At 72.0% G+C, this 40,427-nt stretch carries 30 protein-coding genes, 1 tRNA gene and 1 other RNA gene (1 of these 32 only partly in view); 11 read left to right on the forward strand and 21 right to left on the reverse strand.

Annotation, left to right across the window (positions count from 1 at the left end; genetic code table 11):
- A protein-coding gene (locus BIU95_RS12910) for a choice-of-anchor G family protein (protein ID WP_139179792.1) crosses the window boundary here: on the reverse strand, positions 1 to 5,856 show its 5' portion. It extends 1,740 nt beyond the left edge of the window; 5,856 of the gene's 7,596 nt are visible here — the first part of the coding sequence; the start codon lies at positions 5,854 to 5,856; its stop codon lies beyond the left edge, outside the window.
- 313 nt (positions 5,857 to 6,169) lie between these two features.
- Positions 6,170 to 6,266, reverse strand: an RNA gene (ffs, locus tag BIU95_RS12915) — signal recognition particle sRNA small type.
- 37 nt (positions 6,267 to 6,303) lie between these two features.
- Here ffs and BIU95_RS12920 point away from each other — a divergent pair.
- Positions 6,304 to 6,978, forward strand: coding sequence for an SDR family oxidoreductase (locus BIU95_RS12920; RefSeq protein ID WP_071251861.1), 675 nt, complete (start codon positions 6,304 to 6,306; stop codon positions 6,976 to 6,978).
- 556 nt (positions 6,979 to 7,534) lie between these two features.
- On the opposite strand, the gene BIU95_RS12925 is transcribed toward BIU95_RS12920, so the two are convergent.
- Both BIU95_RS12925 and pta read right to left on the reverse strand, forming a co-directional pair.
- Positions 7,535 to 8,731 carry an acetate/propionate family kinase gene (locus tag BIU95_RS12925; protein WP_071251862.1) on the reverse strand — a complete coding sequence of 399 codons (1,197 nt, stop codon included), beginning with the start codon at positions 8,729 to 8,731 and terminating at the stop codon, positions 7,535 to 7,537.
- 49 nt (positions 8,732 to 8,780) lie between these two features.
- Entirely contained in the window at positions 8,781 to 10,889 is a 2,109-nt protein-coding gene (gene pta, locus BIU95_RS12930; RefSeq protein WP_071251863.1) for a phosphate acetyltransferase, read from the reverse strand.
- 121 nt (positions 10,890 to 11,010) lie between these two features.
- On the opposite strand from pta, the gene BIU95_RS12935 reads away from it, so the two are divergent.
- Positions 11,011 to 11,095, forward strand: a tRNA-Ser gene (locus BIU95_RS12935).
- A gap of 299 nt (positions 11,096 to 11,394) precedes the next feature.
- On the forward strand, positions 11,395 to 12,039 hold the full coding sequence (locus BIU95_RS12940) for a hypothetical protein (RefSeq protein ID WP_017888675.1): 645 nt from the start codon (positions 11,395 to 11,397) through the stop codon (positions 12,037 to 12,039).
- A gap of 19 nt (positions 12,040 to 12,058) precedes the next feature.
- On the opposite strand, the gene BIU95_RS12945 is transcribed toward BIU95_RS12940, so the two are convergent.
- Both BIU95_RS12945 and BIU95_RS12950 read right to left on the reverse strand, forming a co-directional pair.
- Positions 12,059 to 14,044 (reverse strand): helicase HerA-like domain-containing protein, encoded by a 1,986-nt coding sequence (locus tag BIU95_RS12945; RefSeq protein ID WP_071251864.1) that lies wholly within the window; start codon positions 14,042 to 14,044, stop codon positions 12,059 to 12,061.
- Between the two features lie 39 nt (positions 14,045 to 14,083).
- Positions 14,084 to 15,340, reverse strand: a complete 1,257-nt coding sequence (locus tag BIU95_RS12950) for a multidrug effflux MFS transporter (RefSeq protein ID WP_017888673.1) — start codon at positions 15,338 to 15,340, stop codon at positions 14,084 to 14,086.
- Between the two features lie 226 nt (positions 15,341 to 15,566).
- Between BIU95_RS12950 and BIU95_RS12955 the strand changes: the two genes are divergently transcribed.
- Positions 15,567 to 16,148, forward strand: coding sequence for a TetR/AcrR family transcriptional regulator (locus BIU95_RS12955; RefSeq protein WP_139179793.1), 582 nt, complete (start codon positions 15,567 to 15,569; stop codon positions 16,146 to 16,148).
- An 11-nt stretch (positions 16,149 to 16,159) separates the two neighbouring features.
- Here BIU95_RS12955 and BIU95_RS12960 read toward each other — a convergent pair whose 3' ends face one another.
- The 5 genes from BIU95_RS12960 to BIU95_RS12980 form a co-directional block, all read right to left on the reverse strand.
- A complete protein-coding gene (locus tag BIU95_RS12960) occupies positions 16,160 to 16,732 on the reverse strand; it encodes a substrate-binding domain-containing protein (protein WP_042541130.1) in 573 nt (190 codons plus the stop codon).
- Between the two features lie 30 nt (positions 16,733 to 16,762).
- Entirely contained in the window at positions 16,763 to 18,193 is a 1,431-nt protein-coding gene (locus tag BIU95_RS12965; RefSeq protein WP_071251866.1) for an MFS transporter, read from the reverse strand.
- Positions 18,194 to 18,334: 141 nt separating this feature from the next.
- Positions 18,335 to 19,480, reverse strand: a complete 1,146-nt coding sequence (locus BIU95_RS12970) for a cystathionine gamma-synthase (RefSeq protein ID WP_071251867.1) — start codon at positions 19,478 to 19,480, stop codon at positions 18,335 to 18,337.
- Between the two features lie 13 nt (positions 19,481 to 19,493).
- Positions 19,494 to 20,858 carry a cystathionine beta-synthase gene (locus BIU95_RS12975; RefSeq protein ID WP_071251868.1) on the reverse strand — a complete coding sequence of 455 codons (1,365 nt, stop codon included), beginning with the start codon at positions 20,856 to 20,858 and terminating at the stop codon, positions 19,494 to 19,496.
- Between the two features lie 206 nt (positions 20,859 to 21,064).
- On the reverse strand, positions 21,065 to 22,939 hold the full coding sequence (locus BIU95_RS12980) for an ABC transporter ATP-binding protein (RefSeq protein WP_071251869.1): 1,875 nt from the start codon (positions 22,937 to 22,939) through the stop codon (positions 21,065 to 21,067).
- 126 nt (positions 22,940 to 23,065) lie between these two features.
- Between BIU95_RS12980 and BIU95_RS12985 the strand changes: the two genes are divergently transcribed.
- Together BIU95_RS12985 and BIU95_RS12990 are read left to right on the forward strand one after the other, a co-directional pair.
- On the forward strand, positions 23,066 to 24,490 hold the full coding sequence (locus BIU95_RS12985; protein WP_071251870.1) for an amino acid permease: 1,425 nt from the start codon (positions 23,066 to 23,068) through the stop codon (positions 24,488 to 24,490).
- A gap of 397 nt (positions 24,491 to 24,887) precedes the next feature.
- Entirely contained in the window at positions 24,888 to 25,646 is a 759-nt protein-coding gene (locus BIU95_RS12990; RefSeq protein ID WP_139179794.1) for a hypothetical protein, read from the forward strand.
- Between the two features lie 192 nt (positions 25,647 to 25,838).
- Here the strand turns inward: BIU95_RS12990 and rplL are convergent, their stop codons facing one another.
- The 4 genes from rplL to BIU95_RS13010 all read right to left on the reverse strand — a co-directional run bounded on the left by rplL (position 25,839) and on the right by BIU95_RS13010 (position 29,326).
- Positions 25,839 to 26,219, reverse strand: coding sequence for a 50S ribosomal protein L7/L12 (gene rplL / locus BIU95_RS12995; protein ID WP_017888664.1), 381 nt, complete (start codon positions 26,217 to 26,219; stop codon positions 25,839 to 25,841).
- 51 nt (positions 26,220 to 26,270) lie between these two features.
- Positions 26,271 to 26,786 (reverse strand): 50S ribosomal protein L10, encoded by a 516-nt coding sequence (rplJ, locus tag BIU95_RS13000; RefSeq protein WP_017888663.1) that lies wholly within the window; start codon positions 26,784 to 26,786, stop codon positions 26,271 to 26,273.
- 279 nt (positions 26,787 to 27,065) lie between these two features.
- Entirely contained in the window at positions 27,066 to 28,595 is a 1,530-nt protein-coding gene (locus BIU95_RS13005) for a cell wall metabolism sensor histidine kinase WalK (protein WP_071251872.1), read from the reverse strand.
- Positions 28,592 to 29,326: a response regulator transcription factor gene (locus BIU95_RS13010; RefSeq protein ID WP_197068690.1), complete on the reverse strand. Its 735-nt coding sequence runs from the start codon at positions 29,324 to 29,326 to the stop codon at positions 28,592 to 28,594. The genes BIU95_RS13005 and BIU95_RS13010 overlap by 4 nt, the downstream gene beginning before the upstream one ends.
- 110 nt (positions 29,327 to 29,436) lie before the next feature.
- Between BIU95_RS13010 and BIU95_RS18350 the strand changes: the two genes are divergently transcribed.
- Genes BIU95_RS18350 through BIU95_RS17815 form a run of 3 tightly spaced genes read left to right on the forward strand, consistent with a single transcriptional unit; the run spans position 29,437 to position 32,530 of the window.
- Positions 29,437 to 30,471 carry an acyl-CoA dehydrogenase family protein gene (locus BIU95_RS18350; protein WP_056070689.1) on the forward strand — a complete coding sequence of 345 codons (1,035 nt, stop codon included), beginning with the start codon at positions 29,437 to 29,439 and terminating at the stop codon, positions 30,469 to 30,471.
- Entirely contained in the window at positions 30,465 to 31,823 is a 1,359-nt protein-coding gene (locus BIU95_RS13020; protein WP_071251873.1) for a PIG-L family deacetylase, read from the forward strand. Before BIU95_RS18350 ends, BIU95_RS13020 begins: the two co-directional genes overlap by 7 nt.
- Entirely contained in the window at positions 31,820 to 32,530 is a 711-nt protein-coding gene (locus BIU95_RS17815; RefSeq protein WP_042541096.1) for a glycosyltransferase family 2 protein, read from the forward strand. Before BIU95_RS13020 ends, BIU95_RS17815 begins: the two co-directional genes overlap by 4 nt.
- Before the next feature lie 5 nt (positions 32,531 to 32,535).
- On the opposite strand, the gene BIU95_RS13030 is transcribed toward BIU95_RS17815, so the two are convergent.
- Genes BIU95_RS13030 through BIU95_RS13055 form a run of 6 tightly spaced genes read right to left on the reverse strand, consistent with a single transcriptional unit; the run spans position 32,536 to position 37,872 of the window.
- Entirely contained in the window at positions 32,536 to 33,414 is an 879-nt protein-coding gene (locus BIU95_RS13030; protein ID WP_071251874.1) for a glycosyltransferase family 2 protein, read from the reverse strand.
- Positions 33,411 to 34,004, reverse strand: a complete 594-nt coding sequence (locus BIU95_RS13035) for an HAD-IIIA family hydrolase (RefSeq protein ID WP_071251875.1) — start codon at positions 34,002 to 34,004, stop codon at positions 33,411 to 33,413. Before BIU95_RS13035 ends, BIU95_RS13030 begins: the two co-directional genes overlap by 4 nt.
- Positions 33,988 to 34,962 carry a hypothetical protein gene (locus BIU95_RS13040; protein WP_017888654.1) on the reverse strand — a complete coding sequence of 325 codons (975 nt, stop codon included), beginning with the start codon at positions 34,960 to 34,962 and terminating at the stop codon, positions 33,988 to 33,990. The genes BIU95_RS13035 and BIU95_RS13040 overlap by 17 nt, the downstream gene beginning before the upstream one ends.
- Complete coding sequence (locus BIU95_RS13045; protein ID WP_017888653.1) at positions 34,959 to 35,594, reverse strand: SIS domain-containing protein; 636 nt, start codon at positions 35,592 to 35,594, stop codon at positions 34,959 to 34,961. The genes BIU95_RS13040 and BIU95_RS13045 overlap by 4 nt, the downstream gene beginning before the upstream one ends.
- Before the next feature lie 54 nt (positions 35,595 to 35,648).
- Positions 35,649 to 36,395 (reverse strand): sugar phosphate nucleotidyltransferase, encoded by a 747-nt coding sequence (locus BIU95_RS18755; protein WP_071251876.1) that lies wholly within the window; start codon positions 36,393 to 36,395, stop codon positions 35,649 to 35,651.
- Positions 36,396 to 36,417: 22 nt separating this feature from the next.
- On the reverse strand, positions 36,418 to 37,872 hold the full coding sequence (locus BIU95_RS13055) for an oligosaccharide flippase family protein (protein ID WP_071251877.1): 1,455 nt from the start codon (positions 37,870 to 37,872) through the stop codon (positions 36,418 to 36,420).
- 161 nt (positions 37,873 to 38,033) lie between these two features.
- Here BIU95_RS13055 and BIU95_RS13060 point away from each other — a divergent pair, with 161 nt between their 5' ends.
- Positions 38,034 to 39,581, forward strand: coding sequence for an ABC transporter permease (locus BIU95_RS13060; RefSeq protein ID WP_071251878.1), 1,548 nt, complete (start codon positions 38,034 to 38,036; stop codon positions 39,579 to 39,581).
- 101 nt (positions 39,582 to 39,682) lie between these two features.
- Positions 39,683 to 40,360: an ABC transporter ATP-binding protein gene (locus tag BIU95_RS13065; RefSeq protein ID WP_071251893.1), complete on the forward strand. Its 678-nt coding sequence runs from the start codon at positions 39,683 to 39,685 to the stop codon at positions 40,358 to 40,360.
- The last annotated feature ends 67 nt before the right edge of the window (positions 40,361 to 40,427 follow it).

A 40,427-nucleotide genomic window follows, 5' to 3' on the forward strand; every position in this document is an offset into this window, starting at 1 on the left:
GAAGGTGCTGCGGACCGGCGCGGACGTCGAGCCGTCCACCGTCTGGGTCGCACGGATCGTGTGCGCACCGACGGCGGTGTCCGGCAGCCCGACACTCCACGTTCCGGCGTCGGTCGCCGTCACGGTCACGGCGTCGCCGCCGTCGATCGTGACACGGACCTCGGCACCGGCCTCCGCCGCACCCGCGGCGGTGAGGGTCGCGAGCGAGTCGCGCTGGGCGACCCGGATCGTGGTCCCGTCCGCCGGGGTGGCGATCGTGATCGGGTCGGCGACGAGGACGCGGACGTCCACGGTCACCGGCGCGGACTCGGTGTCGTCGATGCGCTGCGTGACGCTGACGGTCGTGGTGCCGGCCGGCACGCCGGGGACCGAGACGCTCCAGGCGCCGTCGTCGTCCGCGGTGGTCGACTCGCTGCGACCGTCGCCCAGGTCGACCACGACGGTCGCACCCGGCTCGGCGGTTCCCGCCACGTCGACCGTCGTCGTGCCGTCCCCGTCGGCGACCGTGTACTCCTGGTCGGCCGTCGGCTCGGTGATGACGACGGGTGCGCCCGCCTCGATCTCGAAGGTCGTCTCGGCCGGGGTGGTCGAGGTCGAGCCGTCCACGGTCTGCGTCACCTCGACGGTGTGCTCGCCGACGCCCAGGTCCGGCACGTCGACGCTCCACGAGCCGTCGTCACCGGCCGTGACCTCGACGGGGTCGCGGTCGTCGACGGTGATCGTCACGGTGGCGCCCGGCTGTGCGTCACCGGCGACCGTCACGGTCGTCGTCGCGTCGCCGTCGGCCACCGTGATCGGGTCGTCGCCGGGCTCACGGATGACCAGGTCGGCAGCGGCGACCACGGACACCGGTCGGTCGACCGCCGCACTCGTGGTGCCGTTCACGGTCTGCGTGACCGAGGCCGTGAACGAGCCGGTCCGCACGTCCTCGACCGTGGTCGACCAGCGGCCGTCCTCGTCCACGGTCGCCGTGGCGGTCCCACCGTCGCCGAGGTCGACCGTGACGGTGGCACCCGGCTCACCGGTGCCCGCGAAGTCGACCCCGGTGGTGGCGTCGTCGTCCGCCACCGTGACGGTGGTGGCACCCCGCGGGGTGGACACGACGAGCGGGGCTCCGGCGCGGACCGACACGGCGGCGGTCACCGGCGTCGACGTCTGCCCGCCGACGATCTGCGTCGCGGTGACGCGGTGGTCGCCGACCGGGACGTCCCGGAAGGTGGTCTCCCACCGGCCGTCCTCGTCCGCGGTCACCGTCTCGGTCTCGCCGGTCGAGAGCCGGACCGTCACCTCGGCGTCGGGCTGCGCCCGACCGGTCACCTCGACGTCGGCGGTGCCGGACGTGTCGGCGACCGTCAGGACGTCGCCGTCCTCCGGGGTCACGATGGCGAGCGCCGTTCCGGCCCGCACCGTGACCGTCTGGTCCGGACTGGAGGCGGTGGTGCCGCCGACCGTCTGGCTGGCGGTCAGCGTCGGGGTGCCGACACCGACCCCACCGAACGTGACCGTCCAGTCGCCGTCGGTGTCCGCGGTGGTGGTCGCCTCGGCGTCGCCGAGTCGCACCGTGACGGGCGCGCCCGGCTCGGCCGAGCCGGTGACCACGACGTCGCGCGTCGCGTCCGCATCCGGCACGAACAGGACGACGTCCGTGGCCGGTGCGGTGATGGCGACCGCTGCGGCGGCCTCGATGGTCACCGTGCGCTCGACCGGGTCGGAGGTGCGCGGGTCGGAGACACTGCCGGCCAGGGTCTGGGTGACCGCGACCTGGTGCACGTCGACCCCGAGGTCGGGGAACGTGACCGACCACGTGCCGTCGGCGCCGACCGTCGTCCGCTGGTCCTCGGCCCCGGCGAGGGTCGCCGTGACCGCGGCACCGGGCTGGCCGGTACCGGTGACCGTGACGTCGCGCTCGACGTCGGGGCCGGCGACCGTGATCGGGTCGGTGTCCGGGCCGGTGATCGTGAGCGCGTTGGCCGTGACGACCTCGAAGGTGATCGGGACGGCGCTCGTCACGAAGTCCTCGACCTCCTGGCTGGCCGACACCGTGTACAGGCCCTTCGGGGCGAGACCGGTCGCGTCGACCGCCCACTGCCCGTCGTCGTCCGCCGTGGTGGTGAACCGGGTGCCGGGTCCGACCGAGACGGTGACCGCGGCGCCGGGCTCGGCCGTGCCGGTGATCCGGACGGTCGCGGTGGCGTCGGTGTCGATCACGACGAATCGTGCGCCGCTCGCCGGGGTGTCGATGACGATGGCGTTGCCGGGGACCACGGTGAAGTCACGCGTGACCACCGGGCCCTCGGTGCCGTTCACGGTCTGCACGGCCTCGACGGTGTGCTCGCCGATGCCGAGCTGCGTGGTCGGGAGCTCCCAGTTCCCGGCCGTGTCCGTGACGACCTCGACGGGGTCGCCCTCGTCGATCGTGACGGTGACGGTCGCGCCGGGCTCCGCGGTGCCGCGGACGACCACGTTGGCCTGCCCGCCGGTGCCGGCGGGGACCTGCTGGGCGTCACCCGGTGCCACGATGACGAGTTCGTCGCCGGCCTCGACCGCGAAGTCACGGCCGACCGGTTCCGAGGTCGCGCCGTCGACGGTCTGGGTGACCGTCGCGGTGTGGTCGCCGGTGCCGACGTCGGCGAGGACCACCGACCAGGCACCCTGCGGGTTCGCGGTGGTGGACACCGCATCGCCGTCGTCGAGGACGACCTCGATGCGGGCGCCGGGCTGCGCGGTGCCCCGCACGGTGACGTCGACGACGGAGTCGTCGGTGGCGACCGTGACGGTGGCATCCTGCGTCGGGGCGGTGACGGCGAGCGGGGCGCCCGCCTGCACCGTGACGACCTGGCGGACGGCCGGCGAGGTGGTCCCGCCGACGGTCTGCGTCGCCGAGATCGTGTACCGACCGACCGGGACGTCGGCAACGGTGAGCGTCCAGGTGCCGTCGTCGTCGGCCGTCGTGGTCGCGGTCAGCCCGTCGCCGAGCGAGACCCGCACCCGGGCGCCGGCCTCGGCCGTGCCGGCCAGGTCGAGATCAGTGGTCGTGTCGGCGTCGAGCACGGTGACCACGTCGCCGTCCTCGGGCGCTGTGATCGCCAGCGGGTCCCCGGCCTCGACGGTGAAGGTGGACTCCACCGGACCCGAGGTGGTGCCGTCCACGGTCTGCAGTGCGGTGACGGTCCGCTCGCCGACCGGGACGTCCGCGAAGGTCGTCGTCCAGGCACCGTCCTCGTCGGCGGTGACCGCGGCGGTGAAGGACCCGCCGATCCCGACGGTGACCCGCGCGTCGGGCGCGGCCGAGCCGGACACCCGCACCGGGGTGGTCGAGGTCGCGTCCGCGACGGTGATGGTGCTGCCGTCGGTCGGTTCGTCGATGGTGAGCGCGGGCGCTGCCGTGACGGTGAAGTCGCGGGTGACAGCAGCGCTCGTCGTGCCGCCGAGGGTCTGCGTGACCTCGGCCGAGTACTCCCCGGCCGGGACGTCCGTCACGCTGGTCGACCAGGTGCCGTCGGCGTTCGCGCGGGTGGTGGCGGTCAGGCCGTCACCGAGGTCGACGTCCACGCGGGCTCCGGCCTGTGCGCTGCCGGAGAACGGGACGGACCGGGTGTCACCGGCGAGCGGGAAGTCCTGGTCCGGCGTGGGGGTGTCGACGGTCAGGCCGGCCGCGGCAGCGACCCGGAAGGACCGCGTCACGGGTGCCGAGGTCGTGTCGCCGACGGTCTGCGTCACGCTCGCCGTCTGGTCGCCGACGGGGACCTCGGGGACGGTGACGCTCCAGGCGCCGGCGTCGTCCGCGGTCCCGGTCGCGGTCATGCCGCCGCCCAGGTCGATGCTGATGGTCGCGTTCGGCGTCGCGGTGCCCGTCAGGGTGACCGGGGCGCTCTCCCCCGTTGTGGTGAAGGTCTGACCGGTCGTCGGGGTGGTGATCGTGAGGGCGCGCTGTGCGACGACGGAGAAGTCCTGCGTCGCGGTGCCCGCCGTGATGCCGCCGACCGTCTGGGTCGCGGTCGCGGTGAAGGAACCGGTGGGGACGGCGGTGATGGTGGTCGTCCAGGTCCCGTCGGCAGCGACGGTCGCCGTGCCGGTCCGGTCCCCGCCGAGGCTGACGGCCACGGTCGCACCGGGCTCGCCGGCACCGCTCACGACGACGCTGCGGGTCGAGGTCGCCGACGGCACGGTGAACTGCTGTCCGGCCGTGGGTGCCGTGATGGTCGGAGCCGCGAACGCCGTGGCGCGCACGGTCGAGGTGGCGAGGTCCACGGTGGCGACGTTCACCCCGGGGAGCACGGAGAGCCGCAGGGCGTGCACGCTCCGCGATCCGGTGTCGTACCCGCGGGGGTCGCGGAAGCCGGTGGTGTCCTGCGCGTTCACGGTGAGGTCGACGACCTGACGGAGCAGCAGCACCACGGGGCGCAGCAGGGTGGAGACGGCCGAGGTCGTCGCCGTGAGCGTCGTGCCGAGGTTCGTCAGGGCGGCGCCCGTGACGAGCGGACGCACGATGGTCTGCACCGCCGGGACCACGATCGTGTTCACCGCCGGGGTGAGCAGCGTGCCGAGGGCGTTCAGCCCGAGCGGCCCACCGGTCGCGGTCACGGTGGCGGTGGCTGGCGCCGTGCCGGCCAGGGCGCCGAGCGTGGTGTCCGCGCGCAGCGCGAGTCCGGCGAGCGGGAGGCCGGCAGCGGTGATGTTCGCGGTGATGTTCACCCGGACCGCCGTCGAGTTGATCGTGTTCACGACCGCGGTCTGCAGCGCCGTCGGCAGCTGGGTACCGAGGATCGTCGTGATGCTCCGGTTGATCGAGTCCACTGCGGCCTCGGTCAGCACCGACGTGTTCGCCGGCTGGCCGTTCAACGTGGTCAGCTGGTCGAGGTCGACGGTGATCGCGCCCGTCGCCGGCGTGATCGTCACGGCACCGTCGGTCAGGGGTTCCTGCAGGACCCGGGTCAGGGTGTCGTCGAGGTTGAGATCGACCGTCGCGGTGACGTTCGTGCCGTTGACGTTCACCAGGCCGAGGGCCGTGCCACGGAGCAGCCGCTGGATGTCGGCGGTCAGGGCGGTGGTGGTGCCGGAGAGGGCGCCGTTCGCGCCGACGGCCGAGTTCACCGAGGACGACAGTGTCCGCAGGTCGGCCCGCAGCGCGGTGCTGAGCCCGGCGACCGCCGGGCTCGTCAGGTCGAGGTCCGCGCCGGCGATCCGGTAGTCCGTCGTCGTCTCGACGGTGGTGCCGCGCGTCGCCTGGATCCGGGACGCCAGGGCGCCGACCCGCAGCTGCGCGTTCGACAGCACCGTGGTGTCGGCACCGACGCGCGAGAACAGCGGGTTGAGGTCGAGCGTCGCGGCGCCGGTGCCGGCCCCGGTGCCGACGCCAATGCCGCCGTCGTTCGTGAGCAGGCCGGACGACGCGTTCGCACCCGTCGCCGAGGTCGTGGCGTACTGACCGTCGACGCCGAGGGTCAGGATGCCGTTCTGACCGAGCAGGTCGATGTCGTTGCCGAGGTCGACCCCGACGGCCTCGAGCGCCGTCAGGTTGAGCGGCTGGTTCGTGGTGCCGCCGCCCGAGGTGGCACCCCGAGCCGAGTACGCGCCGCCGAGTTCGGCGACCGCATCGGCGTCGACGATGCCGGAGCCGCTGAGCAGCAGCCCCTCAGCCTCGACGACGTCGGTCTGGGCGGCCGCAGCGGGTTGGATCGCCACGGTGGCGGCGATGAGCGCCGTCACCGTGGCGACGACGCCGCTGCGCAGGAGGAGCCGCCGGTGGTCCGTCGCTCGTCCTCGAGCTGGGCCGCCGGCGCGGGTGATCCGTCGTGTCCGTTCGTCCGCTGCGGTGGGTACAGGGGTACCGGGCAGCGACGCGTGCCTGCGCATGCGTGTCTCTTTTCCTGGCGGGCGCGCCCGCCACCTGATCCTCGGAATCCACCGCTGGTGAGGCGGTGGTGGCTCCTCCGCTGGTGAGGCGGTGGAGGGTCGGAATCCTGGTTGGGGATTCCTGAGCGGAATCTTTACACACGATCAGGTTGGTGTCCGCACGTGACGCCGAAAAAGTGGGCTGGCCCTCCCGAACGGGGGGGGTGTCGGCCCGGGCCGGGCCGGGCCGGAGCGGAGCTCAGGCCGGCAACGAAGAAGACTCCTCACGCACCCGCACACGAGATCAGCGCAGCCCTGGTTACCCTCCGGGAACGAAGAAGACTCCTCACGCACCCGCCAGAGCCTGGTTACCCTTGCTGCGTTTCCGCCCTGGGGGAGTTGGCCTGGATGGCGTCACGTGAGGAGCCGCCGAGAAGTCTACCGGACGCGACGGGCAGACTCGAACACATGAAGATCGCCATCGCCGGAGGACACGGCCAGATCGCCCTGCTCCTCGCCCGCCAGATCACCGACGCCGGCCACGACGCCGTCGCCATCGTCCGCAACCCCGCGCACGTGGCCGATGTCGAGCAACAGGGGGCCCGTGCGATCGTCGCGGACCTGGAGCAGCTGAGCGACGACGACCTGGCGCTGCGCCTGCGCGGGGTGGACGCCGTGGTCTTCGCCGCCGGTGCCGGACCGAACAGCGGCGCCGAACGGAAGCTCACGGTCGACCGCGACGGCGCGATCCTGCTCGCCGACGCCGCCGAGCGTGCCGGCATCGAGCGCTACGTGATGATCTCGGCGATGGCGGCCGACACCTACGACCCCCAGCTCGCGGTCGTGCCCGCCCAGGATGACGCCGCGGTGTTCCAGGTCTACCTGCGGGCGAAGGCCGAGGCCGACGCGAACCTGCGGGCTCGACGCCTCCGCTGGACGATCGTGCGTCCCGGCGGGCTGCTGGACACTCCCCCGCAGGGAACCGTCGACGTCGGCCGGACGGTGCCACGGGGCTCGATCCCCCGTGCGGACGTCGCGACCGTCGTCCTGCACGCACTGCTCGACGATGCCGCGGTCGGCGTGCAGTTCGAGGTCACCAGTGGCGACACCCCGATCCCGGCGGCGCTGAACGCCCTCACCTGACCCGTCGGTGCAGCCGGCACCGTGCGCGCTTCGTCACCCCGTGCGAGCTCCTCGCCGAAGGTGATGGGCCACGCACCGTGCGCGCCTGCTCACCCCGTGCGGACTTGCGCGCCCCGTGCCGCGCTGCAAGCGCGCACCCAGCAGCCAACCCCGCACCAGCCGACGAACACCGCACCGTGCCGCCGCGACGCAACCCACCGGCGGACGGGAGGCACGCAGCCAACCCGCCCCGCGCCTCCCGTCCGCACCGTGCGCGCCTGCTCACCCCGTGCGGACTTCCGCGCCCCGTGCCGCGCCGCAAACGCGCACCCAGCAGCCAACACCGCACCCACCCACGAACACCGCACCGTGCCGCCGCGACGCAACCCACCGACGGACGGGAGGCACGCAGCCAACCCACCCCGCGCCTCCCGTCCGCACCGTGCGCACCTACTCAACCCGTGCGGACTTGCGCGCCCCGTGCCGCGCTACAAGCGCGCACCCAGCAGCCAACCCCGCACCAGCCCACGAACACCGCACCGTGCCGCCGCGACGCGCGACGCCGCGACGCCACGCCTCAGAGCGCGACCGCAGCCGACTGCCGAGCGATCTCGAGTTCCTCGTTCGTCGGGATCACGAGCACCGCGACCCGCGAGCCGTCCGTCGAGATGCGGCGGGCGTCCCGCGACGCCAGCTCGTTCCGGTCCGGGTCGACCTCGATGCCCAGGTGCTCGAGCCCCGCGAGCACGCGGCGCCGCAGCAGCGCGTTGTTCTCGCCGACCCCTGCGGTGAACACGACCGCGTCGAGCCCGCCGAGCTGTGCCGTGTAGGCGCCCACGTAGCGACGGATGCGGTGGCGGTACACGGCGAGCGCCGCCTCCGCCTGCTCGTCGCCCTTGGTGGCGGCGTCCTGCACGTCGCGCATGTCGCCGCTGCCCGTCAGGCCGAGCAGGCCGGACCGCTTGTTGAGCATGGTGTCGAGCTCGTCGAAGGTCATCCCGGCCTCGCGGTGCAGGTGGATGAGGACCGCGGGGTCCAGGTCGCCGGAGCGGGTGCCCATGACGAGCCCCTCGAGCGGGGTGAGCCCCATCGAGGTCTCGATGGACTTCCCGCCGTCGATCGCTGCGACCGAGGCGCCGTTGCCCAGGTGCAGCACGATCGTCTTGAGCTCGGCGAGCGGCCGGTCGAGGACCTCCGCGGCCTGCTCGGAGACGTACTTGTGGCTGGTGCCGTGCATGCCGTAGCGGCGGATCCCGTACTCGGCGGCCAGGTCGGCGGGGATCGCGTACGTGTAGGCGTGCGGCGGCATCGTCTGGTGAAACGCGGTGTCGAACACGGCGACGTGCGGGACGTCCGAGAACACCTGCTTCGCGGCCCGGATCCCCTCGAGGTTGGCGGGGTTGTGCAGCGGCGCGAGGCTGTTGAGGTCCTCGATCTGCTGCTCGACCTGGTCGGTGACGACCGTCGCGCGGTCGAAGGTGGTGCCGCCGTGGACGACGCGGTGGCCGACGACGGCGGGCGGGTGCTCGTCGAACGACGGGCCGACCTTCGCGAACGCGTCGATCATCGCCTGGAACCCGGCCGCGTGGTCGGGCACCGACGCGGCGTCGTTCGACGACGACTCCCCTGTCAGCGCGTTGGTGTGCTTCCAGGCCCCGGCGGATTCGCCGATGCGCTCGACGAGGCCGGAGGCGAGCGTGCGCTCGTCCTCGAGCTCGATGAGCTGGTACTTGAACGAACTCGAGCCGGAGTTGACGACGAGGGCTGCGGTCACGGGGTGGTCACTTTCTGTCGGGCCTGGAGGCGCGGTGCGGGTCGGGCGGTCAGGCCGCGTCGGTCGCGGTGCCGGCCTGGATCGCGGTGATCGCGACGGTGTTCACGATGTCGCCCACCAGGGCGCCGCGCGACAGGTCGTTGATCGGCTTGCGCAGACCCTGCAGGACCGGGCCGATCGCCACGGCACCGGCCGAACGCTGCACGGCCTTGTACGTGTTGTTGCCGGTGTTGAGGTCCGGGAAGATGAACACCGTCGCCCGGCCGGCCACCGGGGAGTCCGGCATCTTGGTCGACGCGACCGTGGGGTCGGCCGCGGCGTCGTACTGGATCGGGCCCTCCACGAGCAGGTCGGGCCGGCGTTCCCGCACGAACGCGGTGCCGGCGCGCACCTTGTCGACGTCGGCGCCGGAGCCGCTGTCACCGGTGGAGTAGCTGAGCATGGCGACGCGCGGGTCGATGCCGAACTGGGTCGCGGTCTCGGCGGAGGAGATCGCGATGTCGGCGAGCTGCTCGCTCGTCGGGTCCGGGATCACCGCGCAGTCGCCGTAGACCAGCACGCGGTCGGCGAGCGCCATCAGGAACACGCTCGACACGATCGAGGTGTCCGGACGGGTCTTGATGATCTCGAACGACGGTCGGATGGTGTGCGCCGTGGTGTGCTTCGCGCCGGAGACCATGCCGTCGGCGAGCCCGAGCTGCACCATCATCGTGCCGAAGTACGAGACGTCGGTGACGGTGTCGCGGGCAAGCTCGATCGACATCCCCTTGTGGGCGCGGAGCCGGGTGTACTCCTCGGCGAAGCGTTCGCGCAGCTCGGGGTCGAACGGCGAGACGAGCTGCGCGGCCTCGAGGTCGAGGCCGAGCTCGGTCGCCCGGGTGCGGATGGCGGCGGGGTCGCCGAGGATCGTGAGGTCGCAGACCTGGCGCTGCAGCAGGGTGGAGGCGGCGCGGAGGATGCGGTCGTCCTCGCCCTCGGGCAGGACGATGCGCTTGCCGTAGCTGCGGGCCCGGTCGAGCAGGCCGTGCTCGAACATCAGCGGGGTGACGACGCCGGAGGGGGCGAGCTGCAGGCGGTCGCGCAGGGCCTCAGCGTCGACGTGCTGCTCGAACAGCGCGAGCGCCAGGTCGGCCTTCCGGGGCGAGTCCGCGGCCAGACGGCCACGGGTCTGGGTGATGCGCAGGGCGGTGTCGTACGTCCCGAGGTCGTTCCGCGCGATCGGCAGCGAGCTCGACAGGCCCTCGAGCAGCCGGGACACCTGCGGGGCGATCTCGAACCCGCCGTTCAGGATGACGCCGGCGAGGCTCGGGAAGGTCTCGGACTGGTTGGCGAGCAGCGTGGCGATGAGGACGTCGCTCCGGTCACCGGGGACCACGACGATGCCGCCCTCGATCAGCCGGGGCAGGACGTTCTCCATGCTCATGCCCGCGACCACGGTGCCGAGTGCCTCGCGGTCGAGCAGGGCGTCGTCACCGCGCACCAGGGTGGCGCCGGTGGCCTGCAGCAGAGCGCGGACGGTCGGGGCGACGAGCACGCGGTCCTCGGGGATCGCCCACACCGGGACGTCGGGGTGGTCGTCGTGCACGGCCTGCTCGACGCTCGTCACGATGGCGGCGAGGGCGTCCGGGTCGGCGCGGTTCACCACGACGCCGAACAGCTGCGCGTGTGCCGCCCGCAGCTCGCTGGTCGTGACGTCCGCGACCTGCGCCATGCCCTCGGGGCTGCGGGCCGCACGCTCGGCGGCGTCGCGGCCACCCAGCACGAGGAGCACCGGGGCGCCGAGGTTCGCGGCGACCTTCGCGTTGAAGGACAGCTCGGTGGGGCTGCCGACGTCGGTGTAGTCGGACCCGAGCACCACGACGGCGTCGCACTGCCGCTCCACCTGGGCGAACCGGGTGACGATGGTGCCGAGCGCCGCCTCGGGGTCGGCGTGCACGTCGTCGTAGGTGACCCCGACGGCGTCGTCGTAGGAGATGCCGACGGCCGTGTGCTGCAGCAGCAGTTCGAGGACGTAGTCGGGCTCGACCACCGAGCGGGCGACGGGCCGGAACACGCCGACGCGGCCGACGGACCGGGCGAGGGTCTCGAGGACACCGAGGGCGACGGTGCTCTTGCCCGTGTGCCCTTCTGCTGACGTGATGTAGATGCGGGTCGACACGACGCCCAGGGTAGTCGCCGGACGTGTCACGACATCTGGGAGCACCGGCGCCGACGACACGCGGTCGTGAGCACCGCGCAGAACCTGTACCATTGGGTGTCGCCGTCGCGAGACGGTGTCAGGAGAATTCGCCTAGTGGCCTATGGCGCACGCTTGGAAAGCGTGTTGGGTGCAAGCCCTCGGGGGTTCGAATCCCCCATTCTCCGCAGCGAACGAACAGCACGAACGAAGGACCCGCACCGGCTCGGTGTGGGTCCTTCGTCGTTCCGCAGGCGCAGTGGTCCCCCACCCGGCGGACCAGCACGTGCCCTGGTGCCCCTGCGTTGGCCGGGAAACGCTGATCAGGGGTGGAACGGGCTGTCCCCGATACCCGTCGGTCGCCTATGCTGGCCGAGCGAACGGCTCCGGGACGAGCCGACCGCGGTGCATCGAGCGGCAGGGGCGTCGCTCGGAAGGCGTGCTGGTCAGCGTGCCCGGAACACCCGAGGGGACGAGGAGACGCGCCATGGGGGAAACCACCGTGCCGGCGGCCGTGCCCGTTCGCCTGTCCGTCTTCGACACGGTCCTCCGCCCGCGCCGCTCGCTCGTCCGCTCCACGGCGCTGAGCATCGCCTTCTCGGCCGTGCCGCTCGCCGTCGCCCTGGTCTGGGTCTCGTTCCCGTTCCGCACCTGGGCTGTCTTCGCCGGCATCGTCGTCGCGATGGCCGCGGCCGTCGGCGTCGTGTTCGTCCGGCTGCACACCGCGTTCATCGGGATCGACGACGACGGCGTGACGATCCGCGGGGTGCTCACCGCGCACCGCCGGATCCCCCGTGACCGCGTGCACAGCCTGGTCCTCGCCACGACGTTCGGCTCGTCGGTGGACCGGACCGTGCGAGAACTCGTCGCGTTCGACCGGATCGGCACTCACCTGTTCCGGCTCCGGGCCGACGTCTGGGGCGACGACGGACTCGACCGGGTGGTCGACGCGCTCGGCGTGCAGGTCGTCGAGGACGCTCGGCCGGTCTCGGTCCGCACCTTCGCGAAGCGGTACCCGACGAGCCGCGCCTGGTACGAGCAGCGTGCGGTGTTCCTGCTCGTCGGCGGCCTCGTCGTGCTGGTCGTCGGCGGGCTGCTCGCCGTCGAGTTCGCCGGCCTCGACGCCCGCTGAACCGGCCGCACGGCAACGGTCAGCGTCGCCGCCGCAGCGTCGAGAAGATCCCCCGGACCACTTCCTTCGCGATGGTCCCGCCGAGCCCTGCGCCGAGCAGATCGGTCAGCGGGTCGTCCGCGGAGCGCCGCGTCCCGGGCCGGGTCGTCCGACCGGAACCACCGGTCCGACCGGAACGCCGCGACTCCGACGCCCGCTCGGCACGCTCGAACTCCCGCTGTTGCCGTTCGAACTCCCGCTGGGCCTCGACCGCCGACGCGTCCGCGGCGGTGTCGGCAGCGGCGGCTTCGGCAGCAGCAGCGGCCTCGGCGGCCGCGGCCTCCATGCGACGCGCGAGCACCTCGTGGGCCGAGTCCGGGTCGACGCGGGTGCCGTAGGTCGCCAGGAGCGGTGAGGCCTGCACCCGGGTGGCCATCTCGTCGGCCGGCATCGGGTCCATCGACCCCTGCGGTGCGCGCAGCCGGGTCCACGCGACCGGGGTCGGAGCACCACGTTCGTTCATCACCGTGACGATCGCCTCACCGGTCGCGAGCGACGTGAGCACCTCCCCCAGATCGTAGTCGCTCGTCGGGTACGTCGACACCGTCGCCCGGAGCGCCTTCGCGTCGTCCGGCGTGTGCGCGCGGAGCTGGTGCTGGATGCGCGATCCGAGCTGCGCGAGCACGTCGTTCGGCACGTCCTTCGGGGTCTGCGTCACGAAGAAGACCCCGACGCCCTTCGACCGGATGAGCCGAACGGTCCGCACGATCTGCTCGGTGAAGTCCTTCGACGCACCGCTGAACAACAGGTGCGCCTCGTCCAGGAAGAACACGAGCTTCGGCTTCTCCTGGTCGCCGACCTCGGGCAGCTCGTTGAACAGGTCGGCCAGCAACCACATCAGGAACGTCGAGAAGACCTCCGGCCGGTCCTGCACACCGGGCACCTCGAGCAGGCTGACGATCCCCCGCCCGTCCGCCGCCGTCCGCAGGAACACCTGTGTGTCGATCTCGGGCTCGCCGAAGAACTGGTCGGCACCCTGGTCGGCGAAGGTGACGAGCTCGCGCAGGATCACCCCGGCGGTCTGCTTCGACAGGCCCCCGAGCTCGGCGAGTTCCCCCTTGCCCTGGTCGCTCACCAGGAACGTCAGCACGCTCCGCAGGTCGTCGAGGTCCACCAGCGCGAGGCCCTGCTGCGCGGCGTAGTGGAACACCAGGCCGAGCGAGGACTCCTGCGTGTCGTTCAGCCCGAGCACCTTCGACAGCAGCAGCGGTCCGAAGCCCGACACGGTGGCACGGATCGGCACGCCGGTGCCCTGCCCGCCCAGCGAGAACAGTTCGGCCTGGCTCGCGACGCCCTGCCACTGCTGACCGATGCCCGCGGTGCGGTCGAGGAGCTTGTCGTTCGCCTGCCCCGCGACGGCCAGACCCGACAGGTCGCCCTTGACGTCGGCGGCGAACACGGGCACCCCGTTCGCCGCGATCTGCTCGGCGAGCACCTGCAGCGTCCGGGTCTTGCCGGTGCCGGTCGCCCCCGCCACCAGCCCGTGCCGGTTCAGCATCGCGAGCGGGATCCGGACCTGCACGTCGGGCACCGCTGCGCCGTTGACCAGGGCGCCGAGTTCGATCGCGCCGCCGTCGACGGCGTAGCCGTCGCGGATCGCGGCGACCGCGTCCGGTCCGAGCGGGCCGGCTTCGGCACGGACGGGAGGCACGGTGCCGGTCGCCGTCGTCGCCACCGGATCCGGGGCGGTCGCGTCGACCCGCGCGCCAGGGGTGGTGGGAACCGGTGCGACCGGAGCGGTGGGCTCCGCGTCGGGCGCGAGCCGCGCCTCCTGGCCGGTGGGTGGCGGGGACCCGACGACCGCGGGTTCCGCGTCGGCGGTCAGGCTCGCCTGCTCCTCCGCCGTCAGGGCGGCGGCGAGCTCCTCGGCGCGCAGCACCGCTTCGTCGGCGAGCCGACGTGCCTCGTCGGCAGCCTGCCTCGCTGCCTCGGCAGCCGCCCGTGCCCGCTCCGTCGCGTCGCTCATGGGCACAGCCTAGGGAGTCTGACCCGCGGCGGTTCGGGGTCAGTGTGTGAGCGCGGGGACCGTCCTGGGGCGGACCACGAACCAGAGCACGAGGATCGCGACGGCGGCGGTCGACGCCATCACGATCGCCATCGGGCTGGCCGTCGTGATGCCGAGCCAGCCGACCACCGGCGAGATGAGCCCGGCGACGCCGAAGTTCAGGGCGCCGAGTACCGAGGCGGCGGTCCCCGCCTCTTTCCCGTGGGCGGCGAGACCGATGACCTGGACGAGCGGGAACGAGAACCCGCACGCGGCGATGAAGAACCAGAGCGGCACGAGCACGCCGACCAGACCGGCACCGAGCTGGTCGAGGACGATGATCGCGAGCGACGCCAGCAGCAGGGTCGCGGTCGAGCATGCCAGGATCCACTGCGGACCGACACGCTGGGCGAGCCGCGACGAGATCTGCACACCGAGGACGACCCCGACCGAGTTGACTGCGAAGAGCAGTCCGTACTGTTGCGCGTCGAGACCGTAGACCTGCTGGAACAGGAACGGCGACGCGCTGAGGTACGAGAACAGGCCGCTGAACACCATCGCGCCGATGAGCGCGACGCCGACGAAGATCCGGTCGGAGAACAGCGCCTTGTAGCGCTGGCCGATGGTGGAGTGCCCGGCCTCGTGCCGGCGGGCCGGCGGCAGGGTCTCGACGATGAGCAGGACCGAGGCGATCACCACGGCGAGGCCGTAGCAGGCGAGGAAGACGAAGATGCCGCGCCAGCTGGTGAACTGCAGCATCTGCGAACCGATGAGCGGCGCGAGGATCGGCGCGAGGCCGTTCACCATCGCCAGCCGGGACAACATGCGCACCAGCGGCTTGCCGCCGAACAGGTCGCGCACCGTCGCCATCGCCACCACACCACCGGCCGCGGCACCCATGCCCTGCAGCACGCGGAACACCGCGAGCAGTTCGATGTCCGGTGCGGTCGCCGCACCGATCGAGGCGGCGATGTGCACCGTCGTCGCGATGATCAGCGGCAGGCGGCGGCCCACCTTGTCGCTCCACGGGCCGACCAGGAGCTGCCCGATGGCGAAGCCGAGCGTCGTCGCGGTGAGCGTCAGCTGGACCGCGCCGTCGGTGACGCCGAACTGGTCCTTGATCGCCGGGAACGCCGGCAGGTAGAGGTCGATCGTGAACGGACCGAGCGCCGTCAGGGCGCCCAGGACGAAGACGTAGACGAGTCGCTGCCTGCGGGAGAGCGAGTCTCCCGGGTGCAGGACGACCCGGAGCGAACCGGTGGTGGCGGGCGCGGTCACGAGACAGGAGTCCTTCGACGATGAGGGGCGGAGGGTGATCGCGGGCCGATCGAATCGATTCGTCCGCGGAACCATCCTACGGTCGCCCGTGTGTGCTCGGCGCCGCCGGTGTCGGCGGCCTGCGTGAAGCGGCTCGTGCTGTCCCGCTGCCGCGCGCGGACCATGCGGTAGCGTCGGACTGCTCGGGGGCCTTCCGGGTGAAGCGGATCAGAAGGGGGTGGGCGTCATGGTGGATGCCCGGATCCTGCACACCACAGCAGCACTGCGCGAGGCGATCCTGCGTCTCGCCGCAGACCGACCGGTCTCGGAGATCACCGTCGCCGACGTCACACGTGCCGCAGGGATCAACCGCGCCACGTTCTACTCGCACGCGGTCTCCCCCGGGTCGTTGCTCGCCGACGTCCTGACGCCGGAGCTCGACCGCATCCGGCAGGAGGACGCCGACGACCGCCGGGCCGCCGCCGACCGGGGCGCCGGAGCCGACGAACTCGCGACCATCACCCGGCGCGGCATCAACGCCGTCGTCGAGCACGTGATGACGCACCGCGACATCTACGGCAAGGCGCTCCCCGACCCGAACGACGCCTCGCTGCACCGGCTGCTCGTCGAGCACTTCACGGTGTCGAGCGCCCTGCACATCCGCGAGCTCGACCCCGACCGTCGGCCCGACCTGCTCGACGACGTCGCCGCGGGGTTCGTGGCGCAGGGGTTCGTCGGGGCGATCGAGGCCTGGCTCGCCGGGCCCCGACGGTCGCGGAAGGCGCTGGTGGAGACGATCACGCTGTCGTTCCCGGCGTGGTGGAGCTGAGCGGACTGCTCCTACTCGGCGTCGGCCGTCTCGCCGTCGGTGGGCTCGCTCTCCGGCTTCTCACCACGCTGCAGGGACTGCACGACCTGGACCGCCGCCGCCGCGGTGGCCGCGTCGTCGCCCTCTGACGGCACGCGGTAGTCGGCGGACACCCCGTCGCCACCGGTGCCGGTCGCGGGCAGCGGATCCCCCAGGGACACCACCACGACCCCGGCGTCGTGGGCGGTCTGGACCACGCCGGTCAGTGCAGAGGCCCGGGCGGGGTGCACGAGCAGGGCCTTGGCGCCCTTGCGGACGAGCTGGGCGACCGCGGTCCGCTGGGATGCAGCGGCACCCGATGCCGGAGCGACTCGGACGTCGGGCCGGAACCCGGCGTCGGCCAGGTCGGTGCGGAGCCGGTCGGCCAGGGCCGCGTCGTCGTGGACCAGGACGACACCGATCACTGCCTGCTGGTCGAAGCCCCCGTCGGAGCTCGTCAGGTCGGTGCTCTGCACCGGCGTGGGGGCAGCCGACGTCGTCCCCTGGCACCCGGCCAGGGTCAGGGCCGCCGCCAGGGCGACGGTCACGGCGACGATGCGCAGCACGGTGTCTCCTCTTCGGTCCGGTCTGCCACGCTACCCGGCGGCCGGGCCCTGCGACGACGACACGGCTCCGCCCGGGCCCGCCGAGGCCGTCGTCGCCGGTGCCGGCACCGGGCCGAGCCGTCGGACGGCCGCGATCGCGACGCCAGCGAAGCCGATCATCGCCGCGAACACCAGCGGGAACGACACCGTCCCGTCGGCTCCGCCGGTCGCGGTGAAGAGCAGGCCGGTCACCGCGAGCCCGATCACGCTGCCCGCGGCGTCCGCGATCGTCAGGGCCGAGCTCGCGAACCCGTCGTCGCCCTCGCCCGAGAAGCGCAGGGTCAGCATCGACGCGCGGGGGTAGATCGCCCCCATGCCCGCGCCGCCGACGAACCAGCCGGCGACCAGCACCCACCACGACAGGTCGAACGTGGCCACCGCGAGCGCGCCGACCAGGCTCACGAGCACGAGTGCGAGTCCGACCCCGAAGGTCCGACGAGCGGTGAGCCGCTGCTCCCCCAGGCGGCCGTGCGCCCAGCTCGACGCGGCCCAGCTGATCGCCGCCACCGTCAGGGCGAGTCCGGCAGCCGACGGTGACAGCCCGTGTTCGGCCTGCAGCAGGAACGGCACGTACGCCTCGCTCCCGAAGAAGGACGCGGCGACGAGCCCGCGCAGCAGCACGACCGACGGCAGCCCGGCCGCGGCCCGGAACGTGCCGGTCGGCAGCAGCGGCCGCAGGGCGAACCAGGTGCCGACCAGCCCGACGACGACGGCCGCGACCATGCCCCACGGGGTCAGGTCGGGCGCGACGTTGAGCAGCAGGATCGACACGGCCGCGGCCACCGACCAGCCGATCCGGACCCGCTGCCACGGTGGGCGGAGCGCCGCCGCCGGAGGGTGCAGCCGGCCGAGCGTCGGCACGAGCAGGACGAACGCGGCGAGCGCGATCACCAGGGCCCCGGCGAACACCCAGTGCCAGTTCCAGGTGTCGGTGACGATGCCGGCCAGGGCAGGGCCGATCAGTGCCGGCACCACCCAGGCGGCGGCGAACCCGGCGAACACCGGTCCGTGCAGCTCCGCGGGGAAGATCCGGGCGACCAGCACGTACAGCACCACGTCGATGGCCCCGGCGCCGAAGCCCTCGATGAGCCGCCCGGCCAGGAACACCTCCATGGTCGGCGCGAGCATCACCACGGCGGTCCCCACCGCGAAGAACACCGCCGACACCCAGGCCACGATCCGGCCGCCCGCGCGGTCGCTCCAGTTGCCGGCGAGCACCATGCCGGGCACCCCGGCGGCGAGCGGGGCGGCGAAGGCGAGCGCGTACAGGGTCTCGCCGTCCAGGTCGCGGCTGATCACCGGCATGATCGTCGTCATCGCCAGGTTCTGGAACGCCGCGACGCCGACGATCGCGACCATGCCGATCGTCGCCAGGGCGTACGGCCCGCTCAACAGGCTGGTCCGCGACGCCGTCGTGCTCACCCGATCATCGTAGGGGCGGCCGCCGACGACGCGTCAGCTTGTCCCGCGGGCGCGCGTCAGCCCGGCAGCAGGTCCCGCGGGCGCGCGTCAGCCCGGCAGCAGGTCCCGCGGGCGCGCGTAGGCGCGGCAGCAGGTCCCGCGTCAGCGCGTCAGCGCCTGCTCCAGGTCCGCCACCAGGTCGCCGGCGTCCTCGATGCCCACCGACAGCCGCACGACGTTCTCCGGCACGGCCAGTTCGGTGCCCTTCACCGACGCGTGGGTCATCTCGCTCGGGTACCCGATGAGCGACTCCACACCGCCGAGCGACTCGGCCAGGGCGAACAGCTCCGTCGACTCGGCGAACCGCTTTGCGCCCTCGGCGCCACCGGACAGGGCGACCGAGAGCATGCCGCCGAACCCGCGCATCTGACGGGCGGCGACGTCGTGCCCCGGGTGGTCGGGCAGGCCCGGGTAGTAGACGCGCTCGACACCCGGCGCGACGACGAGGGCCTCGGCGACGGCCTGCGCGTTCCGCGAGTGCCGCTCCATCCGCACGGCGAGCGTCTTGATGCCACGGGTGGTCAGGTAGGCGTCGAACGGCGACGAGATCGCACCGGCACCGAACTGCAGGAACTGCACCTTCGCCGCGAGCTCCTCGTCCGCCAGCACGACGGCGCCGCCGACGACGTCGGAGTGTCCGCCGAGGTACTTCGTGGTCGAGTACACGACGACGTCGGCGCCGAGCGACAGCGGCTGCTGCAGGTACGGCGACGCGAAGGTGTTGTCGACGACCACCAGCGCGCCCGACTCGTGCCCGAGGGTCGCGAGCGCGGCGATGTCGGCGATCTTCATGAGCGGGTTCGTCGGCGTCTCGACCCAGAGCACGGTGGTGGCCGGTGCGCCCTGCAGCGCTGCCCGGACCTGGTCGAGGTCGCTCATGTCGACGACGACGAGTTCGACGCCCCACGGCACGTGCAGCCGGCTCACCAGGCGGTGGGTGCCGCCGTACACGTCGTTGCCCATCACGACGCGGCCACCGGGGACCAGCGCGGCGCGGAGCAGGGCGTCCTCGGCGGCGAGTCCGGACGCGAACGACGACGCCGCGACGCCACCGTCCAGATCGGCCAGGAGCACCTGCAGCGAGTCACGCGTCGGGTTGCCGGCGCGGGAGTACTCGTAGCCGTTGCGCATGCCACCGACGCCGTCCTGCACGTAGGTCGACGTCAGGTGGATCGGCGGGATGACGGCGCCGGTGGTCTCGTCGGGCTCCTGGCCGGCGTGGACGGCCCGGGTGCTGAACTCGGTCATGCTCGGTGGTTCCTTACTCGGAGAGGTAGGTGAGGAGGTCGTGCCGGGTCAGCACGGTGACGGGTTTGCCGTCCGCGACGACGAGGAGCGCGTCGGCCGACTCGAGCGCACGACGAGCCGCTGACACCGACTCGCCGACGCCGATGAGCGGCAGCGGGTCGCCGACGAAGTCCGACAGGGCGTCCGACATCTTCGCGGTACCGGTGAAGACCTGCTCGAGCAGTGCCTTCTCCTCGACGGCGCCGACGACCTCGCCGATGACGACGGGCGGCTCCGCGTTGAGCACGGGCATCTGCGAGACGCCGTACGTGGTCATGATGTCGACGACGTCGCGCACGGTGTCCGTCGGGTGCGCGTGCACCAGGTCGGGCAGGCGGCCGTCCTTGCCGGCGATGAGCGAGCCGACGGTGCGCTCGTCGTCGGTCTCGGCGAACCCGTACGAGCGCATCCACCGGTCGTTGAAGATCTTGCCGAGGTACCCACGTCCGCCGTCCGGCAGCAGCACCACCACGACGTCGTCCTCGGTCAGGTCACGGGCCGCGCGGAGTGCCGCGACGACGGCCATGCCGCTCGACCCGCCGACGAGCAGTCCTTCTTCACGCGCCAGACGACGGGTCATCGCGAAGGAGTCGGCGTCCGACACGGCGATGATCTCGTCCGGCACGCCGGCGTCGTAGGCGCTCGGCCAGAAGTCCTCGCCGACGCCCTCGACCAGGTACGGACGACCGGTACCGCCGGAGTACACGGAGCCCTCGGGGTCGGCCCCGACGATGCGGACGCCGCCGCCGGACGCCTCCTTCAAGTACCGTCCGGTGCCCGAGATCGTGCCGCCGGTACCGACGCCCGCGACGAAGTGGGTGATCTGCCCCTCGGTGTCGCGCCAGATCTCCGGACCGGTGGTCTCGTAGTGGCTGCGGGGACCGTTCGGGTTGGCGTACTGGTTCGGCTTGTAGGCGCCCGGGATCTCCTGCACGAGCCGGTCCGACACCGAGTAGTAGGACTCGGGGTCCTCGGGCGCGACCGCGGTCGGGGTGACGACGATCTCGGCGCCGTACGCCGTCAGGACGTTGCGCTTGTCCTCGCCGACCTTGTCGGGCAGCACGAACACGCACCGGTAGCCGCGCTGCTGTGCGACCAGGGCCAGGCCGACGCCGGTGTTGCCGGAGGTCGGTTCGACGATGGTGCCGCCGGGACGCAGGTCGCCGGAGGCCTCGGCCGCGTCGATGATCCGGGTGGCGATGCGGTCCTTCGACGACCCACCGGGGTTCAGGTACTCGACCTTCACCAGGATGGTTGCCCGCACCCCCTCGGTCACCCGGTTGAGCTTGACGAGCGGGGTGTCGCCGACCAGGTCGACGACGGAGTTCGCGTAACGCACGGCATGGAGTCTAGGACGCGGTCCCCGCGTCGCGCTGGGATGTGTCGTGCGCGGACAACGCATCCTGATCGCCCCGCCTGTTGCCCCGCCCTGGTCGCGCTGCGCGGCGGACGGGAGGCCCGTGCGTCGCGCTGCGCGGCGGACGGGAGGCCCGTGCGGACGCCGCCACGGGCCTCCTGTCCGGCACCCGGTCCGGACCACCGCCGTCAGGGGCGGACGACGTCCGCCGTCGTGTTCTGCTGCCGGTGCAGCTGCGCGTACGTGCCGTCGAGGGCCAGGAGTTCGTCGTGTGTGCCCTGCTCGACGATCCGGCCGTGGTCGAGGACGAAGATGACGTCGGCGTCGCGGATCGTGGAGAGCCGGTGCGCGATCGAGATGGTGGTCCGACCGGCCGCCGCGGTGTCGAGGGCCGTCTGCACGACGTGTTCAGAGATGGAGTCGAGCGCACTGGTGGCCTCGTCGAGGACGAGCACCGGCGGGTCCTTGAGCATGACCCGGGCGATGGCGATGCGCTGCTTCTCGCCACCGGACAGCCGGTAGCCGCGCTCCCCCACGACGGTGTCGTAGCCGTCCGGGAACGACGCGATCGTGTCGTGGATGTTCGCCGCGCGGGCCGCTCGCTCGAGCTCGTCGTCGGTGGCGTCGGGCTTGGCGTACCGCAGGTTCTCGCCGATCGTGGCGTGGAACAGGTACGTCTCCTGGCTGACGATGCCGACGTGCCGCATGAGGTCCTCGTGCACCAGGTCGCGGACGTCCTGGCCGGCGAACCGCACGGACCCCTCGGTGGCCTCGTACAGCCGGGGCACCAGGTAGGACACCGTCGTCTTGCCGGCGCCGGAGGGCCCGACGAAGGCGGCGAACTGCCCGGGGTGGAGCTCGAACGACACCCCGCGCAGGGTCGGCTTGTCGGCTTCACCGTCGGGGTAGGTGAAGACGACGTCCTCGAAGGCGACGTGGCCGACCTTCGACTCGTCCACGGGCTGCGCGGTCGGCGAGTCCGTGATGGCCGGCTCGAGGTCGAAGTACTCGAAGATGCGGGCGAAGAGCGCACCGGAGGTCTGCAGGTCGAGGACCACGCGCAACAGCCCGACCGTCGGGAACAGCAGGCGGGACTGCACCGTCGTGAACGCGACGATCGTGCCGGCCGTGATCGGGACGTCGCCGAGGATCAGGTACGCGGCGACGACGTAGATGATCGCCGGGATGATCGACAGGAAGATCTGCACGATGGCGAAGAACCACTGCCCCGACATCTGCTGCCGAACCTGCAGGGTGATCTGGTTGCGGTTCTCGTCCCCGTAGCGGCGGGTCTCGCTGGCCTGCTGGTTGAAGCTCTTCCCGAGCAGGATGCCGGAGACGCTCAGTGCTTCCTGCGTGATGGCCGTCATGTCGGACAGCGATTCCTGCGTCTGCCCGGCGATCCGCGCTCGCACCTGCCCGACCCGGCGCTGCGCGATGACGAGCAGCGGGAGCAGGACGACCGCGACGAGCGTCATCTGCCAGCTCAGCAGCAGCATCGCGACCACGGCGGCGATCACGGTCACGGTGTTGCCGAGCACCGACGAGATCGTGTTGTTCAGCACGCTCGCCACACCACCGACGTCGTTCTGCAGGCGCGACTGGATGACGCCGGTCTTGGTTCGGGTGAAGAACGCGAGTTCCATCCGCTGCAGGTGCGCGAACAGGCGCATCCGCATCGCACCCATGACCTTGTTGCCGACGGTCGCGGTCAGGTACGTCTGCCACACGCCGACCCCGGCGCTCGCGATCCAGAGCAGGACCATGGCGGACACGAGCTCGACCAGCACCGGGACGTCGGGGCGGCCGGACGGCGGGAACAGCCCGCGGTCGAACGCCTGCTGGGTGAGCAGCGGTGGCACGACCGAGATGGCCGCGCCGACCAGCACGAGGACGATCGTGAGCCCGATCGCCCGGCGGTGCGGCTCGAAGAGCGCGGCGATGCGACGGACCAGGTGCGGGATCTTCGGCGCCTCGGCGTTGGCGGCCTTCTGCGCGCGGAAGTCACCGCTCGAGATGCGTCCGCTCCCGCGCGGACCACCACCCCGCCCGCTGTGTCCCATGCTCATGGAGCCACCGTAGCCCCGCGCTCGGACATCGACCGTCCTCTCCACAGCACCGCAGTATTTGACCCCGTTCAGGGGGCGTGCGAGCATGTGCCGTCCCCGTCCCCGCACCACCGAGGTCCCATGTCGTCCGCGCCGTCACGTCCCACGTCCCTGGGGGCGCAGCTCGCCCGCCGCAAGCCGATCGAGCAGCTGCAGGCCGAAGCCTCCCGCGGGGTGAACGGTGAACCGCTCCGTCAGTCGCTCGGGGTCTGGCAGCTGACGATGATCAGCGTCGGGGCCACGCTCGGCACCGGCATCCTGGTCGTCCTCGGTACCGCGGTCCCGCTCGCCGGTCCCGCGGTCTGGATCTCGTTCGTCGTCGCGGGGATCGCCGCGCTGCTCTCGGCGCTGTCGTACGCCGAGATGGCCGGTGCCGTCCCGACCTCGGGGTCCAGCTACTCGTACACCTACGCCACGATGGGCGAGGGCATCGCCTGGATCTGCGGCTGGTGCCTGGTCCTCGAGTACGCCGTCTCGGTGGCCGCGGTCGCCGTGGGTGCCAGCGAGTACGTCGACGAGACCCTCCGCGTGTTCGGGCTGCACCTGCCCACCGCGCTCGCCGCTCCCCCGGTCGACGGCGGCGTGGTCAACCTGCCCGCCGCGGTCCTGGTCCTGCTCGCCACCGTTGTGCTGCTGCCAGGAGCCCGCGAGAGCGCCTGGGTGAACACGGTGATGGTGGTCGTGAAGATCGCCCTGCTGGTCTTCTTCGTCGTCGTGGCGTTCACGGCGTTCCGGGCGCAGAACTTCGAGCCGCTCGCACCGATGGGCGCCGCCGGGGTCACCGCAGCGGCGTCACGGCTGTTCTTCTCGTACATCGGCTTCGACGCGGCCTCGACCGCAGGTGAAGAGGCGAAGAACCCCCGCCGTGACCTGCCACGGGCGATCATCGGCTCCATCGCGCTCATCACGGCGCTGTACATCCTGGTCGCGATCGCCGCCATCGGGGCCCGCTCGTGGACGGCGTTCTCGTCGTCCGAGGCGTCGCTCGTCCGCATCGTGGTCGACGTCACGGGGCAGCCGCTCGTCGCCCTCGTGTTCTCGATCGGGGCGGTCGTCGCCATCGCCAGTGTCGTGCTCACCGTCCTGTACGGCCAGACCCGCATCCTGCTCACGATGTCCCGCGACGGCCTGGTGCCGAAGGTCTTCGGCCGGGTCTCCCGCCGCACCGGCACCCCGATCGCGAACACGCTGATCATCGGCATCGCCGTGACGATCGTCGCCGCGCTCGTGCCCCTCGGGGAGCTCGCCGACGCCACGAGCATCGGGACCCTGGTCGCCTTCGCCCTGGTGAACGTCTCCGTCATCGTGCTCCGTCGCTCGCAGCCCGACCTGGAGCGCTCGTACCGGGTGCCGCTGTTCCCCGTCGTCCCGATCCTCGGCGCCCTGAGCTGCGTGCTGCTCGCGGTGTTCCTCGGCGCCACCACCTGGATCGCGTTCGGCATCTGGATGGTCGCCGGCGCCCTGCTCTACCTGGCCTACGGCCGCCGCCACAGCACGCTGCGCTGACGCGCCCCGCTGCCCCGCCGCGGCCGCGCCGCGGCCGCACCCCGCCCCGCCCGCCCGCCCGCCCGCGAGTCTCGGCCAAGCGGACTCTCTACGGCTCACGAAAGCGCGAGAGTGTCTGCCCAGACGAGACTCGGCACATCCCTCGGGACAGTCGTGCACCTGCGCTCTCCACAGATCCCGCCGGAGGGCACACAGCGCACATCCGAGTCCGCACACTCGCATCATGCAGCTTCACCGGACACGCCCCGATCTCCTCCGCGCCGAGCGGTCGGATCCATCGCGAGCACGACAACTCCGACGGCTCCATGCCGCTGGGCGAGTCATCCGGCTCCGTGCGGGTGTCTACCTCGACAAGCGGGTGTGGGATGCACTCGACACGTCGGACAAGCACCTCGCCATGGCTTGGGCTCTCGCTCCTGACCTGAGTCCGACCAGCGCGTTCTCGCACGTCACGGCTGCACTCATCCATGGCTGGCCGTTGATCGGACCGGCTCCGGCGCGGATCCACGTCGTCGACTGGAAGCTGGTCGGTGTCGAACACCGGGTCGGGCTCATTCGACACGGCATCGACCCCGCTGGCCTGTGCCTCGGCCCCAGTCGATTCGACGGCGTCCCTGTGGTCGATGCGCTCGGAACGGCGGTGGCCGTCGCGCGAACGTGCGACCCGGCGGTCGCCGCCGTGGCCATCGACCATGCAGTGCGCATGAAGGCGATCGACAGGAAAGTGTTCGAGGAGCACCTGCCGCCGCCCGCATCGCGCGGTGGCCGGAGGGCTCGGCTCGTCGCCACCGCGCTCGATCCGGCACACGAGTCACCCGGTGAGTCCTACTTTTCGATCCGACTCGTGCAACTGGGAGTGACCAACATCCACCCGCAGCATGAGTTCATCACGAACGGGTTCCGTGACCGAGTCGACTTCTGGTTGCCCGACGCCGGAGTCGTCGTCGAGTTCGATGGCAAGCAGAAGTACGTCGACCGCGAGATGCTCGCAGGTCGCGATCCCAGCGAGGTCCTCTGGCAGGAGAAGCGCCGGGAGGACCGCATCCGTACCCACCGAGAAGTTCGGTCCGTCATCCGAGTGACCTGGTGGCACCTCGAGAGCCTCGACCGGTTCCGTGCGCTGCTCCGTTCGCACGGGGTGTTGATCACTCCGTGAGCAGCATCGGCGACAATCGAGTCTCGGCTCAACGGACAACTTCCCGCTCCAGCGGCCGGCAAAGTGTCCGCTCAGCCGAGTCTCGGCGAAGGTGCCGCACACAGCCCCCACCCCGCACACAGCCCCCACCCCGCACACGACGAAGGCCGCCACCCCGAGGGGCAGCGGCCTTCGTGACCGGAACGGTCGAGACTACGCGAGCTCGATCGTGGCGCCAGCGGCCTCGAGGGTCGCCTTCGCCTTGTCGGCGGTCTCCTTGTTCGCACCCTCGAGGATCTTGGCGTCGGCGGTCTCGACGAGCGCCTTGGCCTCACCGAGGCCGAGCGACGTCAGGCCACGGACCTCCTTGATGACCTGGATCTTCTTGTCACCAGCGGACTTGAGGATGACGTCGAACTCGGTCTTCTCCTCAGCGGCCTCGGCCGGGGCAGCGGCGGCCGGAGCGGCAGCAGCGGCCGGGGCAGCAGCGGTGACCTCGAAGACCTCTTCGAACTTCTTCACGAAGTCCGAGAGCTCGATGAGCGTGAGCTCCTTGAAGGCCTCGATGAGCTCGTCCTGCGAAAGCTTCGCCATGATTTTCTCCTACTACTAGCTAGTACGTGTGGTTGATGAACGCGAGCCTGATCAGGCCGCGGACTCCTGCTTCTCGCGAAGGGCGTCCACGGTGCGGACGGCCTGCGAGAGGGGTGCCTGGAACAGGTACGCAGCACCGAACAGCGAGGCCTTGAGTGCGCCGGCGAGCTTGCCGAGCAGCACTTCACGGGACTCGAGGTCGGCGAGCTTGTCCACCTCGGTCGCGGTGAGCGGGTTACCGTCGAAGTAACCGCCCTTCACCACGAGCTCGGGGTTCGCCTTGGCGAATGCACGCAGCGACTTCGCGACGGCGACGGTGTCACCGTGGACGAAGGCGAGAGCGGACGGACCGGCGAGTTCGTCGTCGAACGACGAGATGCCGGCGTTGTTCGCCGCGATCTTGGTCAGCGTGTTCTTCACCACGGCGTACGTGGCGTGCTCACGGATCGAGTTGCGGAGCTCCTTGAGCTGCGCGACCGTGAGACCGCGGTACTCGGTGAGCAGAACGGCGTTCGAGCTACGGAAGGACTCCGTGAGCTCGGCGACCGCAGCTTCCTTGTTCGCCATGGTTCTCCTTGGGGGTCTTGCCGGCAGCCCCAGGTCCACGAACGAAAAAAGCTCCGGCGCAGAGGCTCGGAGCTGCTCTCACCAGATGGTGGGAGTGGTTCGGAACACCTGCGCGGGATGCCTCACGAGTGAGGACCTTCGGTCACGATGTTCACAAACACGTTGCAAGCAGCACGACATCCGGCGGTCTTTGGCTTCGAGAACAGTAGCAGATGCCGTGGACGAGACCAAACAGCGGTCGGGAGGCGCGGTGCGGGCCCGCCCCGCGCCTCCCCTCCGTCAGTGGGTGCGGTCCACCGCAGCGGGCGTCGCCGACCAGTCGGCGGACCCGGCCCGCTCGGCCGGCTCGGCCGACGACGACGACGACGCGATTGACCCCGCCGCGGCGGCAGCCGCAGCAGGGTCGCGCGGCAGGTGCACCGTGAACACCGTGTCCCCGGGCTCGCTCGTGACCTCGACCCGCCCGCCGTGCGCCTGCACGACCGCGGCGACGATGGCGAGCCCGAGCCCGGTCGACCCGACCGTGCGGGAGCGCGAGCTGTCGGCACGGGCGAACCGCTCGAACAGCTTCGGCAGGAACTCCGGGTCGATGCCCTGGCCGGTGTCGCGCACGGTCAGGTCCACGCCGCCGTCGACCGGGGCGAGCCCGACCGTGATGCGGGTGCCCTCGGGCGTGTGGGTCCGGGCGTTCGTGACGAGGTTGACGATGACCTGGTGCAGGCGTGCGGCGTCCCCGGTGATGGTGACCGGCTCCGGTGGGACGTCGACCTCGATGGGGTGCTCGGGTGAGGCGGCGTGGGCGTCGTTCACGGCGTCGAGCACCAGGCCGGTCAGGTCGACCTCGGCGAACTGGATCTCGCGGCCCTCGTCGAGCCGCGCGAGGAGCAGCAGGTCCTCCACCATCGAGGTCATCCGGATGGACTCGGACTCGATGCGGCTCATCGCGTAGACGACGTCCTTCGGCAGGTCGCCGCCCATGCGCCGGGTGAGCTCGGCGTACCCGCGCACCGAGGCGAGCGGGGTCCGGAGCTCGTGCGAGGCGTCGGCGACGAACTGGCGCACCTTCTGCTCCGAGCGTTCCCGCGCCTGCATCGCACTGCCGATGTGCCCGAGCATCCGGTTGAAGGCGCTGCCGACCCGGCCGACCTCGGTGCGGGGGTCGGTGTCCGGCACACGGACACCGTCGAGGGCGTCACTGCGGTCGAGCGGCATGCGCGCGACGGTCGAGGCGGTCTCGGCGACGCGGTCGAGCGGCCGCAGGGAGCGCCGGACCACGAGGGCGGCGACCAGTGAGGCGGCGAGGAGTGCGAGTCCGGTGACGACCAGCACGACGCCCAGGAGCTTCCAGACGCTCTCGTAGACGGGTGCCATCGGCAGGCCGACCACGAGCACGGCAGGCCCGACGGTCGCCGCGGTCACCCGGTAGCGACCGAGGTCACCGCCGAGGTCGATGGTGTGTGGACGCCCGTCGACGTGCACCCCGCCGAGCGGCGCGACCACCGGCGCCGAGAGACGCTCGATCCCCCCGGCGTTGTCCAGCACGCTCCCGACGATGACGTCCCCGTTGAGGAAGTAGACCGTCAGGGTCCCGGACGCTTGTCCGGACGGGCGGCCGATGTCCAGACCCGGGCCGCTCCCGCCCTGCTGCTCGACGGATCGCTGCGCACGGTTCGTGGCGAACTGCAGCTGCTCGTCGATCGCGGAGCGCTGGATCGAGAACAACGCGATGATGCTCCCCGCCCCGATCACCGCACTCACGGCGACGACGAGGGCGACGATGCTCAGGACGAGCCGACGCCGCAGGGTCACGAGGTCGGCTTGATGACGTACCCGACGCCGCGCACCGTGTGGATCATCGGCGTCTCGCCGGCGTCGATCTTCTTGCGCAGGTAGGAGATGTAGATCTCGACGACCGAGGACTTGCCGCCGAAGTCGTACGACCACACGCGGTCCAGGATCTGCGCCTTCGAGAGCACGCGACGGGGGTTCCGCATCAGGAAGCGAAGGAGTTCGAACTCGGTGGCCGTCAGTTCGATCGGCCGGCCGGCGCGGTGCACCTCGTACGACTCCTCGTCGAGCACCAGGTCGCCGACGACGATGCGCGAGTCTCCGGCCTCGGAGATCGAGATCTGCGAGCGGCGGATGAGCCCGCGCAGACGCGCCACGACCTCTTCCAGGGAGAACGGCTTCGTGACGTAGTCGTCACCACCGGCGGTGAGTCCGGTGACACGGTCCTCGACGGAGTCCTTGGCGGTGAGGAACAGCACCGGTGTGTCGTCGTTGTTCTGCCGCAGCCGGCTCAGCACCTGCAGCCCGTCGAGGTCGGGCATCATCACGTCGAGCACCATCGCGTCGGGCTTGAACTCCCGCGCGGTCGTCAGGGCGTCCTGCCCGCCGTTCGCGCTCTTCACGTCCCAGCCCTCGTACCGCAGCGCCATGGACAACAGGTCGGTGAGGCTGGCTTCGTCGTCGACGACCAGGATGCGCAACGGGGTTCCGTCGGCACGTGTGAGGCGCGGGGCTGCTGCGGGCTGGGAGATGGTCACGTCTTCGAGTATCGAGAAGTTCCTATGAGTCGTCTGTGGCCCAGCCCAGTGCGTTCTGTGGATCGAGGACACGTCCACGGCCCGACGCTCCGTACGTTGGGAGCATGTTGCGATCTGCAGCCTGGCCGTCGTCGGCCCGGCACCTGGAAACCGCGCGGATCGAACGGACGACCGGGAGGCCCGGCTCGACACCGACGGACCGCCTGGCGGTCGCGCAGGCGGTCGCCGCCGCCACCCCGCCCCTGTCCGCCGGCACGGCCGGCGGCTTCTTCGGCACGCTCGCCGCGGTCGCCGCAGCGGACGTCGCCACTGCCCGCACCGTCGAACCGCACCTGGACGCCCTCGGGATCCTGGCGCAAGCCGGGGTCGACGCCCCGGACGGTTCCACCTGGGGCGTCTTCGCCGCCGAGGGCCTGGGGCTGCGGCTCGACGCCGCACCACAGGACGACGGCACGGTCCTGCTCCACGGCAGGAAGCCGTGGTGCTCGCTCGCCTCGACGCTCTCGCACGCCCTGGTCACCGCGCACCTGGGTGACGAACGCGTCCTGGTCGCCGTGGACCTGCGACAGCCGGGCGTCACCGTGCACGACGAGGCCTGGGTCGCACGCGGCATGCCCGACGTGCCGAGCGGACCGGTCGACTTCGACGGTGTCCGGGCACGACCCGTCGGCGCCCCCGGCTGGTACCTGGAGCGTCCGGGCTTCGCGTGGGGCGGCATCGGCGTCGCGGCCTGCTGGTGGGGCGGTGCGGTCGGGCTCGCACGGGTGCTCCGCGACGCCGCGGCCGCGCACCCGGAGTCCGAGCTGCTGCAGGCGGCCCTCGGTGCCACCGTCGCCGACCTCGCCGACGCCGAGGACGCCCTCGCCGACGCCGCTGCCCGGATCGACGGCTCCGACCCGGCCTCCGACGACACCGACTGGCGGCTGCTCGCCCAGACGGTGCGATCGCGGGTGCGCCGGTCGGTCGACGCGGTGCGCGAACGGGTGGTCGCGACGATCGGCCCGGCACCGCTGACCGCCGATGCCGCCGTCGCCGCGCGGGTCGCCGACCTCGAGCTCTACGTCCTGCAGGACCACGGTGCACGCGACCTCGCCCGCATCGGCCGGATGGTGCTCGAGCGCGGCGGTGTCGCGTGGTGAACTTCGACCACCGCGAACCGGGGACCGACCCGGCGGCGTGGACACGGTTCCTCGACGGCGTGGACGCACCGGCGATCGACCTGGCCGACACCGGGTCCGTGCTCGTCGTCGCACCGCACCCCGACGACGAGACCCTCGGTGCCGGTGGCCTGATCGCGGCGGCTGCGCAGGCTGGCACCCCCGTGCACGTGCTGCTCCTCACCCGCGGCGAGCGCTCCCACCCGGACTCCCCCACGACGACCGCGGAGGCGCTCGCCGCCGCACGCGACGCGGAGTTCGTTGCGGCCGTGCGCGTCCTGCACCCCGACGTCACGTCGACCTCGGTCGGGATCCCGGACGGCACGACCCGCGAACACCGCGACCGCGTGACGGAGGCCGTCGACCAGGCGCTGGCCGCGGCCGCGCACCCGGTGCTCCTCGTCGCACCGTGGCCTGGAGACGGGCACCGTGACCACCGCATCGCCGGCGAGGTCACCGAGGCCGCCGCGGCGAGCGCCCCCGACGTCGACCTGCTCGCGTACCCGATCTGGGCGTGGCACTGGGACGAGCCGGAGCACACCGTCGCCCCGTGGGACCGCGCTCGAGCGCTGCCGCTGACCGAGGACCTCGTCGCCCGGAAGCGCGCCGCCCTCGATGCCTACCCGTCGCAGACCCGGCCGCTCTCGCCCGCGGTCGGCGACGAGGCGATCGTCGACGACCGGCACGCCGCACACCACCTGCGGACGACCGAGTGGTTCTTCGTGCCGGAGTCCGCCGCGTCGCGGTCTCGCGAGTCGTTCGACGCGCACTACGACCGGAAGCCCGAGGGGTGGGACTTCGACGGGTCCTGGTACGAGCAGCGCAAGCGGGCCGTGACACTGGCGGCGCTCCCCCGCCCGCGTTTCCGCTCGGCGCTCGAGCTCGGTTGTGCGACCGGCGTCCTGACCGACGCCCTGGCCGAACGCGCGGACGACGTGCTCGGCACCGACATCTCGGCGGCACCGCTCGAGCGTGCCGCCCGCCGTGCCCCGACCGCGCGGTTCGTGCAGGCGGCCCTGCCGTCCGAGTGGCCGGAGGGCCGCTGGGACCTGGTGGTGATGTCCGAGGTCGGGTACTACCTGTCCCCGGCCGACCTCGACGCCACGATCGACCGCGTGCTCACCTCGCTCGACGACGACGGCGTGCTCGTCGCCTGTCACTGGCGGCACCCCGACGACGAGGCCGTGTCGAGCGGCGACGCGGTGGACGCGCGGCTGACCGAACGCTGGCCGCGTCCCGCCCTGCTCCGGCACGTGGAAGCGGACTTCGTGCTGAGCGTGCTGCCCGGCCCGGCGGTCACCTCGGTGGCCCGGGCCGAGGGGATCGTCCGGTGACCGGACCCCACCACCGACCGCGCATCGACGTGGTCGTCCCGGCGCACGACGAGGCCGACCGGATCGCCGCGTGCCTCGGATCGCTCCTGGTGGCGGTCGACCGGCTCGCCACGGAGCGGCCCGGGGTCGACGCGGCGATCACGGTGGTGCTGGACGGTTGCACGGACGACACCGCTGCCGTGGTCGATCGGTACCCGGTCGACGTCCTGACCACGGACCGTGTCGGGGTCGGTCGGGCACGGTCCATCGGGGCGACGCACGCGCTGCGAGCGCACGACGGCGACCCGGTGGCTCGGTGGCTCGCGCACACCGACGCCGATTCGCGCGTGCACGAGCGGTGGCTCGTCCAGCAGTCCGACGCACTGGAATCCGGCGCGCAGGTGCTCGTCGGCGCCGTCGTCCCGGACCCGGACGACCTGGCGCCCGCGGTGATCGACCGGTGGACGCGGGCGCACCCGCCGGGCGCCGCGCTCGGTCACGTGCACGGCGCCAACCTCGGCGTGCTCGCCGCGGCGTACGTCACGCTCGGCGGGTTCGACCCCGTCCCCGAACACGAGGACGCCCGCCTGGTCACCCGGGCCCGAGCACTCGGGTTCCGCGTGGACGCGACCGTCGAACTGCCGGTGGTGACGAGCGGGCGCTTCGCCGGCAGGACCCCGGGCGGGTACGCCGAACACCTGCGCCAGCAGTACGGCGACGTCGGCTGACCGTCCTAGGTGGAGGTGGGGCGTCGGCCGGTGAACCGCTCCACCCAGCCGGCGACCGTCCCGAGGCGGATCGCCGCAGCACGTCGTCGCCGCCGGCCGAACGGTGCGCCCACGAGCGCCCATCCGGTCGCCAGGAGGTGACGGAGGACCTCGCGGGGACGCCAGGCGGCGCCGTGCGCTCGGTGCTTGTCGACGAGGACACGGTCCCAGCGCGCGTAGTGCCGGTTGTTCCGGAACAGCTCCCGGGTGCCCCGGCGGAGTCGGTACTGCACCGATGCGGACGGTTCGAAGTGGGTCGGGAACCCGAGGTAGGTCGCACGCCATGCCAGGTCGATGTCCTCGGCGGCACCGAGCGACGTGTCGAAGCCCCCGGTGGCCTCGAGGACGGTGCGCCGCATGCCGAGGTTGGCTGCGGACGTGTGCGGGAGGTGCCCGAACCGCACGATCGGCCACGCCTGCTCGGGCGCTTCCCACATCCACGGCTCGTTGAGCGCGTCGTGCAGCAGCGGACCTGTGCAGACACCGGCATCGGCCAGCCCGCGCACCATCCCCACGATCCAGGTGTCCGCGACGACGTCGTCAGCGTCGCAGAACAGCACGATGTCGGAGCGGAGTGCCCGCCAACCGGCGTTCCGCGCCGGGGCAGCGCCTCGGATCGTGGACGAGTCGATGGAGCGGACCGTCCAACCGCGCGGCCACTCCTCTGCAGCGATGCGCGCATCAACCAGGTGACGGGGTTCACCGTTGCAACTGACCACGATCTCGACGGGTCCGGTCCACGTCTGCCGGGCGAGCGCCGCGAACTGGGGACCGAGCTCGATGGTGGTGCGCTGTCCGACCGGGATGACCACGCCGACCGTGGGCTGGGGTGCGACGCCGCTCATCGTGCGGGTTCCCGTCGTCCGGCCGTCGCGCCGATCATCGTGGCCGCCGTGGTGATCCCGGCAGCGGGGGTCACCCCCGTGGCGTGGAGGTCGCCGACGAGGACACCGCCGGCGAGGCCGGCGGTCCGACCACAGGCGAGGTCGGACGGACGGTCACCGACGATCCAGGACCCGGCGAGCCGGATGCCGAACGTCGCTGCCGCCGCGAGGACCATGCCGGGTCCGGGCTTCCGCCACGGGTCCGGGTCACCGGGCAGTCGAGCACTCCCGACGATCACGTCGACGTCCGCGCCGTGGGACTGCATGGCTCGGCGGATGCGCCCGTTCACGGTGTCGAAGCCGGACCAGTCGTACCAGCCCCGGGCGATGCCGCTCTGGTTCGTCACGACGACCACCGGGATGCCGTCGTGCCAGGCCGCAGCAGCCGATTCGATGGCGTCGGGGACGAGCTCGGTGCGGTCGAGCGACCCGACGTGTCCGTGGTCGACGATGAGCACACCGTCCCGGTCGAGGAACAGTGCATCGACGCCGTCGAGCGGCCGTTCGGAGAGCCGTTCCAACGACCGGTGGCGGTCACGCGACGCGGACACGGGTCCCGGTCTCCGAGAAGGCGAACGGGACGACGCGTTCGGGGCCGAGGGCCCGGACGAACGCAGCACGCTCGGACGGGGGCACGACGAACAGCATGTGCCCGCCTCCGCCGGCACCGAGCAGTTTCCCGCCGGTGGCCCCGAGCGTGCGTCCGTGCTCGTACAGCTCGACGACGGGGCTCGCCGTCGTTCCGAGCACCGCGGCCTTGAGCGTCCATGCCTCGTGCAGGGCCGGGCCGAACGAGTCGGTGCGACCGGCGGCGAGCTCGTCGCCCATCACCCGGGCGAGCTCCACCATCCGTGTCACGCGGTCCCGCGCTCCGCCCGGCCGCGACATCGTGCGGGACTGGCGGCCGAGTTGCTGTCCGGCGTCCCGCCCGATCAGGGTGTCGACCAGCACGAGCGACGATTCGAGGTCCTGCCTGGCACGCTCCGGCATGTCGATGGGCGTCGCGACCGTCGAGCCGTCGGTGCCGAAGTCGTAGCGACGGAGTCCCCCGTGGGCGGACGCGGTCTGGTCCTGCAGGCCCACCGGACGCGCGCAGCGGATCATCTCGATCTCACTGGCCGTGGCGGCGAGCGCGCTCGGCTCGAGGTCGGCACCGCGGAGTGCCGCCAACGCCGCGACCAGGCTGGTGACGACCGCGCCGGAGGTGCCGAGGCCGGTCCCGGAGCTCCGGACGTCGGAGTGGATCGAGACGTCGACCGGGACCGCCGGGGTGTCGTGCAGCAGGGCTTCGCGCACGAAGTCGTGCTCGATGGCTGCCGGGGAGTCCGCCGTCTGCACGCCGTCGGTCACGACGCGGATCCCACCACGTGCACGGGGGCGGACGACGGTCTCGACGGCCAGGTCGATCGTGGTGCTGACCACGCACCCGGGCTGCTCGGAGAAGTACGCGGGGAGGTCGCTGCCCCCACCGAAGAAGGAGACGCGGAGCGGGGAGCGGGCGATGATCACGAGCGGGCGACCTGGACGCCGGCGACGAAGGCACGGGTGAGCGCGTGGTGGTACGCGACGTGGAAGTCCTCGATGACGTCGATGTCACACGACGGCACCACGGCGGCGACGTCGACGAGGTCGAGGATCGGCGGGAGTCCCTGCATCGCCCCGGTGAAGGCGAGCGTGACGGCGCCGCGGTCGCGGGCGAAGTCGAGCGCGCGCAGCACGTTGGCGGATCCCCCGGAGGCGCTGAGCCCGAACACGACGTCCCCGGTGCGCATGAGGACCCGCAGCTGCTCGAGGAAGACGTCGTCGTAGTCGAAGTCGTTGCCGACGGCGGTCATCATTGCGGCGTTGTCGGTCAGGGCGAGGATCCGCAGCCGCTCGGCGACCGGAGCGAGCGGGTCGGCCTGACGGGACGGAGCCAGGCTCTTCGCGAGGTCGGCCGCCATGTGGCTCGCCAACGCCGCGCAGGCCCCGTTGCCGAAGACGAAGACCGAGCGTCCGTCGCGGTGGGCGTCGACGAGCACGGCCGCGATGCGCGCGATCTCGTCGACGGGGAACCGACGGGCGAACCGGTCGACCTGGACGGAGTACGCCTCGACGATCTGCGCGGCGGCCCGCAGGTCAGGGGCTGTGGTGGTGAGCATGGCTGTCCTTCGTTCGGTGTCGACGACCAGCATACCCATTACACATGCGAAATATCAACGGCGAAAGGCAACCGCTGCGGCGAACGCGGTCGTGTAGCCGTCGATCGACCCGGTCTCGTGCCAGTCGCCGTGGATCCGTGCGGCCTGCACGCCCCCGTCGAGTGCGAGCGCGCCGAGCGCAGCACTGAGGTAGAGCTCCCCGTCGGCCGCGGGGGCCACGGCGCGCAGCGCTCCGAGCACCGCTGGCGTGACCACGTACCCACCGACCGAAGCGAGCCCGTCGACGGGCGGGTCGACCGGCTTCTCGACGAGTTCGACGACCCTCCCGCTGGCGTCCACACGAGCGACACCGCAGCGTCGGAGCGCCGCACGCGGAGCACGCACGACGGCGATGACGGGCAGTCCGGTCCTGCGGTGACGGTCGAGCACGACGGCGCTGCGGTTCTCACCGAAGACGACCTCGTCACCCCAGAGCACGAGGAAGGACTCATCGCGCACGCGGGTCGCAGCCGACAGGATCGCTCCCCCGTTGCCCGGCCCGGCAGTCTGGAGACAGGTCTCCAACTCGACACCCCGGGCTCGGGCGTCCGGCCGGAGGACGTCCGTGACGTAGTCGTTCAAGGCCGTCTTGTCCGGCCGGGTGACGAGGACGATGCGCTCGATCCCGGCGCCGATCAGTTCGTCGACCACGATGTCCAGCGTCGGCCGGTCGCCGAGTGGCAGCAGCTCCTTCGGGATCGCTTGCGTCAGGCGACCGAGTCGGGTGCCGCGACCGGCGGCGGGGATGACAGCCGTCCGCACGGGTGGGACCGGGGGGACGGGATCAGGGAACCGGGCCACGGGCGAGCGCCTTCCTGGGACGGGGACGGGGAGGTCGTCGGCGCCGACGGGGCAGGGCCGATCGGACGTCGGGGAACACGAGGGCGACGAGCAGTGCCGCCAGTGCTGCCAGGATGCCCGGCACGAGCACGGAGCCGATCGGATCAGCACCGAACCCGACCCGGACCACGGCCGACACGAGGACCGCGGCGCTCGTGGCCGCGGCCGCAGGGAGGACCGGGAGTCCGAGGTCGCGCAACCGCAGACCGGATCCCTTCGTCGCCACCAGGAAGGCCGGCACCACGAGCCCGGAGCAGGCCACCGCGTACGCGGCAGCCATGCCCTGCGGCCCCCAGACGGTGCCGACGACGAGGGCGCCGACGAGGACCGGCTGGGTGACCAGCGCCCAACGGACCTGTCGCCCGGCGCGGCCACTGGCGATGAAGTACCAGACGGCCGCGAACCCGAGCGCCTGCGCCCCGCCCGCGACGACGAGGAACGGCAGGAGTGCCGCGGAGCCGAGCCAGTCGTCACCGAACAGCAGGTGGACGATCGGACCGGCGAGCACCCCGAGCACGGCGAGGACCGGCCACGCCAGGAGCGTCACCGTGCCGACGAGTCGCCGGAACCGCTCACGGAGCACCACGGCGTCGACGCCCGCCATCGCCGGGACCGCGATCCGTTGGACAGCCGCCCCGATCTGGTCCAGCGGCAAGGTCATCAGCTGCACGGCCTGGACCCACAAGCCGGACGCCGCCGGGCCGAAGAGCGCCGCCACCAGCACGCGGTCCCCTGCCCTGGCGACGAGCGAGACCAGCTGAACCAAGGACACGTCCCGCGCGAGCGCGGCCATGGTGCGGACCGAACGCCACGGTGCTCCGGTGCCGCGGGGTACGCGGCGCAGGACGACGACGCCGACCGTGATCACGATCCACAGGGCCACCACCTGCGCCACCATCGCGACGGGTCCGGCGCCGACGAGCGCGAGACCGATCGACAGCGTGGATCCGAGCACCACGGCGATCGACTCGACGAGTGCGACCCGTCCCATCTCGTGCTGGCGCACCATCGAGGCGATCGGGACGGCGACGAGGCCGGCGAGCGGGAAGGCCACTGCGATCGCCAGGAGCAGCCCGCCGGACGGCGACGACGGCAGCGCCCGGAGGACGAGGAGACCTGAGGCGGCGACGAGGGCCCCCAGCAGGATCCCAGTCAGGGAGCTCGCCCGGTGGAGTGCGACGTGGACGTCCGCCGGGAGCGCACCCGAACGCAGGACGACCGCAGCGAACCCGCTGTTGCGGACCAGCTCGAGGACGACACCGAGCGCGAGCACCGCCGCGGCGACCCCGTACGCGTCCGGCCCCAAGACGCGTGCCACGACGACGTTCGAGACGATCTGCACGGAGGCCCGGAAAGCGGTCGCGGCGATGCTGAACACCCCACTCCGCACGATCGCCACGCATCCAGAATATCACGTGTCATCCTTTGCCGGGGGCGCTTACGCGGTTCATCGGAAGCAGCAGTGACCGCCACAACCACGCTGCCTAGGTTCTCCTCCGTCGGCCCCGCCGCGTGCTCTGCGCGGCCGGTGACCCCAGCCGGCCACCACCGAGGAGAACCATGTTCCTGACCTACCTCAGGCGCGAACTCACGAACCGCAAGAAGCAGACGGTCATCATCGCGATCGGGATGGCCCTGGCCATCGCCCTCGTGGTGATCGTGTCGTCGATCTCGGGTGGCGTGCAGGCAGCGCAGTCGAGCGTCCTGCAGTCCGTCTACGGCGTCGGCACCGACATCACCGTCACCAAGACCGCGACGGCGTCGACGAACGGCGGGCGTCCGAGCTTCGACTTCGGCAGCCGGGGCGACAGCGACGACGACAGCGGTTCGACCGACCTGTCGCAGTCGCGGCTCGCGGTCGCGCGCGGTACGAGCACCCTGGACGCCGCGAACCTGTCGACGATCACGAGCACCGACGGCGTCAAGGCCGCGACGGGTGTCCTGACCCTCGAGAACAGCACGTTCTCCGGCCAGGTCCAGCAGCAGTCGACCGACGACAGCAGCACGGACGGCAGCAGCGACTCCAGCAGCGACAGCACGACCCAGCAGGGCCCACCGAGCGGGGACACCGGCGGTGGCGGCGGGTTCGGCGGTGGGTCGTTCAGCGTCGACTCGTTCACGGTGACCGGCATCCCGGTGTCCGGCGCGACGGTCGGTCCGCTCACGAGCACCGAGCTCACGAAGGGGCGCACCTTCGCCGCGGAGGACGCGGGAAAGGACGTCGTCGTGCTCGATGCGTCGTACGCGAAGAGCGAGTCGAAGGCGGTCGGTGACACCGTCGACATCGGCGGCACGGACTTCACCGTCATCGGCATCGTCAGCTCCACCGGTTCGGCCTCGACCACGGGCTCGAACACCTACATCCCGCTCGACACCGCGCAGGCGCTGGCCGACCTCGACGGCAAGGTCACCTCGATCTCCGTCTCCGCCGAGTCGTCGTCCGACGTCAGCACCATCAAGTCCGCACTGCAGGCGAAGCTGCCGAGTGCCACCGTCTCCACCGAGGCCGACCTGGCCTCGAGCGTGTCCGGGTCGCTCAGCACCGCGTCGAGCCTGGTCGCGAACCTCGGCACGTGGCTGTCGATCGTCGTGCTCGCCGCGGCGTTCCTCATCGCGATCCTCTTCACGATCTCCGGCGTGACCCGCCGCACCCGCGAGTTCGGGACCCTCAAGGCGATCGGCTGGTCGAACGGCCGCATCACCCGACAGGTGGCGGGCGAGTCCCTGGTGCAGGGCCTGATCGGCGGCGTGCTCGGCGCTGCGGCCGGCCTGATCGGCATCCTCGTGGTGAACGTCATCAGCCCGACGATCTCGGCGAGCGCCTCGAGCACGACCGGCGGGGGTGCCGGTGGCGGCGGTGGCATGCCCGGAGGCGCAGCGACCGCGGCCGCGGGCAGCGGCACGACGGGCGGTGCACCGGCCGGTGGCTTCGGCGGCGGCGCGAGCACCGCGTCGACGACCGACGTGGTGCTGCACGCCCCGGTGACCGTCGAGGTGATCCTGCTGGCGATCGGCCTGGCGATCCTCGGCGGGCTCATCGCCGGCGCGCTCGGCGGCTGGCGTGCGAGCCGGCTCCGTCCGGCCGAAGCGCTCCGGAGCGTGGCCTGATGGCCGGCTGCACCGACACGACCGAACCGACGACAGGAGCACCCGTGACCAGCACCGACACCGCGACCGGCGAGGCGGAGGCGCGCCGTGCCTCCAGTCCGATGTACCGGCTGACGAACGTCAGCAAGACCTACCAGCAGAAGAACCGGACCGTCACCGCCCTGACGAACGTGCACCTGACGATCCCGCAGGGGCAACTCGTGGCCGTCCAGGGGCCGACCGGCGGCGGGAAGTCGACGCTGCTGCAGATGCTCGGAGCGCTCGACCGGCCGAGTGCCGGGTCGATCCACCTCGGTGGCGACCGCGACGTGGCGAAGCTCGGCGACGGCGCGCTGACCGACCTGCGCGCGACCGAGATCGGCTTCGTGTTCCAGAGCTTCAACCTGATCCCGACGCTGACGGCGCTCGAGAACGTCGAGACGGCGTTCGTGGGGTCGCTCGCGAACCGGTCCCGGACCGAGGTCCGCGAGCGTGCGGTGGCTGCCCTCCGCGAGGTCGGGCTGGGTGAGCGGATGGAGCACCTGCCGGCCGAGCTCTCCGGCGGACAGCAGCAGCGGGTGGCGATCGCCCGGGCGCTGGTGAAGAACCCGAGCGTGCTGCTCGCCGACGAGCCGACGGGTGCGCTCGACGAGTCGACCCGCGACGAGATCATGGCGCTCATCGAGAAGCAGTGGCGGGAGCGCGGGCTGACCGTCGTCATCGTCACGCACGACTCGTGGGTCGCGAAGCGGGCCGAGCGGCGCCTGCACATCAAGCAGGGGCAGGTGTGCGAGGTCTAGCGGGGCAGGCGGGTGCGCGGGCAGGCGCGGGGCGTCCGCCCGCGTTCCGCGCTGAGCGACAGTCCAC

This window comes from Curtobacterium sp. MCBA15_007 (assembly GCF_001864905.1).
In the GTDB taxonomy this organism is placed as follows: Bacteria; Actinomycetota; Actinomycetes; order Actinomycetales; family Microbacteriaceae; genus Curtobacterium; species Curtobacterium poinsettiae.

Coding starts and splice junctions, on each gene's coding strand:
- rplL (WP_017888664.1), bottom strand. CDS start 26,219: ATGGCGAAGCTTTCGCAGGACGAGCTCATCGAGGCCTTCAAGGAGCTC.
- BIU95_RS13045 (WP_017888653.1), bottom strand. CDS start 35,594: ATGCTCACCACCACAGCCCCTGACCTGCGGGCCGCCGCGCAGATCGTC.
- BIU95_RS12990 (WP_139179794.1), top strand. CDS start 24,888: ATGGCTTGGGCTCTCGCTCCTGACCTGAGTCCGACCAGCGCGTTCTCG.
- BIU95_RS12920 (WP_071251861.1), top strand. CDS start 6,304: ATGAAGATCGCCATCGCCGGAGGACACGGCCAGATCGCCCTGCTCCTC.
- BIU95_RS13060 (WP_071251878.1), top strand. CDS start 38,034: ATGTTCCTGACCTACCTCAGGCGCGAACTCACGAACCGCAAGAAGCAG.
- BIU95_RS12985 (WP_071251870.1), top strand. CDS start 23,066: ATGTCGTCCGCGCCGTCACGTCCCACGTCCCTGGGGGCGCAGCTCGCC.
- BIU95_RS13065 (WP_071251893.1), top strand. CDS start 39,683: ATGTACCGGCTGACGAACGTCAGCAAGACCTACCAGCAGAAGAACCGG.
- BIU95_RS18350 (WP_056070689.1), top strand. CDS start 29,437: ATGTTGCGATCTGCAGCCTGGCCGTCGTCGGCCCGGCACCTGGAAACC.
- rplJ (WP_017888663.1), bottom strand. CDS start 26,786: ATGGCGAACAAGGAAGCTGCGGTCGCCGAGCTCACGGAGTCCTTCCGT.
- BIU95_RS12980 (WP_071251869.1), bottom strand. CDS start 22,939: ATGGGACACAGCGGGCGGGGTGGTGGTCCGCGCGGGAGCGGACGCATC.
- BIU95_RS12940 (WP_017888675.1), top strand. CDS start 11,395: ATGGGGGAAACCACCGTGCCGGCGGCCGTGCCCGTTCGCCTGTCCGTC.
- BIU95_RS12955 (WP_139179793.1), top strand. CDS start 15,567: ATGGTGGATGCCCGGATCCTGCACACCACAGCAGCACTGCGCGAGGCG.
- BIU95_RS12970 (WP_071251867.1), bottom strand. CDS start 19,480: ATGACCGAGTTCAGCACCCGGGCCGTCCACGCCGGCCAGGAGCCCGAC.
- BIU95_RS13030 (WP_071251874.1), bottom strand. CDS start 33,414: ATGAGCGGCGTCGCACCCCAGCCCACGGTCGGCGTGGTCATCCCGGTC.
- BIU95_RS12945 (WP_071251864.1), bottom strand. CDS start 14,044: ATGAGCGACGCGACGGAGCGGGCACGGGCGGCTGCCGAGGCAGCGAGG.